Raw genomic sequence first — 57,157 nt, 5'->3', positions numbered from 1 at the left:
GGCCCTCCGCAAAAACCCGGAAGTGCCACCGCGACACAATCCCGAACGCCGCCCGAAAAGGAATTCCCCACCACACCGCACGTAATGCGAATTTACCGGCGAGGGTTTTACGCATTCGCTGGCCGCCACTAGGGTGCGGCAGATGCTTTCCGCCGCACCGACCTCACGACGTGTGCTTCCGCCGACCGCGCGGTCTCCGGACCGGGGCCCGGCGCCCGCGCCGGAGGCCATACGGACCGGCGGCGGAAGCGGCCGGGACGCCTTCTTCGACAATGCGAAGTACCTGGCGATCGTGCTGGTCGCCATGGGCCATTCCTGGGAGCCGCTGACCGGGCAGAGCCGTACCGCAGGCGCGCTCTACATGACGGTGTACGCCTTCCATATGCCGGCGTTCATCGTCATCTCCGGCTATTTCTCGCGCGGTTTCGACCTGCGGCCGGACCGGCTGCGGCGGCTGGTCACCGGCATCGTGGTGCCGTATGTCGTCTTCGAGACGGCCTACACCCTCTTCGCCCGCCGGGCGGTCCCCGACCCCGATATGCCGGTCAGCCTCCTGGACCCCTGGTACCTCACCTGGTTCCTGGCGGCGCTGTTCGTGTGGCGGCTGACCACTCCGCTGTGGCGGATCGTACGGTGGCCGGTTCCGCCGGCACTGGCCGTCGCCGTACTCGCCTCGGTGTCCCCGGAGATCGGCCACGACCTGGACATGCAACGGCTGCTCCAGTTCCTGCCGTTCTTCGTGCTGGGGCTGAACCTGCGGCCGGAGCACTTCGCGCTGCTGCGGCGGCGGGGCGTACGGATCGCGGCGGCGCCGGTCTTCGCGTGTGCCCTGGCGGTCGCCTACTGGGCGGTGCCGCGGATGACGGCGACGTGGTTCTACCACCGGGAGAGCGCACAGGAGTTGGGTGCGCCCTGGTGGGCGGGGGTGGTGATGACGCTCGCGCTGTTCGGCTGCTCACTGGTGCTGGTCGCCTGCTTCCTCGCCTGGGTGCCGGCCCGCCGTACGTGGTTCACGGTGCTGGGCGCCGGCACCCTCTACGGCTATCTGCTGCACGGCTTCCTGACCAAGGGCGCGCGCTTCGCGGGCTGGTTCGAGGACCATCCGTGGCTGCACTCGCCGCCCGGCGAGATCGTGGTCAGCCTGACGGCGGCGGCCGTGGTGACCGCGCTGTGCACCCCGCCGGTCCGCCGGGCCCTGCGCTGCGTGGTGGAGCCCCGGATGGCGTGGGCGTTCCGGAAGGAACCGGCCGGGCGCTGAGCGCCGGTCGCGCGGCTCAGGCCGCCGCCCTCCGGGCGCGTCCCGCGAGGGCCGCCATCCGGGCCGCGACCTCCTCGGCCGAGGGCCGCTCCAGGCTGCCGGTGAGCGCGCCGTCGGCGAGGAAGAGCACCCGGTCGGCCCAGGAGGCGGCCACCGGGTCGTGGGTGACCATGACGACGGTGGTGCCGAGCGCGTCGACGGCGTGCCGCAGTACGGCGAGGACCTCCGCGGCGGTGGCGGCGTCGAGCGCGCCGGTCGGCTCGTCGGCGAAGACCACGTCGGGGCCGGTGACCAGGGCGCGGGCGATGGCCACGCGCTGCTGCTGGCCGCCGGAGAGCTGGCCGGGACGCCGCCCGGCGTGCTCCCCCAGGCCCACCCGGGCCAGCGCCTCGGCCGTCCGCCGCCGGTCGGCGCGCTGTCCGGCGAGCCGCATCGGCAGGGCGACGTTCTGTTCGACGGTCAGCGACGGCAGCAGGTTGAACGCCTGGAAGACGAAGCCGAGGCGTTCGCGGCGCAGAGCGGTGAGCCGGCCCTCCCGCAGGCGGGTGATGTCCGTACCGCCGACGCGGACCGTGCCGCCGGTCGGCCGGTCCAGGCCCGCCGCGCACTGAAGGAACGTGGACTTGCCGGAGCCGGAGGGCCCCATCACGGCGGTGAAGGTGCCGTGCGGCAGGGCGAGGTCGATGCCGCGCAGGGCGTGCACGGCGCCCGCGCCGCGGCCGTACTGCCGCCGGACGCCGCGCAGCTCCACGGCACAGGCGCCGCCGTCCCGCCCCGGTCCATGCCGGCGCTCCTCCCGCCCCGGTCCGTGCCGGTGCTCCTCGCCCCTCGGGCCCATCGCGTCGTCCCCCGTCTCCCGCGTCCGTTGCACCCCTCGACCGTACGGAGCCGGGGTGAACCTGGGCCATGACGGCTGCCGGTGGCTTCGGGGTGGGGAAAACCCCAGGCAGGGCTCTCGACAGGAGGCCCGGGAAGATCCCGGAGGCGGATCGGTGGAGAGATGGGCGGCAGTCCGGCGAAGCATGCGGCGGAAGCGGGCGTACCGGCCGGAAAAGTCGTTTGGTAAACTAACTACTAACGCTTTCTTGACTCCCCCTTGACCGAACACCGTCCGGCCGAACCTCTGGAGGAGCCATCGGACACGCAGACACCCTCCTCGCGATGGGCGGGGCCTTTCTGGCCGCCGCCGTCCTCGCCCGCCTGGGCAGCCGCATCGGGCTCCCCACGATCCCCCTGTTCATCCTGGCCGGGATACTGCTCGGCCCGCACACCCCCGGCATCGCCCTGGTCGACGACCCGCACGAGCTGGAGATGCTCTCCCTGCTGGGCCTGGTGCTGCTGCTCTTCTACCTCGGCCTCGAATTCCACCTGGACGACCTCAAAGAGGGCGGCCGGAAGATGGCCGTCGCCGGGGCCGCCTACCTGGCGCTGAACGTCGGCGCCGGTCTCGTCTTCGGCTTCCTGGTCGGCTGGGGCACCTCCGAGGCGCTGGTGCTGGCCGGAGTGCTCGGCATCTCCTCGTCGGCGATCGTCACCAAGGTCCTGATGGACACCGGCCGTCTCGGCAACCCCGAGACCAAGCCGATCCTCGGCATCATCGTGGTCGAGGACATCTTCCTCGCCCTGTACCTGGCCGCCCTCCAGCCGGTGATCTCCGGCGCCGACTCGCTGGCCTCGGCCGCCGTCGACGCGGGCAAGGCGTTCGGCTTCCTGCTGCTCCTGGCCGTGGTCGCGCGCTGGGGGACGACGGTGATCGGCAAGCTGATCGCCACCAAGGACAACGAGCTGCTGGTCATCTCCTTCCTCGGGGCCGCCGTCTTCGTGGCGGGCGTCTCGGAGTGGTTCGGCGTCGCGGACGCGATCGGCGCGTTCATGGTCGGCCTGATGCTCGGCAGCACCGGCTCCGGCAAGCGGATCATGGAGCTGGTGCACCCGCTGCGGGACGCCTTCGGCGCAATCTTCTTCTTCGCCTTCGGCCTGTCCATCGACCCCGGCGACCTGCCGTCAGTGGTGTGGCCGGTGCTGATCGCGGTGGCGCTGACACTGGTGATGAACGTGGTCGCGGGGCTGGTCGCGGCCCGGATCTACGGCTTCGGGCCGGGCCCGGCCGCCAACATCGCCACCGCGCTGCTCGCCCGCGGCGAGTTCGCGCTGATCCTGGCGACGATGGCGGCGGGCGCCGGGCTGGACGAGCGGCTGGCGCCGTTCATCGCCGGGTACGTGCTGATCCTGGCCGTACTGGGACCGCTGGCGGCCGGCCGGTCGGCCTGGCTGGCGCGGCTCCTGCCAGGTGGCGAGGACCGTACGCTCACGGCATCGTCCACGGCTCCTTCGGCAGCGGGCGCCCGGTCTCCAGAAGCGTCTTGAGGTTGGCGAGCACCGCGAACCAGCCCCCGGCCGCCGCCTCCCGCTCGGCCTCGTCGGCCAGATCCTCGTGCGTCAGGGTCAGCCGGACGATCTCCTCGTACGGCTCGATGCCGAACGTCACGGTGGAGACGCCCGGCTCGCCCCGGCCCGTCGGCGCACCGGGCTCCGCCCACGTGGTCACCAGCCGCGTGGGCGGAGCGCTCTCCAGGACCACCCCTTCGACGTCGGCGATGCCGGAGCCGTCGGTGCGCCGGTGCTCCCAGCGCGAGCCGGGCCGCCAGTCGGAGACATTGCCGTGCCCCCAGTACGCGCCGCTCAGCTCCGGGTCGGTGAGGGCGTGCCAGACCTTTTCCGGCGTGGTCGCGAGGTAAGTGACGTAGCGGAAGGTGAGCGTGCCGGCCATGGGTCCTCCGTGGATCGTGCGAAGTCTCGGGCTCCCATGAAGCGCGGCGGGGCCGGGGCGGCGGGGCTTCCGCCTCCCGCGGCGCAGCGTGTTCACCGGGTTGGCGGCGTCCGGATACGGCCGGAAAGCGCCGTACGGCTCAGTCGCGGCAGATCAGCAGCAGCGCCCGGTCGTCGTTCACGTCCTTGGCCACCGCCTCGATCAGATGCCAGGCCGCGCCCGTGAAGCCGCAGGCCACATAGCGGTCGGCCTCGCCGGTCAGCCGGTCGATGCCCTCGGCGATGTCCCGGTCGGCGGCCTCGACCAGGCCGTCCGTGAAGAGCATCAGCACGTCGCCGGGGCGCAGCGTCCCTTTGACGGGGTCGAACTGCGCCCCGTCGTACACCCCGAGCAGCGGCCCCTCCGCCGCCTTCTCCTCCCAGCGGCCGGTGCCCGCGCTGAGCTGGAGGGCGGGCAGGTGCCCGGCGGACAGCAGCTCGTAGTCGCCGGACTCCAGGTCCAGGACCAGGTGGATGGAGGTGGCGAAGCCCTCGTCCCAGTCCTGGCGCAGCAGGTAGCCGTTGGCGGCGGGCAGGAAGCCGTGCGGCGGCAGCGAGCCGAGCAGGCCGCCGAAGGCGCCGGACAGCAGCAGGGCGCGGGAGGCCGCGTCCATGCCCTTGCCGGACACGTCGGTCAGCACGACTTCGAGGATGTTGCCGCCGTGGGTGCGGGAGGCGACGACGAAGTCGCCGGAGAAGGACTGCCCGCCGGCCGGCCGCAGCGCCATCTCGTGGTGCCAGCCGGCCGGCAGTTTGGGCAGCTTGCTCTGGACGCGGATGCGTTCGCGCAGGTCGAAGAGCATCGTCCCGCCGCGCCGCCACGGCACGCCGACCCGGCTGCGGAACTGCGCGATCAGCAGCCCGGACAGCCCGACGGCGGCGACCACCAGGACGGTGCCCGGGGTGATCCGGTCGCGGCCCTGGTCGTACGGGCCGAGCAGCGACGCCTCGACGATCAGGGCGGCGGCGGACGTGCCGTACAGGGCGAGCAGGTTGGCCGGGCGCAGCAGCAGCCCGCCGGCGATGACCGGCAGGACCAGCGCGGTCGGTGCGATCCAGTCGGGGCGCCAGATGGTGCCGCAGGCGATGGCGGGGATGGCGATCAGGAGGGCGACCAGGGCGATCCAGTCCGAGCCGTCGCCGCGGAAGTAGTCGACCCCGGCCTTGCGCACGGTGATGCGGGCCCGGTGGACCGCCTTGCGCCACCGGGCCGTCAGGGACTCCGCTCCCGAGCTGCTCGCCATTGTTCTGGGACCTTATCCACCCGTTCGGCGGCGCGTCGATTCACGGCGCGCCGCCTGGCGCAATCGCCCGGAAACGGCGTTCGAAAAACGGTCGCGCGCCCGTAAGGCGTCCTGCTACCCATGGCCCATGACGACAGAGTTACGGCAGCTGCGCCCGGACGAGTGGGACGACTGGTACGCATCGGTGGAGCGGGTGTTCGGCGGTACGCCGGAGGCCCCGGAGGAGCGCGCCCTGTGGCGCGGTCTCGGGGAGCCCGAGCGCAGCCTGACCGTCCGGGACGGGAGCGATGTCGTCGGCACGGCGGGGGCGTTCACCTTCCGGCTGTCGCTGCCCGGCGGCGCGGTCGTCCCGGCGGCCGGCGTGACGATGGTCAGCGTGCAGCCGACGCACCGGCGGCGCGGCCTGCTGCGCGAGATGATGCGCCACCAGCTCGCGGACATCCGGGCCCGGCGCGAGCCGCTGGCCGTGCTGACCGCCTCCGAACCGGCCATCTACGGGCGCTTCGGCTACGGCGCGGCGACCGAGGCGGTGAGCATGACGCTCGACACGCTCCGGCTGTCCGTCCCGGCCCTGCCCGGCACCGACGCCGTACGGCTGCGGCTGATCGATCCGGAGACCGCGCTGCCGGACTGCGAGAAGGTCTACGACCAGCTGGTCGCCGGCCGTCCGGGGATGCTCGCCCGGCAGCCGGGCTGGGAGCGGCTGCCGCTGCTCGACCCGGAGGCCGACCGGGACGGCGCCGGTCCGCTGCTGTGCGTGCTGGCCGAGGTGGCCGGCGAGGTGCGCGGGTACGCGCGCTACGCGGTCAAGGCGGGCTGGGACGGGGGCGGCCCGGACGGCACGGTGGTCCTGCGCGACATCGAGGCGCTGGACCCGGCCGTTCACGCGGCGCTGTGGCGCTATCTGTTCGGCATCGACCTGACGTCCCGTGTGACGGTGCGCAACCGGCCGGCCGACGATCCGCTGCTGCACCTGGTGGACGACATCCGGCGCTGCCGGGTCACGGTGCGCGAGTCGCTGTTCGTCCGGCTGGTGGACGTCGGCGGGGCGCTCGCCGCGCGGGCGTACGCGGCGCCGCTGGACGTGGTCCTGGAAGTGGCCGATGCCGGCTGCCCCTGGAACGAGGGCCGGTGGCGGCTGACCGGCGACGGGCGGGGCGCTTCCTGTGAGCGGACCGACGACCCGGCCGATCTGGCCCTGTCCGTACGGGAACTGGGCTCCGCGTATCTGGGCGGCTTCTCGCTGAGCGCGCTGGCGGCGGCGGGCCGGGTGCGGGAACTGCGGCCCGGCGCGCTGCGCGAGGCGTCGGTGGCCTTCGGCTGGCACATCAAGCCGTGGCTGCCGCACGGCTTCTGAGGACGCGCGGGCGCCCCGGCCCCGGTCTCACTTCGGCTGGCAGGTGGGGCACCAGAAGAGGTTGCGGTTGGCCAGGGGCGCGGTGCGGATCTCGGAGCGGCAGATGTGGCACTCCTGGCGGGCGCGGCGGTAGACGTAGACCTCGCCGCCGTGGTCGTCGACGCGCGGCGGGCGGCCCATGGCCTCGGGGAGGTGCTCGTCGCGCACCGTGTCGATGCGATTGCGCCGGACGCCTTCGCGCATCAGGTCGACCAGGTCCGCCCAGATCGCGTCCCATTCGGACCGCAGCAGATCACGTCCGGCGCGGTACGGGTCGATGTGGTGCCGGAAGAGCACTTCGGCGCGGTAGACGTTGCCGACGCCCGCGATCACCTTCTGGTCCATCAGCAGGGCGGCGACCGACGTACGGCTGCGCGAGATCCGCGCCCAGGCCCGCTCGCCGTCGTCCCCGGGACGCAGCGGATCGGGGCCCAGCCGGTCGTGTATCGCCTGCTTCTCGGCGCCGGTGAGCAGCGCGCAGGTGGTGGGCCCGCGCAGGTCCGCGTAGGCCGTGTCGTTGGCCAGCCGCAGCCGTACGGTGTCGGTGGGCGGCGGCGCGGGGGCGTCGCCGAAGGCCAGCTTGCCGAAGAGGCCGAGGTGGACGTGGACCCAGCCGGTGGGCCCGAAGCCGAGGAAGAGGTGCTTGCCGTGCGCCTCGGCGGTGGTCATGACCTGGCCGTCGATCAGCGCCGCGCTGTCGGAGAACTTGCCCTGGGGGCTGCTCGCCCGGACCGGCGCGCCCTCGAAGCGCGCACGGTGGTCCAGCGCGAGGCGGTGGATCGTGTGCCCCTCGGGCATGGGCCGGTGCCTCCTCGGCGGGTGGTACGGGAACGGACCGCGCCCGCCCGCGCCTTCGGTGGCGCGGGCGGTACGGAAGACGGGCTCAGCCCTGCTGCGGGTGGTGGGCCGGGATCTCCGGGAGCTCGCCGGTGGTCTCGTAGCGGGAGAGCATCTCGATGCGGCGGGTGTGCCGCTCCTCGTTCGAGTACGGCGTGGCCAGGAACACCTCGATGAACTTCGTCGCCTCGTCCTGGGTGTGCATCCGGCCGCCGACCGAGATCACGTTGGCGTTGTTGTGCTCGCGGCCCAGCTTGGCGGTCTCCTCGCTCCAGGCCAGTACCGCCCGTACGCCCTTGACCTTGTTGGCGGCGATCTGCTCGCCGTTGCCCGAACCGCCGATGACGATGCCCAGGCTCTCCGGGTCGGCCGCGGTCCGCTCGGCGGCGCGCAGGCAGAACGGCGGGTAGTCGTCCACGGCGTCGTAGATGTGCGGGCCGCAGTCCACGGGCTCGTGGCCGTGGGCCTTGAGCCACTCGACGAGGTGATTCTTCAGTTCGAAACCGGCATGGTCGGAGCCGAGATACACGCGCATGTGCCGAGTGTTGCACGAGTGTGTGGGCGATCGGGCCCGGGGTAGGTGCCGCCGGGGTTCCCTCCGGTCATACGTGCGGTGTACACGCGATGACATGCGGAAATGAGATCCACACAACGATCCGGATTCAGATCTTCCAAAACGGCCGTTAACGCAGTTCTAATGCGGGGACTCGACACCGAGAACCACAGAAGGACGGTGCACATGGGCGCGCATCCGCCGACCATGAACGCGGGCAAGGCAGCCGGGAACCCCGGCGGCGGCCCCGGCGGAGGCCAGTCTCCCGACGGCCTTCAGGCAGGTCTGAAGAACCGCCATCTGTCGATGATCGCCATCGGCGGCGTGATCGGCGCGGGCCTGTTCGTGGGCTCCGGCGCCGGCATCGCGGCCGCCGGCCCCGGCATCCTGATCTCGTACGCGCTGACCGGCCTGCTGGTCGTCCTGGTGATGCGGATGCTGGGCGAGATGGCCGCCGCCTCCCCCACCTCCGGCTCGTTCTCCGCCTACGCGGACCGGGCGCTGGGCCGCTGGGCGGGCTTCACCATCGGCTGGCTGTACTGGTTCTTCTGGTCGGTCGTGCTGGCCGTCGAGGCGACCGCCGCCGCCTCGATCCTGACCGGCTGGGTCCCCGCCGTCCCGCAGTGGGCGTGGGCGCTGCTGGTGATGATCGTGCTGACCGGCACCAACCTGATCTCCGTCGGGTCCTTCGGCGAGTTCGAGTTCTGGTTCGCCGGCATCAAGGTCGTGGCGATCGTGGTGTTCATCGTGATCGGCGCGCTGGCGATCTTCGGTCTGCCGCCCGGCGACCACGCGGTGGGCATGGCGAACCTGACCGGCCACGGCGGGTTCCTGCCGAACGGGCCCGGCGCGATCCTCTCCGGCATGCTGCTGGTGGTCTTCTCCTTCATGGGCAGCGAGATCGTCACCCTGGCGGCGAGCGAGTCGCCCAACCCGGTGCAGGCCGTCCGCAAGGCCGTCAACAGCGTCATCTGGCGGATCGCGCTCTTCTACATCGGCTCGATCACGGTGATCGTGACGCTGCTGCCGTGGGACGACCCGGCGCTCGACAAGAGCCCGTACGTGGCCGTGCTGAAGTCGCTGGACATCCCGGCGGCCGGCACCGTCATGGACATCGTGGTGCTCACCGCCGTGCTGTCCTGCCTGAACTCCGGCCTGTACACCGCCTCCCGGATGGCGTTCTCGCTCGGTGAGCGGGGCGACGCGCCGAAGTCCTTCGCGCGGGTGAACAAGGGCGGCGTCCCGGCGACCGCCATCTGGGCCTCGGTCGCCTTCGGCTTCGTCGCGACGATCTTCAGCTACACCTCGAAGGACACCGTCTTCGAGTTCCTGCTGAACTCCTCCGGCGCGGTGGCGCTCTTCGTCTGGCTGGTCATCTGCTTCTCGCAGCTGCGGATGCGCAAGGTCATCGAGCGGGAGATGCCGGAGCGGCTGACGGTACGGATGTGGCTGTACCCGTACCTGACGTACGCCACGATCGCGCTGATCCTGTTCGTCATCGGCTACATGTTCTACAACCCCGACGGGCGCAAGCAGATGGTGCTGTCGGTGGTCGCGGCCGTGGTCGTGCTGGCCGTGGGCCTGGTGCTGGACCGCCGCCGCAAGGCCGCGGGCGGTGCGGTGACCGCGGCGGACGGCGGCCCGGCGGATCAGGGGGACGCGCGGAAGGACTCCTTGACCCGGTCGTAGGCGCGCAGGGCGGCGGCCCCGGCGGAATCCAGGTACCAGAGGTTGACCTGATAGGTCCGGTACCCGGTACGGAAGCCGAGCTGCCGCCCATGGGCCGGCCGGCCGTCCCTGAGGTAGGCGAATTCCCACACGACGGCCGGGTGCCCCTGGAAGGTCGTGCGCTCCAGCCGCGTCCTGCGGTAGCCCGGCACATCGTGCTGCTGCGCCTCGTACTGCCGCCAGACGGTCAGCAGATCGCCGCCCGATGACGGGTCCTGGCGCGCCGAGACGAGCGTGGAGCCGTCCTTCGTGCTGTACGTGACGTGGCTGGACGACTCCTCGGTACGGTTCCAGCCCGCGGGCGGAATCCAGCTGAACCCGTTCTCCGTACGGCGGGACCCGGCCGTGGCCGCCGGGCCGCCGGTCGTAGGGGCGGTACTCGCACCGGCCGTGGTGGGACGCCCGGACCCCGCACCGGCACCGCCCGTACCACCGGAATCCGCACCCTGCGCCAGCACGACGACCACCACGACCGCGGCGGCCGATACGGCGACGCCCCCGGCGGCGAGCAGGGCGTGGCCCTTGCGACGGGGGCGGGACGGCGGGGGTGGTGGGGGTGCGGAGGGGGTCTTTACGGGGACGGTCTCCGGGGGTGTCCCGGATTCGGACGGCATCTCGGCGGGCGGCACCTCGGCTTCGGGTGGCTCCTCGGCGTTGGGTGACACCTCGGCTTCAAGCGGCACCTTGGCCTCGGGCCGCACCGCTTCCGCTTCGGGCCGCACCGCTCCCGCTGGTTCCCCCCTCACCCGCTCCCCCGCCTCGGAGCGGTCCGGTGCCGGGTCGGCCACCGTGGGCGTACGGACGTCCACGGCCGCCGCCGCGCTCATCGCCGCCGTCGGGGCCGCCGCCGCGGCCTGCCGTACCAGCGGCTCCAGCCGTGCCTCGACCTCCGCCAGAGTGGGGCGCGCCTCGGGCGCCTTGTTGAACAGGGCGACCAGCACCTCGCGCAGCGGGCCCGCGGCGGGCGGGATCGCGGGCTCCTCGTGCAGCACCGCGTGCAGCGTGGCGAGGGTCGTGGCGCGGGTGAACGGTGACTGGCCCGCCACCGCCGCGCACAGGGTGGCGCCCAGCGACCACAGGTCGGAGGGCGGGCCCTGTTCCTCGCCCGCCACCCGCTCGGGCGCCATGTAGTCCGGCGAGCCGATGAGCATGCCCGCCATGGTGAGGGCGGTGGCGTCCTGCATGGCCGCGATGCCGAAGTCGGTGAGCACCACCGCGCCGCGGTCGTCGATCAGGACGTTGCCGGGCTTGACGTCCCGGTGGAGTACGCCCACCGCGTGCACCTCGCGCAGCGCGCGGGCCAGTCCGGTGCCGACCCGGGCCGCCGCCTCCGGGGTCAGCGGGCCGTCCTGGGCGAGGATCTGTTCCAGGGAGCGGGCCTGGACCAGCTGCATCACGATCCACAGCCGGTCGCCCTCCTCGGCCACGTCGTGCACCCGCACCACGTTGGGATGGTCGATACGGGCGGTGGCGCGGGCCTCGCGCAGGCTGCGCTCGCGCTGCACCACGCTCTCCTCGCCGACGCGTTCGTCGATGCGTATTTCCTTGACCGCGACCCACCGGTCGAGGATTTCGTCGCGGGCGCGCCACACCCGTCCCATTCCGCCGCGGCCGATCAGTTCCAGCAGACGGTAACGGCCGGCCGCCAGCCGGCCGGGTCCCGCCTCGCTCGTATTCCCCACCATGCCCAGCCCCCACAGCACCCGCGGAATCTTGTGGTACCCATCAAATACCTCGGCCGAGGATGCGGAAAAGGGGGGTTCGAGAATGGACACGATCCGAGCGGGAAAAGGTGCGTTCATGATTTCGGCGGCGGCCGCCGCGCTGACGCTGGCGGCCGGTCCGGCGGCCCTGGCGGCCGATCCGGCGCCCGGCAGCAGCGCGGGCGGAAAGGCCGGTTCCGCAGCGCCGGCCGGCTATCGGGTGACCACCGAGCTGCCGGAGCGGATTTCGGTGCAGACCGCGACCGGCGCGACCACGCTGACCGCCAAGGTCACCAACAAGGGCGGCAAGGACACCGGCGCGATCCGGCTGACGGTGGCCGGATTCCAGGGGCTGACGGTGAAGAATGTGGCCGGGTGCACGAAGGTGCCCGAGGGGCAGTTGCCAGCGAGCGCGAACAGCGCGTATTCGTGTGCCATCAGTTCCCTGGCGAGCGGTAAGAGCCGTACGTTCGACGTCACCGCGCATTTCGATCTGAAAAAGCAGGGGCAGATCTGTCTGCCGGTGACACTGGGAAACTCGGACACGGTGCTGTGGCAGCAGGGACCGGTGAATTTCGGCACGCGTCATCCGGTGTCGGACGCGCCGGACACCCCGCTGATGCTGAACACGGCGAACGTACCGGCCGGTTCGGCGACCAGCACCCCGGCGCCGTCGGAGTCCGGTTCCGCGGCGCCCGGTGAGCGGCTGCCGCAGACGGGCGCTCCCTCGGTGCTGCCGCTGGCGGGCGCCGCCGCGGCGCTGCTGGTCCTCGGGGGGACCGGGGTATGGATCACCACCCGTCGGCAGAGCCGCAGGTGAGGGGTTGGAACCGGACGGGCACGGAACGCGGACGGGCCCCGCGCCGCCACGCGAGGTGGTGGTGCGGGGCCCGGTCCGTACGGCGCGGGGCGCGCGGGGTCAGCCGCGGCGGCCGAGCAGCTTCCACGCGGTGGGCAGCGCGCCCATCGCCAGCGCGGCCTTGAGGGCGTCGCCGATCAGGAACGGGACGAGACCGGCCGCGACGGCCTGGCCGAACGGCATGCCGGTGCTCAGCGCGAGGAAGGGGACGCCGACCGCGTAGATCAGGGCCGTGCCGACGGCCATCGTGCCGACGGTGCGCAGCGGGCCGCGATCGCCGCCGCGGCGGGCCAGCGCGCCGACCGCGGTGGCGGCGAGGAGCATGCCGAGGACGTAACCGAAGGTCGCGCCGCCCGCGCCGGAGGCACCGTTCGCGAACCAGGGCAGGCCCGCCATGCCGAGCAGCGCGTACAGGCCGAGCGACAGGAAGCCGCGGCCCGCGCCGAGCGAGGCGCCGACGAGCAGCGCGGCGAAGGTCTGGCCGGTGACCGGGACCGGGGAGCCGGGGACCGGGAGGGCGATCTGCGCGGCGATGCCGGTGAGCGCGGCGCCGCCGGCGATCAGCGCGGCGTCGCGGGCACGGGCGCGGGTGGCGCCGGCGGCGGGCAGCAGATCGGCCAGGACCGCACCGGGCCTGGTGGTTGCGTCGGCAGTGCTCATCGGGAACTCCGCGGGTGTGAGTCGGGCGGGGACAGTCCGGGGACGCGTTGACGTTAGTCCAGCGCCCCTCGGCCGATCATCGTGTGGCGGCGACAAAGGCGCAATGGTCTCCTTGGAGAGTTCCGAACATCGCCCGGACCCTTGGGGCGTACCGGCCCGTCGGCGGTCTTCGCAGGTCACGTGATGCTCATCACGGAAGGCGCCACGGACGGGCGCGCATTTTGTGGTAGCGCGCGACGGGCGGGGAAACTGGGGGAACGACGCGGGGCCCTGTGGAGTTCCCCCAAAGACCTTTTGCGAGAGTACGAGCCCATGCACGACGCACCCACCGCCGCAGGAACGCCGCCGCTCAGCGATGGCGGCGGGGGGCGCGAGCCGCTGTCCGCCGGGCTCAAACAGCGCCATCTGACCATGCTCGGGCTGGGCGGGGTGATCGGCGCGGGCCTGTTCGTGGGCTCCGGCGCCGGGATCGCGGTGGCCGGGCCCGGCATCGTGCTGTCGTATCTGATCGCGGGCGCGCTGGCCATGCTGATCATGCGGATGCTGGGCGAGATGTCCTCGGCGATGCCCGCTTCGGGCGCCTTCTCGGTGCACGCGGAGCGCGCGCTCGGCCGCTGGGCGGGCTTCAGCGTGGGGTGGCTGTACTGGTTCCTGCTGGTGGTGGTGCTGGCGGTGGAGGCCACCGGCGCGGCGCAGATCGCCAACGGGTGGGTGCCGGCGGTCCCCCAGTGGGGCTGGGTGCTGATCTTCATGCTGGTGTTCACGGCGGCCAACCTCACCGCGGTCAAGAGCTTCGGCGAGTTCGAGTTCTGGTTCGCGACGCTGAAGGTCGCCGCGATCGTGCTGTTCCTGGTGCTCAGCCTGCTCGCGATCTTCGGCGTGCTGCCGGACACCGACCCGGTCGGGCTGAGCAACCTCACCGGGCAGGGCGGCTTCCTGCCCAACGGCTGGCAGGGCGTGGTCTCCGGCGTCCTCGCCGTGGCCTTCGCCTTCGGCGGCCTGGAGGTCGTCACCATCGCCGCGGCCGAGTCCGACGACCCGGCGCGCAACGTGGCGCGCGCGGTGCGCAGCGCGGTGTGGCGCATCCTCTTCTTCTACGTGGGCTCGATGCTGGTCGTGGTGACCCTGCTGCCCTGGTCGTCGATGCAGCCGGGCAAGAGCCCGTACGTGGCGGTGCTGGACAGCATCGGCGTGCCGGGCGCGGGCCAGATCATGAACGTCGTCGTCTTCGTGGCGCTGCTGTCGGCGCTCAACGCCAACCTCTACGGCTCGTCGCGGATGGTCTTCTCGCTGGCCGAGCGGGGCGAGGCGCCGCGTTCGCTGCTGAAGGTGACGGCGGGCGGGGTGCCGCGCCGGGCGGTGCTGTCGTCGGTGGCGTTCGGTTTCGTCTCCGTACTGCTGAATCTGCTGTGGCCGGACACCGTCTTCCTCTACATGCTCAATTCGGTCGGCGCGGTGCTGCTGTTCGTCTGGGGCCTGATCGCGGTGTCGCAGCTGCGGCTGCGGCGGCAGCTGGAGCGCACGGCGCCGGAGAAGCTGACGCTGCGCATGTGGGCGTTCCCGTATCTGACCTGGACGGCGCTGGCGGCCATGGCGGCGGTGCTGGTGCTGATGCTGACCGACGACGGGGCGCGGCCGCAGCTGCTGTGGTCGGCCGCCGCGACCGGTGCGGTGCTGGTGGTCGCGGGCGTACGGGAGCTGCGGGCGCGGCGGTCCGGCGGCTGACCGCGCCGCGCGCGCCGGGAGCGGGCGGACGGCCGGAACCGGTCGCCCCACTTCCGCTCCGACTCACCCAGGGTCACGTGTCACAACGGTGTGAATGCGGCCGGTCACGATCTCGTCTGAATACCGAACAACTGCTGCACGACTGTTGCCCTCAGCGGACACGGACACTCAAACTGAGCGCGTTTTCCGTCGATCGTCTCGCTCCGCTCTCACTTAATGGGACAGGTACGACCATGAATCGGACACCTTCGTCCACCACGCCCGAGCGCGAGCGGACCGGCCGGGTCCCGGGCGCCGAGCGGTCCCCGGACGGCACCGGACCGGCACCGGCGGGCCCGGACGCCGCCCCGCCGCTGTCCAACGGGCTCAAGCAGCGGCATCTGTCGATGATCGCCCTCGGCGGCGTGATCGGCGCCGGGCTGTTCGTCGGCTCCAAGGAGGGCATCGCGGCGGCCGGCCCCTCCATCGTCCTCGCCTACGCCGTCTCCGGCTGCCTGGTCATGCTGGTGATGCGGATGCTCGGCGAGATGGCGGCGGCGAGCCCGGCCTCCGGCTCGTTCTCCGTGCACGCCGGGCGCTCGATCGGCCCGTGGGCGGGGTTCACGACGGGCTGGATGTTCACCGCGCAGCTGTGCGTGGCGGTGGCCGCCGAGGCGATCGGCGCCGCCGGGATCATGACCGGCTGGTTCCCGGACACGCAGCCCTGGATGTGGGTGCTGCTGTTCATGGTGGTCTTCTGCGGGGCCAACCTGGCGGCGGTCAGCAACTTCGGCGAGTTCGAGTTCTGGTTCGCGGCGCTGAAGATCACCGCGATCGGCATCTTCCTCGTCCTCGGCCTGCTCGCCATCTTCGGCGTGCTGCCCGGTACGTCGGCGCCCGGCGCGGCCCATCTGACCGGCGACGGCGGGTTCCTGCCCAACGGTTCGGACGGCCTGGTGATCGGCCTGCTGGCCTCCGTCTTCGCGTACGGCGGGCTGGAGACCGTGACGATCGCGGCGGCCGAGTCCAAGGACCCGGTGCGCGGCGTGGCGCGGGCCGTGCGCACCGCGATGTGGCGCATCGCGCTGTTCTACGTCGGCTCGATGGCGGTCATCGTGACCGTCATCCCCTGGAACAACGCGGACATCGCCAAGAACGGCCCGTACGTCGCGGTCCTGGACTACCTGCACATCCCGGCGGCCGGACAGATCATGAACGTGGTCATCCTGATCGCGCTGCTGTCCGCGATGAACGCCAACATCTACGGCTCCTCCCGGATGGCGCACTCCCTGTCCGCCCGCGGCCAGGGCCCGCGCTTCCTGCGCACGGTCAGCGGCGGCGTGCCGCGCCGCGCGGTGGTCCTCTGCTCGGCCTTCGGCTTCCTCGCGGTGCTGTTCAGCTACTGGTGGCCGGAGACCGTCTTCCAGTGGCTGCTGAACATGGTGGGCGCGGCGATCCTCGTCGTGTGGGGCTTCATCGCCGTGGCGCAGCTGCGGATGCGCCGCCGGCTGGAGCGCGAGACGCCGGAGAAGCTGGTGGTGCGGATGTGGCTCTTCCCCGCGCTGACGTGGGTGGCGCTGGCCGGTGTGGTGGCGGTGCTGGTGCTGATGCTGCGGGACGAGAACCAGCGCATGCAGCTGTACTTCACCGGCGGGTTCGGTGTGGTGCTCGTCGTCATCGGTCTGATCCGGCAGCGAATGGCGGGTCAAAAGACGGCCGAACAGGATCTGTCGGCCGTCACCTCGCAGAATTCCCGCTAGTTCCCACTAGTTCGGTAAGGCTTACCTCACTCAATAGCGCGGCCCTTTTCGGAGGCGGCGCCGGACCTCGGACCGAGGTCGGGCGCCGCCTCCTTCTTTTGGCCCAGACCCCTCCCCACGGCCGGTTCGTGATCACTCATGCTGATAACGTGCAGATGCAAGTCGGTTGCAATTAAAGGTCGTAAGCAGCTGGAGGGCTCGACATGGCCACGTACACACTTCCGGAACTTCCGTACGACTACTCGGCGCTCGCGCCCGTCATCAGCCCCGAGATCATCGAGCTGCACCACGACAAGCACCACGCGGCGTACGTCAAGGGCGCCAACGACACCCTGGAGCAGCTCGCCGAGGCGCGCGACAAGGATCAGTGGGGCTCGATCAACGGCCTGGAGAAGAACCTCGCGTTCCACCTCTCCGGCCACATCCTGCACAGCATCTACTGGCACAACATGACCGGCGACGGCGGCGGCGAGCCGCTGGAGAAGGACGGCGTCGGCGAGCTGGCGGACGCCATCGCGGAGAACTTCGGCTCGTTCGCCAAGTTCAAGGCCCAGCTGTCCAAGGCGGCCGCCACCACGCAGGGCTCCGGCTGGGGCGTGCTCGCCTACGAGCCGGTCACCGGCCGCCTCATCGTCGAGCAGATCTACGACCACCAGGGCAACGTCGGCCAGGGCTCGGTCCCGATCCTGGTCTTCGACGCCTGGGAGCACGCCTTCTACCTCCAGTACAAGAACCAGAAGGTGGACTTCATCGAGGCGATGTGGAACGTCGTCAACTGGCAGGACGTGGCCAAGCGCTACACCGCCGCCAAGGAGCGCGCCAACAACCTGCTGCTCGCCCCGTAAGCGGCACGCGCCGCCCGGCGCCGCCAGACGTCCTGCCTCGTGATCGTCTTCTCAACCTTCACCCGGCAGGCGGATGAAGGGAAGGCCCCCGTGAGGACGTGACTCGCGGGGGCCTTTCTGTGCGTCGGCGGCGTGCCGGGCCGACTCGGTCCACGGCGGCGTGACGGCCGACGCGCGCGCCGTGCCTCAGCCGAACTCCGGCCCCCGCGTCCGCGTCCGCGTCCGCTTGATCTCGTAGAAGCCGGGGATGGAGGCGACCATCAGGGTGCCGTCCCACAGCTGGGCGGCCTGCTCGCCCTTGGGGGCGGGGGTGACGACCGGGCCGAAGAAGGCGATCTGCTCGCCGTCGGGACCGGGGACCGCGATGACCGGGGTGCCCACCTCCTGGCCCACCAGCTCGATGCCCGCCTTGTGGGAGGCGCGCAGCTCCGTGTCGTACGTGTCGGTGTCGGCCGCGTCGGCCAGGGACGCGGGCAGGCCGGCCTCCTCCAGGGCGGCGGCGATCGTCTCCTTGGTGCGCGGCAGGCCCTGGTTGTGGAAGCGGGTGCCGAGCGCGGTGTAGAGGCGGGCGAGGACCTCGGGCCCGTACTGCTGCTCGGCCGCGATGCACACCCGTACCGGGCCCCACACCACCCCGCCGGGGCGGTTCTTCTCGCGGTACTCCTCGGGCAGTTCGTCGAGCTTGTCCTCGTTCAACACGCCCAGGCTCATCACGTGCCAGCGCACCTCCACGGGGCGCACCTTCTCCACCTCCAGCATCCAGCGGGAGGTCAGCCAGGCCCACGGGCAGGACGGGTCGAACCAGAAGTCGGCCGGGACCCTGGCGGTCCCGGCGGCTGCGGCGGTCTCGGTCACGGTGACTCCTCGGGCGTTCGCTTCGGTGGCCGATCGGCGGATCGGTGACCGCTTCAACCGGTGCCCGGCGTGCCATGATTCCCCGTGTTCGATATACGAGACGAGGACGAGGGAGTCACGTCGTGCCCGGTGAGAATCTGACCCGAGACGAGGCCCGGGAACGGGCCGCACTGCTGCGCGTCGAAGGGTACGACGTGGCGCTGGACCTGCGGTCGGCCGTCGGGGAGGGCGAGGCCGCGCGGACCTTCCGCTCGCGTACCACCGTCCGCTTCACCTGCGCCGAGCCCGGCGCCGCGAGCTTCGCCGACCTCGTGGCGCCGTCGGTCACCGCCGTCACCCTCAACGGCCGCGCACTGGACCCGGCCGACGTCTTCGACGGCACCCGGATCGCCCTGGCGGACCTGGCGGCGGAGAACACGCTGGTGGTGGACGCCCGGTGCGCGTACAGCCGCACCGGTGAGGGCCTGCACCGCTTCGTCGACCCCGAGGACGGCGAGGTCTACCTCTACACGCAGTACGAGCCCGCCGACGCCCGCCGGGTGTTCGCGAACTTCGAGCAGCCCGACCTGAAGGCGCCGTTCCGCTTCGAGGTGACCGCGCCCGACGGCTGGGTGGTGCTCAGCAACGGCGCGCAGGTGGGCGAGCCGGAGGCGGGTACGTACCGCTTCGCCGGGACGCGGCCGATCTCCACGTACATCACGGCCGTCGTCGCGGGCCCGTACCACTACGTCTCGGACACCTACCGGCGCACCCTCGACGACGGCACCAAGCTGGAGATCCCGCTCGGCGCGCTGTGCCGCAAGGGGCTGGCGCGGCACTTCGACCCCGAGGACATCTTCACCGTCACCAAGCAGGGCCTGGACTTCTTCCACGACCACTTCGACTATCCGTACCCGTTCGGGAAGTACGACCAGGCGTTCGTGCCCGAGTACAACATCGGCGCGATGGAGAACCCGGGCTGTGTCACCTTCCGCGAGGAGTTCGTCTTCCGCGGCAAGGTGACCGAGGCGTCCTACGAGCGCCGCGCCAACGTCATCCTCCACGAGATGGCGCACATGTGGTTCGGCGACCTGGTCACCATGCAGTGGTGGGACGACCTGTGGCTCAAGGAGTCGTTCGCCGACTTCATGGGCGCGCTGTCGCTGGTGGAGGCGACCCGCTTCACCAACGGCTGGATCACCTTCGCCAACGGCCGCAAGGCCTGGGCGTACCGCGCCGACCAGCTGCCGTCCACCCACCCGGTCACGGCCGACATCCGCGACCTGGAGGACGCCAAGCTCAACTTCGACGGCATCACGTACGCCAAGGGCGCGGCCGTCCTCAAGCAGCTGGTGGCGTACGTGGGGCGGGACGCGTTCCTGGAGGGCGCGCGGCGCTACTTCAAGCGCCACGCGTACGGCAACACGCGCCTGGCCGACCTGCTGTCCGTCCTGGAGGAGACCTCGGGCCGCGACCTGGCCACCTGGTCGCGCGCCTGGCTGGAGACGGCCGGCGTCAACGCGCTGACCCCGCAGGTCACCTACGACGCCGAGGGCCGCATCACCGAACTGAGCATCCAGCAGGAGGCGGCGGCCGGGCACCCCGAACTGCGTCCGCACCGGGTGGCCGTGGGCCTGTACCGGCGGGAGGACGCGGACGGCGCGCTGGTGCGCTACGCCCGCGCCGAACTGGACATCTCGGGCCCGCGCACCGTCGTCACCGAGCTGACCGGCGCCGACCGCCCGGAACTGATCCTGGTCAACGACGACGACCTGACGTACTGCAAGGTCCGTTTCGACGAGCGGTCGCTGGCCACGCTGCGCGGCCACCTCGGCGAGATCACCGATCCGCTGTCGCGCGCGCTGTGCTGGTCCGCGGTGTGGGGCCTGACCCGCGACGGCCTGATGCCCGCCCGCGACTACCTCGCGCTGGTGCTCGCCTTCGCGGGCCGCGAGTCGGACATCGGCGTGCTCCAGACGCTGCACGCGCAGGCCCGCTACGCCCTCACCCACTACGCGGCGGCCGACCACCGCGACCTGGCCGCGCAGGAGCTGGCGCAGGGCGCGCTGCACGAACTGCGGCTGGCCGAGCCGGGCAGCGGCCACCAGCTCTCCTGGGCGCGGTTCTTCGCCTCGGTTGCCACCACGGCGGCCGACCTCCAGCTGCTCCAGGGCCTGCTGGACGGTACGGCGCGGATCGACGGCCTGGACGTGGACCAGGAGCTGCGCTGGACGTTCCTGGAGCCGCTGGCCGCGCACGACGCCGTCGGCGAGGCGGCGCTCGACGCCGAACTGCGGCGCGACGACACCGCCTCCGGCCGCCGCCACCACGTCCGCTGCCTGGCCGCCCGCCCCTCGCCCGAGGTCAAGGCACGGGCCTGGGCGGACGTGGTGGAGTCCGACGCGCTGTCCAACGCCCTGGTCGAGGCGACGATCTCCGGCTGCGTACAGGCGAACCAGCGGGAGCTGCTGGCCCCGTACGCGCCCAAGTACTTCGCCGCCATCGAGCGCGTGTGGCGGGAGCGGTCGATCGAGATCGGCATGGCCGTGGTGCGGGGGCTGTTCCCCATGCTCCAGGGCGACCGGGAGACGCTGGAGGCGGCGGACGCGTGGCTGACGGGCCACCCGTCGGCGCCGCCCGCGCTGCGGCGGCTGGTGTCGGAGGCGCGGGACGACCTGGCGCGGGCGCTGCGGGCGCAGACCTGCGACGCGCAGGCCGCGCGGTAGGTCCTGCCGCCGAAATCCCGCCCGGCGGCCGGCCGGTGTGCGCACCCGTACCCTCGTACGACTGACCGGGTGCGCACCCCGGCGCTCGCCGACTCGGGCCGAACCTGCCATTTTCGGCGATCGAACGCCCGTACTTTAGGACGGCGTCGTCCGGGTTTGTCGACGGGCGTGTAACAGGCGTTAGGAGGCGGGACGGGGGCGGGAATGGGCCGGGCATGAACCACACTTCCCCTGGCTCCGGCGGGGAGTCACCCACCCCGCTCTCCCCCCTTCCGCTGCACAGCCGTCCCGGCGCCGGGCCACGCGTCCTGACCACCCGCCAGCTGCGCGAGCACGGCGTCGACACGTCGGAGACGGCCGAGCGGTGTCGCCCCGGTGGCCCCTGGCAGCAGGTGCTGCCGGGCGTGCACCTGCTCCACCCCGGGCCGCCCACCAGCGAGGAGCGGCTGCACGCGGTGCTGCTGTACGCGGCGAACCGGCAGCCCGCCGTCCCCGCGCAGGGCGGCACCGCGACCGAAGGCGGGCCGATGATCACCGGGCTGGCGGCGCTGGCCCTGCACCGCTTCTCGTCCGCTCCCCCGCTGCTGTCCCTGGACCGGATCGAGGTCCTGGTGCCGCGCACCCGGCGGCTGCGCACCATCGGCTTCGCGCGCGTCGTCCGGGCGCAGGTCATGCCGCGCCCGCAGCAGATCACCGGCGTGCCGGTCGCCCCCGTGCCCCGCGCGCTGGCGGACGCCGTCGGCGCGCTCACCGACGCCTGTACGGTACGGCGGCTGCTGACCGAGGCGGTGCGCGGCGGCCACTGCGAAGCCACCGCGGTGGTGCGCGAATTCTCCCAGGCCCGGCTGCTGAACCAGCCGCACGTGGTGGACGCGGTGGACGCGCTGCTGGCCGAGGGCCGCGCGCTGGCCGAGGGCCGGCTCTACGAGCTGGTGCGGGAGTACGGCCTGCCGGACCCGCTGTGGAACGTGGAGCTGCGGCTGCCCGGCGGCCCCCACCTGGGCGGGGTGGACGCGTACTGGCCCGAGCAGGCGGTGGCCGTGGAGATCGACGCGCGGGCGCCGCGCCAGGACGAGGACGCGCTCTGGTCCGAGTACGCCCGCAAGCGCGAGCACCTGGAGCGGCTGGGCATCACGGTCGTCCACGTCACCCCGCGCACCCTGCGCGACGCCCCGGAGCAGCAGGCGGCGGTGGTCCGTACGGCCCTGATGGCGGCGGACGACGAGGACCCGGGCACGTACGTGGTGGTGCTGCCGCGCTGACCCCGGCGGCTGCGCCCGTCAGTGCCGCTTCAGCAGCAGCTCGGTGTTGCGGTCACCGGGGCCGCCGGACAGATCGCTCCGGGCTCCCGGCGCGTTGCAGGACAGTTCGCGGTAGAGCGCGGCCAGACCCCGCTGCGAAAGGTCGCCGAAGTCCGTACGGGACGGCGCGCCCGACTCGACGAGCGTGGTGAACAGGGACAGCGTGCCGTCGCGGTTGTCCGTCACCTCCACGACCCGGGCCAGCTGCGGGAAGTCGACGTGCGAGGCGGTGGTGACCTCCCAGAACGTGCCGTGCGGGGTGATCTGGTTGCGGTGGCTGTGGCCGTTGATCCACGCCCGTACGTTGCGGTGCCGGGAGAGCAGCGCGACCAGCTCGGCCCCGCTGTGCCGCCGCTCGGCCGGGTGGGCCGGGTCGGGCACGGTGTTGTCCATCGACGTACTGGTGTGGTGGCTGAAGACGAGGACGTGCTCGTACGGGTGGGCCCGCAGCGTGCGGTCGAGCCAGCGCAGCTGTCCGGAGCCGAGCGAGCCGGTGTGGTGGCCGCCGGGGTCGGTGGTGTCGAGGCTGACGCCCACCACGTCCTCCGCGATGCGGAAGCTGTAGTACAGCCGGTCCGCGTCGAGGTCGGCCGCCGTATAGCCGTGGCCGTGCGGCCCCGGGCCGGTGTAGCGGGGGGCCAGGTGCGCGCGCAGATAGCCGGCGCGGGTGAAGGGGACGCGGCGCTCGTCCGGGGTGACCGAGCGCGCCCGCCTCCCGTGCGCCTTCAGCAGGTCGGCGAATTCCCGCCGCCCGGGGCCCGGGCCGCCGAGTACCGCGAGGTAGGCGCGGATCGCCTCGTCGGCGGGCAGCAGTTCCAGCTTGCGCCCGCCGGTGGCGATCTCGGCCAGGAACGGGTCGTCGGGGGTGCAGCAGCCGCCGGGCAGCGAGTCGTGGTTGCCGACGGTCGAGTACCAGGGCAGGCGCAGCCCCGGGCTGGTGACCGTGCGGGTCGCCGCCTCCAGGAAACCGGGCACGCCGGGAAAGCCGCGGATCTTGTCGGCGTCGCGCAGGTCGCTGTCCGGCTGCCAGTAGAGGGGGTGGTTGCTGTTCTGGACCCCTTCGTAGTGCCGGGGGTCGCCGGAGTTGGGGGTGATCCGGCCGCCGCTCATCGCGGTGAGGAACCAGTCCAGTTCGATGCTGGAGTTGTTGTCGGTGTTGTCGCCGGTGGTCATCGCGAAGGACAGCGGCGCGCCGGTGGCGGGCCCGCCGGGCAGGCTGTTGACGCGTTCGACGAGGGAGACCGCGCCCGCGACGGACAGTGCCTCCTGCGGACGCCAGGCACCGGCCGCCCGCACCCGCAGGTATTCGTGGCGCAGCGGATTCTGCACGTCGACCAGGTGGAGGTCGGTGAACTGCACGAAGGAGGCCAGTACGGTACGCCGGTCGTCCCGGCCGGGGCGCGCGGCGGCGAGTTCGGCGCGTACGACGCGGTCCCAGCCGGGGCCCTCGGCGAGTCTGCGGTATCCGGCGGCGCCGCGCGGAGTGGCCACCGTGGCGAGGGTGGTGCCCTCGGCGTACGGCACCCGGGGAACGGGTGGCGCGACGACCGGTTCCGGGGCGACGAGGGGCGGGGCGAACCGGTCCGGCGCGGCGGTCGGGGCGGCGCCGGTCCCGTACGCGAGCGCGAGGGCGGTGGTGGCGCCGACGGCGCCGGCGGCGGTGAGAAAGGCCCGGCGATCCAGGCCGGTTACGGAGGGGGCGGCGGACCGTGTACGGGGCATGCGCGAGCTCCCTGGTACGGACGGGCAGCGGCGGGGGCAGCGCGGAAAGCCCGCAACTGCCCCCTCACCAGGGAGCGTTGGCAACCGGAATGGACCCCGGGTGAACCGTGCGGCAACGCCGGCCGCCGATCGCCGGACAGGGATCACAGCGGCCGACGATGGTTACCGGGCCCTCGGACCAGGGGCGGGCCGAGGTCACCGGAGGTTCATGTCACGGGGTAGGCGGGCGGCGGTCCGGACCGGGCGGGCGCCGGGTGCCGGGCAGGGAAGGCACCGCCCGCGCACTCCGTACAGTCCGCACGAATGTTCACAATCTTGTGATCGCATCCCTCCCCAAACACCGTCCCCTTACGTCATATTGAGCGGTCATACAGGTCCGATTTCCGGACCCTTCACCCCGAAGAGGTGTGCGATGACCCCCGACACCCCCCGTCCGGCCGCCGGCCGGGCCAGACGCACGGCCCGGCTCGCGGCCGTCGCGGCCGTCGCCGTGGCGACCGCGGCCGGGCCCGCCCTCACCGCGGCGGGCACCGCCCACGCCGCCGGCACCGACGCGGACACCCGAATATCCGCCGGCACCACGCCCGAGCCGAAGGGCCCGCACGACAAGCTCGGTTCGCAGGACGCCGAACTGCTGGCCCGCGCGAAGGCCGGCGGCGCCCGGTTCGTCTCGATGATGCTCGCCACCGCGCCCGGCGCCACCGAGCAGGCCGCCGCCGGCCTCGACTCCCTGAAGGGCGCCTCCGTCGGCCGTACCGACGACAAGCTCGGCTACGTACGCGCCACCGTGCCCACCGCCCAGGCCGACGCCGCCATCGCGAAGATGCAGAAGCTGTCGGACGTGCACGCCATCGACCTACGGCAGGAGATCAAGCTGCCGGACCCGCGGCCCGACGCGGGCGGCAAGGCCAAGGGCAGGCCGCAGGCCGGGAGTTACCCGGCGCCCGGCAAGGACACCCCGGCGAAGAACCCGTACCAGCCGTCCTTCGAGACCGGCGCGGTGGACTTCGTGCGCGACCACCCCAAGGCCGACGGCCGCGGCGTGACCATCGGCATCCTCGACTCCGGCGTGGACCTGGCGCACCCCGCGCTGCAGAAGACCACCACCGGCGAGCGCAAGATCGTCGACTGGGTGACCGCGACCGACCCGATCAGCGACGGCGACCAGACCTGGCGCCCGATGACCACCGCCGTCTCCGGCCCGTCCTTCACCTACAACGGCCGGACCTACAAGGCGCCCGAAGGCTCGTACCGGATCAGCACCTTCGCCGAGGCCGCCACCACCGGCGGCGACATGAAGGGCGACCTGAACCGCGACGGCGACACCACCGACCGCTGGGGCGTGCTCTACGACCCGGCCGCCGGCACGGTCCGGGTGGACCTCAACGACAACGGTGACTTCACCGACGACAAGCCGATGAAGCCGTACAAGGACGGCTTCGACATCGGCTACTTCGGTGAGGACAAGCCGGACACCCCGATCGCCGAGCGCATCCCGTTCACGGTGGAGGTCCGCAAGGACGTGCCCATGGACCCGCTCGGCGGGGACTGGGCGGGCAAGAAGGCCGACTTCGTCAACATCGGCGTCGTGGAGTCCGAGCACGGCACCCACGTCGCGGGCATCACCGCCGCCAACGGCCTGTTCGGCGGGAAGATGAACGGCGCGGCGCCCGGCGCCAAGCTGGTCTCCTCGCGCGCCTGCACCTGGAGCGGCGGCTGCACCAACATCGCGCTCACCGAGGGCATGATCGACCTCGTCACCAAGCGCGGCGTGGACATCGTCAACATGTCGATCGGCGGCCTGCCCGCGCTCAACGACGGCAACAACGCCCGCGCCGAGCTGTACACCCGGCTGATCGACACCTACGGCGTCCAGCTGGTGATCTCGGCGGGCAACAGCGGCCCCGGCGCCAACACCATCGGCGACCCGGGCCTGGCCGACAAGGTCATCAGCGTCGGCGCGTCCATCTCGAAGGAGACCTGGGCGGCCAACTACGGCTCGGCCGTGACGCGCAAGTACGCCATGCTGCCGTTCTCCTCCCGCGGCCCGCGCGAGGACGGCGGCTTCACGCCCGTCATCACTGCGCCCGGCGCCTCCATCAACACCATCCCCACCTGGGAGCCCGGCGGCCCCACCGCCGAGGCGGGCTACGACCTGCCGCCCGGCTACGCCATGCTCCAGGGCACCTCGATGGCCGCGCCGCAGGCCACCGGCGCCTCGGCCCTGCTGCTGTCCGCCGCGAAGCAGCAGCGCGTCGAGCTGCCCCCGGCGAAGCTGCGCACCGCGCTCACCTCGACCGCCAAGCAGATCAAGGGCTTCCAGTCGTACGAGCAGGGCTCCGGCCTGATGGACATCCGCGCCGCCTGGTCCGCGATCCGGCACGGCGCCGCCGCGCACGAGTACACGGTCCGCGCCCCGGTGAAGACGGCCCTGTCCGACCGCCTCAAGACGCCGGGCTACGGCACCGGGCTCTACGACCGCGAGGGCGGCCTGAAGGTCCGGCAGTCGCGTACGTACGAGATCACCCTCACCCGTACCACCGGGCCCGACCGCCCCGTGCGGCACGAGCTCGACCTGATCAACAACGACGGCACCTTCGACCTGCCGGACGAGGACGGCGCGGTGTGGCTGCCGCTGAACCGGCCGGTGACGATCGAGCTCACCGCGAAGCCCCGCACCGCCGGCCTGCACAGCGTCACCCTGGACCTGGACGACCCGCGCACCGAGGGCGTGGACCGCAAGATCCTCGCCACCGTGGTGGCCGCCGAGCCGCTGGCCGCGCCGTCGCACACCCTCGCCAAGTCCGGCACCGTCCAGCGCAACGCCACCACCTCGTACTTCATCGCCGTCCCGCAGGGCGCCAAGGCCCTCCAGGTCGCGATGAGCGGGCTCGCGGCGGGCAGCCAGACGCGCTGGATAGCGATCACCCCGCAGGGCGTCCCGGCCGACCCGACCAGCACCCCGAACTGCTACCCCAACTACCCGAACCCGGCCAACACGTGCGACCCGGTGCGGCGCACGTATCAGAACCCGGCGCCCGGCGTCTGGGAATTCGAGGTCGAGGCGCGGCGCACCTCGCCGCTGCTGGACAACCCGTACACGCTCACCGCGTCCACCCTCGGCACCACCTTCGAGCCGGCCGTGCGCGTCCTGCCCGAGGTCAAGGCCGGCAGCCCGACCCCGGTGACGTGGAAGGTCACCAACGCCTCCGCCGCGTTCGACGGCACCCTCAAGGGCGGCGAGCTGGGCTCGTCCCGTACGCAGCGCCCGACGGTCAAGCAGGGCGAGTCGCAGCGGTACGAGGTCGTCGTGGGCAGCGGGGTGTCCCGGCTGGACGCCGCGATCGGCGCGCCCGCCGACGCCAAGGCCGACCTGGACCTGAGCATCCTGCTCGGCGGCAAGGTCGTCGCCTCCTCGGCGACCGGCGGCTCGGACGAGGCGGTCAGCGTCGCCAGGCCCGCGCCCGGCACCTACACCGTCGTCGTGGACGGCTACGAGGTCCCCGCCGGCAGCACCGCCTACGACTACCGTGATGTGTATTACTCCCCCGCGCTCGGCTCGCTGAAGACGGACGAATCGAAACCGGTGAAGCTGGGTAGCGGAGCATCGACGCAGGTCACGGCCGAGGTATCGGTCGCGGGCCCGGCCCCCGAAGGACGCGGGTTCTCCGGCGAGGTCCGGCTGCTGAACCCCTCCGGCACGGTCACCGGCAGCGGCGGCGTGCGCATCGAAAAGGTCGTGCCGTGACGGCCTGAGATAGTGGACAGTAACGGGGCGGGTGCCCTCGGAGGGCGCCCGTTCCGCTGCTGTACGTACCGAACAAGGAGTGCCATGAGGATCGGAATCGTCGGAGCCACCGGTCAGGTCGGCGGCGTGATGCGGGGCATTCTCGCCGAGCGGAACTTCCCGGTGGAGCAGCTGCGACTGTTCGCCTCGGCCCGCTCCGCCGGGCGTACGCTCCCGTGGCAGGACACCGAGATCACCATCGAGGACGCGGCCACCGCGGACTACTCGGGCCTGGACATCGTGCTCTTCTCCGCGGGCGGCGCCACCTCCAAGGCGCTCGCGCCGAAGGTCGCCGACGCCGGCCCGGTCGTGATCGACAACTCCTCCGCCTGGCGCATGGATCCCGACGTCCCGCTGATCGTCTCCGAGGTCAACCCGCAGGCGATCTCCGAGCGCCGCAAGGGCATCATCGCCAACCCGAACTGCACCACCATGGCCGCCATGCCGGTGCTGCGCCCGCTGCACGCCGAGGCCGGGCTGGTCTCGCTGGTCGTCTCCACCTACCAGGCGGTGTCCGGCAGCGGACTGGCCGGCGTCGCCGAGCTGGACGAGCAGGTACGCAAGGCCGTCGAGCAGGACGCCACCAAGCTCACCCACGACGGCTCGGCCGTCGACTTCCCGGAGCCGGACAAGTACGTCCGCCCGATCGCCTTCAACGTGCTGCCGATGGCCGGCTCCATCGTCGACGACGGTCTGAACGAGACCGACGAGGAGCAGAAGCTCCGCAACGAGAGCCGCAAGATCCTGGAGATCCCGGAGCTGAAGGTCTCCGGCACCTGTGTGCGCGTCCCGGTCTTCAGCGGCCACTCGCTCCAGGTCAACGCCCGCTTCGAGCGTGAGATCACCCCCGAGCGCGCCAACGAGCTGCTGGCCGGCGCCCCCGGCGTCGCCCTCTCGCACGTACCGACCCCGCTCCAGGCCGCCGGTCAGGACGCGTCGTACGTGGGCCGCATCCGCAGGGACGAGACGGTCGACCACGGCCTGGCGCTGTTCCTCTCCAACGACAACCTGCGCAAGGGCGCGGCGCTGAACGCGGTCCAGATCGCGGAGCTGGTCGCGGCGGAACTGCGCGGCTGAGACGTTTCCGCACGCGTGGCGGGGCCCGTACGGACGTCCGTACGGGCCCCGCGGCGTACGCACGTGCCGCCTACGGCCGCCGCACCTCGAAGTGGAAGCACCCGTATTCGAGGGCGCGCACGTGCACCAGCACGACGTCCGGCTGCGCGAACGCCTCCGCGAGCGCCGCGTCGAACCCGGCGTCCGTGTCCTCGGGGATCTCGAAGGCCCGTCCGCCGACGATGTGCCCGTCCGCGTTGTAACGCCGCAGCGTCCGCAGCGCGCCCGGCCGCGCGAACGGGTACCCGGTCCGTCCGGCGTCCGGCCCGCCGCAGTCCTCCGCGTGGATGAACACCGGCCCGCACTCGTCGTACGCGCCGGGCCTGGCCCAGGTCTCCTCGGCCCACCGCCGCAGCGGCGCGTACGAGACGAGCGCGATCCGCTCGCCCTCCTCGACGGGCCGCAGGCAGCAGCGCAGCGGACTGCCCACGCTGCTGACGCGATCACTCGCGCTCCCGGCGGTGAACGGTTCCATGGCCCGCCCGGAGTCGTCCGATACGCGCAGTTCCTTGAGGGCCGCTTCCGGGATGGGGAGGGGTGTGTACGTCGTCATACGTACAGGGTGGGCGGGCATCCGGCCCGTTTCCGGCGGAAATCGGACGTGGAGATGTCCGGCCCCTTCAGAGTGCCGGTTCAGAGCGCCAGATGCCTGCGCAGGGCCGCGTCCAGCCCAACCATCACGCGCGCCGGGACGCTGCCGACCCGCCGCCCCAGCCGCTCGACGGACACCGCGCGCACCTGCTCGCACTGGGCCTTCGAGTCGCGCGGCAGCCCGCAGTCGTCGGCGGTCAGCAGCACCTGGAACGGGTAGACCCGGGCGACGTTGGCCGTCACAGGCACGACCGTCACCACACCCCTTCCGGCGCGCTGCACGGACCGATTGGCCGCGTCGTTGGACACGACCACCGCAGGACGGTACTTGTTGGCCTCGCTCCCCCGGACCGGCTCCAGATCAACCAGATAGAGGTCACCGCGCCGCATCGGCGCTTCCGATCCCGTCCCCGGAGACCCCGTCCCACAGCAGCGCGTCGTCGCTCTCGTCCCACTCCTCCCACGCCGAGGCGTAATCCGCCTCCAGCTCGGAGGCACGCAGCAGCTCGACCGCCGCGTGGATCACCGCCGACCGCGAATCGGCGTCCGTCTTCTTGCCGTACGCGTCGAGGAAGGCGATGTCCTCTTCCGGCAGGCTGACGCTGATCTTCATACCTATGATGCTACTCGGGTGGGAATGCCCTTGCTACCCCTACGGCAGCTTGGGTGGGTACGGCTTGAACCGCGTCGTGTCGACCGCGAATGAGAACGGCTCGGGAAGCGGCACCGGATCGCCGAACCGGTAGCGGTCCACCCGGCCGTAATCCAGGTCCCCGGGCTGCGAGTGCAGCTCGACGGCGCCCTCGTCGGGGTCGACGAGCAGATGGAGCGGGATGCGGCTCCGCGCGTACCACCTGCGCTTCCCGGCGTAGTCGCTGTCCCGCTCGGACACGACTTTCTCCACGATTTCCACGACCAGGTGCACCCGGTCCGCGGGGTAGGGGTGGCAGTTGTCCTGCATGGCCTCATCCGTGGTGACGACGAGGTCCGCCTTGGGCTCGGAGCCGGGAACGCCGGAGATCAGCGCCTGGCCGGACAGCCCCGCCCAGCCCGCGCGCTCCATCTGGGAGCCGAGCAGAGCGACGGTGCAGGTACGGAACGGCGACCCCGACCGCCGCATGACGATCTCGTCTTGGACCAGCTCGATCCTCAGGTGATCCAGTTCCGGGCGCTCCTCCAGGAAACGCAGTAGCCCGTGCCCGTCCCTGCCGCGCATGATGTGCTCGGCTGTGTCGTGCTCTGTCGTAGCCATCGTCGCCTCCTTGCGGCGGAGCGTAGGGGACGGGCGCGGGCGGGGTGGGCCGGATCTTCTCCCATGCCCCGACCGGGTGGTCGGGAGCTCCGTGGAAGGATGGCCCAAAGTCCGAAGCGAAGGAGATGAACGGGTGCCTGGCACGAATCTGACCCGCGACGAGGCGCAGCGGCGGGCGAAGCTGCTGAGCGTGGACGCGTACGAGATCGATCTGGACCTCTCCGGCGCGCAGGAGGCCGGCGAGGGCGGCACCTACCGGTCGGTGACCACGGTGCGGTTCGACGCCGCCGAGGCGGGTGCGGAATCGTTCATCGACCTGGTGGCGCCGGCCGTGCACGAGGTGGTGCTGAACGGCGAGAACCTGGACCCGGGCACGGTCTTCGCGGACTCCCGCATCGCGCTGCCGGGGCTGCGCGAGGGCCGCAACGAGCTGAAGGTCGTCGCGGACTGCGCGTACACCAACACCGGTGAGGGCCTGCACCGCTTCGTCGACCCGGTCGACCAGCAGGCGTATCTCTACACCCAGTTCGAGGTACCGGACGCCCGCCGGGTGTTCGCCAGCTTCGAGCAGCCCGACCTGAAGGCGACGTTCACCTTCACCGTCAAGGCCCCCGAGGGCTGGAAGGTGATCTCCAACTCGCCGGCGCCGGAGCCGGTGGACAACGTGTGGCGGTTCGAGACGACGCCGCGGATCTCCACGTACATCACCGCGCTGATCGCCGGCCCGTACCACAGCGTGCACAGCACCTGGGAGGGCGAAGGACGGTCGGTGCCGCTGGGCATCTACTGCCGCCCGTCGCTGGCCGAGCACCTGGACGCGGACGCGATCTTCGAGGTCACCCGGCAGGGCTTCGACTGGTTCGAGGAGAAGTTCGACTACGCGTACCCGTTCGCCAAGTACGACCAGCTCTTCGTGCCGGAGTTCAACGCGGGCGCGATGGAGAACGCGGGCGCGGTGACCATCCGCGACCAGTACGTCTTCCGCTCGAAGGTGACGGACGCCGCGTACGAGACGCGCGCCGAGACCATCCTGCACGAGCTGGCGCACATGTGGTTCGGCGACCTGGTCACCATGGAGTGGTGGAACGACCTGTGGCTGAACGAGTCGTTCGCCACCTACACCTCCATCGCCTGCCAGGCGCACGCGCCGGGCAGCCGCTGGCCGCACGCCTGGACCACCTTCGCGAACTCGATGAAGACCTGGGCGTACCGGCAGGACCAGCTGCCGTCCACCCACCCGATCATGGCCGAGATCCGCGACCTGGACGACGTGCTCGTCAACTTCGACGGCATCACGTACGCGAAGGGCGCCTCCGTCCTCAAGCAGCTCGTCGCCTATGTCGGCATGGACGAGTTCTTCCGGGGCGTCCAGGCGTACTTCAAGGCGCACGCCTTCAAGAACACCCGCCTGTCCGACCTGCTCGGCGCGCTGGAGGAGACCAGCGGCCGGGATCTGAAGACCTGGTCGAAGGCGTGGCTGGAGACCGCCGGCATCAACATCCTGCGCCCGGAGCTGGAGGTCGCCGGGGACGGCACGCTCACCTCCTTCGCCGTACGCCAGGAGGCCCCGGCGCTGCCGGCCGGCGCCAAGGGCGAGCCGGTGCTGCGCCCGCACCGCATCGCGATCGGCTGCTACGACCTGAAGGACGGCAAGCTCGTCCGTACGGACCGCATCGAGCTGGACGTGGACGGCGAGCGCACCGAGGTGCCGTTCCCGGCGGGCACCCGGCGCCCGGACGTCATCCTCCTCAACGACGACGACCTGTCCTACGCCAAGGTGCGCCTGGACGAGGACTCGCTGCGCGTCGTCACCGAGCACCTGGGCGACTTCACCGAGTCGCTGCCGCGCGCGCTGTGCTGGGCGTCGGCCTGGGACATGACGCGCGACGGCGAGCTGCCCGCCCGCGCGTACCTGGACCTGGTGCTGTCCGGCATCACCAAGGAGTCCGACATCGGCGTCGTCCAGTCGCTGCACCGCCAGGTGAAGCTGGCGCTGGACCTGTACGCGGCCCCGGCCTGGCGCGAGACCGGCCTGGCCAAGTGGACCGAGGCGACGCTGGAGCAGCTGCGGGCCGCGGCCCCCGGCAGCGACCACCAGCTGGCCTGGGCCCGCGCGTTCGCCGTCGCGGCCCGTACGGACGCGCAGCTGGACCTGCTCCAGGGCCTGCTCGACGGCTCGCAGGAGATCCCCGGCCTGGCCGTGGACACCGAGCTGCGCTGGGCGCTGGTCGAGCGGCTGGCCGCGACCGGCCGCGCCGACGAGAAGGCCATCGAGGCGGAGCTGCAGCGCGACCGCACCTCGGCGGGCGAGCGGCACGCCGCGGCGGCGCGCGCGTCCCGCCCGACGCCCGAGGCCAAGGCGGAGGCGTGGGCCTCGGTCGTGGAGAGCGACAAGCTGCCCAACGCGGTCCAGGAGGCCGTCATCGGCGGCTTCGTCCAGACCGACCAGCGCGACCTGCTGGCCCCGTACACGGAGAAGTACTTCGCCGCGGTCAAGCGCGTGTGGGACAGCCGCAGCCACGAGATGGCGCAGCAGATCGCGATCGGCCTGTACCCGGCCCTCCAGGTCTCCCAGGAGACCCTGGACGCCACGGACACCTGGCTCGCCTCGGCCGACCCGAGCGCGGCCCTGCACCGCCTGGTCTCGGAGTCCCGCTCCGGCATCGAGCGCGCGCTGAAGGCGCAGCGGGCGGACGAGGCGGCCGTGTAGCGGTTCGCCGAATGCGCTGAAGGCGCCCCGGGCCACCTGGTCCGGGGCGCCTTCGCCATGTGGCGCCGGGCTCAGCCGCTCAGCTCATCGAAGCGCCGCACCAGTCCGGCGCGGCCCTCGTCCGTGAGGTCGCCGTGCAGGCGCATGCGGGCCACGCCGCCGTCGGGGAAGACGTCCAGCCGTACGTGGGTGGCGGTCACCGGGCGCGGGAGCGCGAAGCGGTGCGGGGTGTCGGGCTGGAGTTTGGTCCGGGGGAGGATTTCGAACCAGGACGCGTCGTCGGACGGGTCGGCGGTCCGCGCGTCGCATCCGTACAGGGCCGCCCAGCCCGCGGAGTTGCCCTTCAGGTACGCGGTGTCGATCTCGACGGCGCGTATCTCGCCCTGCGCGGCGAGGCGGAAGCGTACCCAGTCGTTGGTGTCGCGCACCCGGCGGCGGCGGTTCTCCCAGCCGTCGTCCATCTTGCGGGAGAGGTCGGGGCGGATGATCTGGGTGGGCGAGGAGTAGAAGCGGTCGGAGGCGTCCTCGACGACGCCGCCGTGCAGGACGGACGCCAGGTCGACGGTGCCGAGCACGTCCAGCCAGGCCGGGTCGGGCACGACCTCGCCGTGGACCCGCAGCCGGGCGATGCCGCCGTCGGGGTGCTGCTTGAGGCGCAGGTGGGTGAAGCGGCGTTCGGCCGTCACCGTGAAGCCGTTGGCGGCATGGCCGCGGACGGGCGTACGGGGGACGATCTCCTGCCACTTCACGTCGGCGGCGAGCAGGTCCTCGGGGCTCGGGCTGCCGGGGAGCGCGGTCGCCTCGACGGTGATCTGCTGCGGGTAGTTGCCGCGGAAGTGGGCGGTGTCGACGATGACGCCGCGGACGATGCCGGGGGCGGCGAGGCGGATCAGCGCCCAGTCGTGCTCGTCGTCGGCGGGGAAGGGGTGGGCGCCGTCGGCCCCGCGCCGCCGCCGTGTCTCCCAGCCGTCCATGATCTTGCCCTTGTGGCCGAAGCGCTCGGGATCGAAGACCGCGGGGCCGGGCGTCAGCAGGTTCTCACGCTCGGCGAAGAACTCGTCGTTCGCGGCGATGACACCGGCGCCGAGGCGGCGGTCGGCGAGGTCGACGAGCGAGGTGAAGGGGAAGTCCCCGCCGCGGTAGTCCGCGTACGGGTCACCGCCACCGTACGGGGCGGCGTCGTTGGCGTGCGGGTCGGTGCTGGAGGCGGCGGCCGGAGTGGTGGTCATCTCTGCCCTTCGGTGAGGGGGTGACGCGAACTCTTCGACCTTCGCAGGATCGTTTACTCCAGGTCTATCGAAAGTTTCTGGAGATTGTGTTCAGGTGAGCTGAATGATCGGCCACGCCTTCGGTCAGCGACCGGTGTCCGCTTCCGGTGGTACGGCGAGCCCCTCGGCCACCTCCCGCAGCGCCGCCAGCACCCGCGCCAGCCCCGGCGCCTCCTCCGCCCCGCGCCGTACGGCCGCCACGACGTGCCGCCGCGGCTGGTCGGCGCGCAGCACCCGCACCGCCACTCCCGTTCCCCGCACGGGGCCGTCACCGCGGCCCGGCCCCGACCGGCCCCGTACGCCCGACATCGCCATCCGCGGCACCAGTGCCACCCCCATGCCCGCGCCGACCATGGCCAAAATCGCGTCCCAGTCGGCGGCGGCGTGCGCCTGTTCCGGTACGAATCCGGCGTGCTCGCAGGCCGCGGTGGTGATCTGCGACCAGGGGCCGCTGCTCCCGTAGATCCACCGCTCCCCCGCCAGGTCGGCCAGCCGCAGCCCCGGCTCGCCGGCCAGCGGGTGCCCGGCGGGCAGCGCCACGTCCAGCGGGTCGGCGAGCAGCGAGAGCCGGGTGAACTTCGGGTCGCGCGGCGTCGGCGCGTGCGCGGCGAGCGAGAGGGCGAGGTCGACGCTGCCCTCGGCGAGCAGCTCGTACGCCTCGGCCGCCTCCGCCTCCCGTACAGACACCTGCAGCCCCGGGTGCGAGCGGCGCAGCTCCCGTACGGCGGGGACCACCAGCGCGGGGATCGACGTGGAGAACGCGCCGACCCGCACCTCGCCCGCCTCGCCCTGGAGGTAGCCGAGCAACTCCGCTTCCGCGCGCTCCAGTTGCGCGAATACGGCTTCGGCGTGCCGCAGGACGAGGTGTGCGGCGTCCGTCAGGCGTACGCGCCGGCCGTGCGCCTCCAAGAGCGTCACCCCGAGCTGCCTGGCCAGCGCGGTCAGCTGCTGCGAGACCGCCGACGGGGTCAGGTGCAGCGCCTCGGCGGCCGCGGTGACCGTGCCCAGCTCGTGGAGGGTGCGCAGGATGCGCAGCTTCTTGATGTCCCAGTCGGCCATGCGGGCAGCGTACGCAGGCGGGCAGGGAAGCCCTCTGCTTCCGCGCCGCCCGACGGGCCTCCCGAACCGTTACTTCCGCGCCGCCCGGCGGGCCTCCCGCGCTGCCAGCCGCTCGTCGAACTTGCGGGCCTGGTCGTCCAGCCCGCCCATGTACATCCCCAGCTCCTCCTGGGCCCGCAGCCCGGCCGGGCCGAGGCCGCCGATCTCCAGGACCTTCAGGTAGCGCAGCACCGGCTGGAGCACGTCGTCGTGGTGGATGCGCAGGTTGTAGATGCCGCCGAGCGCCATCCGGGCCGCGGCGCGCTCGAAGCCGGGCATGCCGTGGCCCGGCATGCGGAAGCCGGTGACCACGTCCCGTACGGCGCACATGGTCTGGTCGGGGGCCAGCTCGAACGCGGCGGCGAGCAGGTTCCGGTAGAAGACCATGTGGAGGTTCTCGTCGGTGGCGATGCGGGCCAGCATCCGGTCGCAGACCGGGTCGCCGGAGTGGTGGCCGGTGTTGCGGTGCGAGATGCGGGTGGCCAGCTCCTGGAAGGCGACGTACGCGATCGAGTGCAGCATGCTGTGCGCGTTGTCGGACTCGAACCCGGCCGACATGTGCGCCATGCGGAAGTTCTCCAGCTCGACCGGGTCCACGGCCCGGCTGGTGAGCAGGTAGTCCCGCATGACGATGCCGTGCCGGCCCTCCTCGGCCGTCCAGCGGTGCACCCAGGTCCCCCAGGCGCCGTCGCGCCCGAAGAGGGTGGCGATCTCGTGGTGGTAGCTGGGCAGGTTGTCCTCGGTCAGCAGGTTGACGACCAGGGCGATCCGGCCTATGTCGGTGACCTTGGACTGCTCCGGGGACCACGGTTCGCCGCCCATGACGCCGTCGAAGTCGCGGCCGTCGCTCCAGGGCACGTACTCGTGCGGCATCCAGTCCTTGGCCGCCTTCAGATGCCGGTTGAGCTCCTTTTCGACGACCTCTTCGAGCGCGTACAGCAGCCGGGTGTCGCTCCATGCGGCCTGGCCGCGCTCCTGCGCGTGGCGGTCGGGGGCGATGGTCACGGGGACTCCTGGGGACGGGGGCACCTACGGGACCGTAGGTTACGCCATCGTAGGTTAGGTCCGTGTGAAGACCGGCCACGGGTGGAATCCCGCCCTCCGCTCACGCCCCGGCCACACCGCGTGCCCGCCCGCGCGCAACGCAAAAGAGGGCGCCCGCCGGTTCTCGCGAACCTGCGGACGCCCTCGAAGAGGTGCGAAGTGAGCCCCGGATCAGGCCTTGGGCTGCTTGCGGGACTTGTCGCCGATCATGACCAGTCCGGCGATGACCAGGAAGAGGACGATGGGAGCGGCCACGTAGAGGCCGAGCGTCTGGACGACACTCAGGCCCGGGCCCGGGTCGTCACCATCGTCGCGGGTGAGCGCGAACGCGGGGGACGACATCAGCAGCAGCAGGGCGGTGCCGGCCGTGACGGTTCCGGCGCGCAGGGCGTTCTTCTTGACCAGATTGCTCACGAGGTCAACGTATCGGACGCCGTTCACCCTCGCGCGCCCGGGGTGGCCTAACGGCTGACCGGACCCATTCGGTGCCGGTCGGGGGCACCGTGGACCCGTCACCGCCCGGCCGGATGCACGGTCACCGGCCCCAGATGCGGGGTGGCGCGGGCCGCCAGGACCCGTACGCGTACGGCGTCGGCGGTCACCGGCGCGGGCAGCGCCAGGATGCGCCGGTGGCCGACCGTCGTCCCCTCGGCGATCCGCCGCCACGTCCCGCCGGTCCGCGCCTCGACGGCGAACCGTTCCACCCGCTGCCCGTGGCGCAGGTCCTCGCCGACAGCGACCCGGTCGAAGGTGACCGCGCCCGCGGCCCGGCCGCCCTTCAGGAGATCGCGCCCGTACGTCTCCCGTACGGCCCGCCCGAAGGCGGTGAGCGAGGCGGCATCGGCCGCCGCGATCCGGCCGTCCGGCCCCGGCGGCACGTTGAGCAGCAGCGACGCGTTGCGGCCCACGCTCTTCTCATACAGGTCCAGCAGCTGTCCGGGCGTCTTGGGCCGCTCCCAGGGGTGGTGGAACCAGCCGGGCCGGATCGAGACGTCCGCCTCCGCCGGGTACCACTGGAGGTACTTGGTGCCGGGTGCCAGCAGCTTGGCGCGGGAGCCGATGTCGGCATCGGTGGAGTCGTTCGGCAGGCCGCCGGAGAGCACCGACCAGGGATCGACGGCGGACGGGGTGACGCTCCACTCCGTCTCGCGCGCGACGCCCTTCTCGTTGCCGACCCAGCGCACGCCCTGCGGCCCCTGGAAGACGACGGTGCGCGGCGAGAGGCGGCGGATGGTCTCGAACCACTGGCGCACGTCGTACGGCTGCGTGATGCCGGCGTCCGCCCAGGGGTTCGCGCCGTCCAGCCACAACTCCTCGACCGGGCCGTACTGGGTGAGCAGTTCGTAGACCTGGTTGAGGTAGTACGCGTCGTAGTCGTCGGCGCGGACGGTGAAGGAGGGCAGCCGCCCGCTGCGTACGGCGGCGGCGCGGTCGTCGCCGGGGACGAGGGTGGGGATGGTGCGCTCGGTGACGGGGCTGCCGTTGCCGAAGCGGCCCAGCCCGGCGGGCGTCCGGCCGCGGTCCTCCAGGGCGACCCGCTCGGGCAGGCTCAGCGGCTCGCCCTCGGCCTGCTTGCGCCGGATCTCCTCGACCCAGCGCGCGTGCCAGGCGTGCGGCAGTTCGGCGCCGTCCGACGGGGAGAGGTAGAGGCCGACCTTGAGCCCGGCCGCGCGGGCGGCCCGTACGTACGCGCCGACGACGTCCGGCTTGTCCGGCGCGGCGAGGACCGAGTGCGGGGTGTAGCGGCTGGGGTAGAGCACAAAGCCGTCGTGGTGCTTCACCGTCAGCATGACCTGCTCGGCCCCCGCCGCCTTGTACGCGCGCATCCACTGGGCGACGTCGATACGCGGCGGCGCGAACCGCTTCGGGTCCTCGGTGCCGGAGCCCCACTCGCGGCCGGTGAAGGTGTTCATGCCGAAGTGGGTGAACGCGGTGACCTCCCGCTGCTGCCAGGCGCGCTGGGCGGCGGTCGGCACGATGTTGGCGGCCTTCTCGATAATCCGGGCAGGAGTGTCGCAGGGCTCCACGGTCATCTGGGAGGCGGGGCGTACGGGGGCGTGGCAGGGGCTCGCGGCCGGCCGGTGGGCGGGTGCGGAAGCGGGCGGCCCGGCGGCGGTGGCCTGGAGCGGGGCCAGCGGCGTGAGGGCGGCGGCGGTGAGCGCCAGGACCGTGCGGAGGCGGGCGCGCGATCGGCTTCTTGCCATGGTTCCCTCCAACTCTCCGACCGAGATTGGTCGGATCTCTGGACGGCGTCCACGGCATGGTGCCGTACGGCCCGTTGGACGGGAAGAGTGGCGGCGGAGGCGGTCGGCCGTACACCGGCCGCCTCCTTCCGCGCCCCCTTCTCCTGCTTCTACTGCGGCATCGCGCGCAGTTCGCTCATCAGCGCATGCAGCCGGGGCGACGCGGCGATCTCCTCCAGCGACAGCGGGCGCCCTTCCGGATTGCTGATCGGCAGGCGCCAGTTGGGGTATTCATCCCATGTCCCCGGGAGGTTCTGCGGGCGCCGGTCGCCCACCGCGTCCGGCAGCCACACCCCGACCATCCGGGCCGGGGTGCGCAGCAGATAGCGGTGCAGCGCCTTGACCGCGGCCTCCTCGTCGCCCCGCCCCTCGGGCAGCAGCCCCAGCCGTATCAGCACCGCCAGCCACTCGCCGACCTCGACCGCCTCCGCCGCCCGCTCCTCCTGGAGGGGGCGGTCCAGCAGGCCCAGGCCGTGCCGCAGCGCGGCGTGCCGGCCGGTCAGCCGCGCCGCCGTACTGGGCAGGTCGTGCGTGGTGACCGTGGCCAGGCAGCCGGCCCGCCAGCTCTCCGGTGGCAGCGGACGGGCGGGCTCCTTGGTGTAGTCGCGCTCGAACCACAGCACGGACGTGCCGAGCACGCCGCGCTCGGCCAGCTCCGTACGCACCACCGGCTCGACCGTCCCCAGGTCCTCGCCGATGACCGCGGCCCCCGCGCGGTGCGCCTCCAGCGCGAGGACGGAGAGCATCGCCTCGGCGTCGTAGCGCACGTACGCGCCCTCCGTCGGCGGCCGCCCTTCGGGCACCCACCACAGCCGGAACAGGCCCATGACGTGGTCGATGCGCAGCGCGCCGGCGTTCCGCAGGATGCCGCGCAGCAGGTCGCGGTACGGGGCGTAGCCCTGCGCGGCCAGCGCGTCCGGCCGCCAGGGCGGCAGGCCCCAGTCCTGGCCGCGCGAGTTGAAGGCGTCGGGCGGCGCGCCGACGGACATGCCGGCCGCGAAGGCGTCCTGCTGGGCCCAGGTGTCGGAACCGGAGGGGTGGACGCCGACGGCCAGGTCGTGCACCAGCCCGATGCCCATCCCGGCTTCAACGGCGGCGCGCTGGGCGGCGGCGAGCTGCTGGTCGGTGAACCACGCGAGCCGGCTGTGGAAGTCGATGCGGTCCAGCAGGCAGCCGCGCATCCGGGCCGTACGGGCGGAGCGCGGGTCGTCCAGGCCCGTGGGCCAGCCGCGCCAGTCGGGGCCGTACCGCTCGGCCAGCGCGCACCAGGTGGCGTGGTCCTCCAGGCTGGTGCCCTGCTCGGCGAGGAAGTCGCAGTAGGCGGCGCGCCGTCCGGGGCTCAGCGGCACCTTCCAGAGCAGTTCCAGCGCCTCCTTCTTCAGCTCCCACACGGCGTCCCGGTCGATCAGCGCGTTCTTGTGGAGCACCGCTTCGCGCAGCTTCTCGGCGCGTACGAGGAGCGCGTCGACCCGGCCGCGGGCGGCGCCGTCGAGGCGGGTGAATTCGGGGATGTCCTCGATCCGGAGGTGGACGGGGTCGGGGAAGCGGCGGGAGGAGGGGCGGTACGGCGAGGGGTCGGTGGGCGCTCCGGGTACGGCGGCGTGCAGCGGGTTGATCTGCAGGAAGCCGGTGCCGAGCGCGCGCCCGGACCAGGCGGCCAGGTCGGCGAGGTCGCCCAGGTCCCCCATGCCCCAGGAGCGGCCGGAGAGCAGGGAGTAGAGCTGCACCATGAAGCCGTGGGTGCGGCCGGGCGGTGCGGGCATCCGGTCGGGGGCGACGACCAGGTGCGCGCGGGCGGACCGCCCGTCGGGCGTGTGGGCCCGCAGGGTGTGGACGCCCAGGGGGAGGCGGCCCACGTAACCGTCCGGCCCTCGGGCGCGGGTCCGGTCCGCAGGGCCTCCGGGATCGGGCCCCCAGTCCAGCACCTCGCCCGACTCGGTCTCGACCCGCAGGGCGGTGCCTTCGGGCAGCCGGTGCAGATCAGGGGGGCGCCCGGGGCGCACCACGACGGTGGGCGGGAGCAGGGCGCGGGCGGGGCCGTGGTCGTACGCCTCCAGTGCGGCGCGTACGGCCTGCGGTGTCGAGGCGTCGACCCCGAGGGCGGCGAGGACGGCGACGACGGTGTCGTCACCGACGTGGACGGTGCGGCCCGGCGCGGGCTCGTAGGACGTGCACACGCCGTGCAGACCGGCGAGCCGCGGTCGGCCCATCAGACCTCCATGGACTCCGTGCCCAGGCCGGCCGCGGTGGGCTCGCTGGTCAGCGGAAGCTCGGCGGCGATCGGGGACTCACTGGTGAGCGGGGCGGCGTCGGCGAGCGGGGGCTCGCTGGTCAGGGGCGGTTCGCAGAAGCACAGGGAGCCGGAGCCGTCCAGGCCGGAGTCGGGGTCGGAGACGCCGTCGAACAGATCCGGCTCGGTGGGTTTCTCGGGCTCGTTTTTCTCCGGTCCGCAGGATTCGCTGCGCGCTGCGGGGTACTCGGGGGCGGACGACAGTGCGTCGAGGAGGAGCTGAGCGGACGCGGCCACGGAGGGCCTCCCGTTCGTCGGTAGTGGGACACGACCTGCCCTACCCACTCGGGGCGGTCGCAGACGTACCCATTCAATCAACGTGGCCCAGGTCACACATCCCTCGTGCAGGCGATTTACCGGTGGCGGACGGGTGGTGGCGCAGAGATGCCCACCAGAAGGGCGATCCGGAGGAAGTCCTCCGGGGCGGTCGGGCGGGGTGTGCCGCCATGGGTGGAGCACGGAGGACGCCGCCCGCGGCACTCACTCGACGCGCCGCGACACGCCGGTCACACAGGGCAAACCCGGCACTTCGCCTTCCGCCGTTGACACCCTCACCACCACAGTGGTGGGCTCACTGCCGAAGGCTTGTCCGGCGGGGTTCCACGGGGTGCAGGGCCCCGTCGCGGCAGTCGGCTCAGGGGCGCGCGGCCGCGGGGCGGCCGGGCAGCGGGCGGCCGGTGCGGACACCGGTCGTCCGGTGAGTAGGAATACGGGGACTGAGGAGTGACCGTGCGAGTCCGGAACGGCGTTCGGGACGCCGGAGAGGTCGGCAGGCAGGGCGAGGGGGCCGGGAGCGGCGGTACGCGGCCGGGCGGCGCCGGGGATGACCGCGCGCGTGCGCGGCCGGGCGCTCCCATGGACGGCGGTGCGTACCGTACGGACCCGGCCGACGGCTCCTGCCCCACCGGCCCCACCAGCATCGGCACCGGCAGCATCGGCCGCCTCGGTTCCGTACGGGCGCGGGCCCGCACGCGCGTGGCCGGGGCCACCGCCCTGGCCGCCGCGGTGATCGGCGGGCTGCTCGCCGGCACCGTCCCCGCCCACGCGGCGCCCGCCGACCCGGTCGTCGGCACGCCGGACCTGCCCGGACAGAACGACGGCCGGACCACGTCCGCCGGGCAGTTGCCCGCCGTGTGGCCGCGGCCGCAGTCGATGCGCGCGGGCGGCACCGCCGTACGGCTGGGCGACGAGGCCGCCATCGTCGCCGCGCCGGACGCCGACCCGTACGCCCTGGAGGCGCTGCGCGCCCTGCTGCGCGACGCCGGGGTCCGTACGGTCCACGATGTCGCCCCGGGGCAGCAGCCGCCGGGCGACGGCCCGGTCTTCCGCCTCGGCGGCGCGGACGCGGAGACCGCGCTGAAGGCTCTGCGCGCGCCCGCCCGCGGCGACCTGCCGTCCGGCGGCTACCGCCTCGCGGTCGGTGAGGCCGCGGGCCGGGACACCGTCGCGCTGGACGGCGTCGGCCCGGACGGCCTCTTCCACGCCGTACAGACCCTGCGGCAGCTCATCGTGGACCGCTCGTCCGGGGGCCGCGAAAAGGGGGACGGCGGCAAGGAGCTGGCCCCCGCGGTCGTCCGCGACTGGCCGGGCACCGCCGTCCGCGGCATGACCGAGGGCTTCTTCGGCCAGCCCTGGACCCCGCAGCAGCGCCTGGACCAGCTCGACTTCATGGGCCGTACGAAGCAGAACCGCTACCTCTACGCGCCCGGCGACGACCCGTACCGCCAGTTCCGCTGGCGTGAGCCCTACCCCGCGGCGCAGCGCGACGACTTCCGGGCGCTGGCCGAGCGGGCCCGCGCCAACCACGTCACGCTGGCCTGGGCCGTCTCCCCCGGCCAGGCCATGTGCATGTCCTCCGAGGACGACATCAAGGCGCTGCGCCGCAAGGTGGACGCGATGTGGGCGCTGGGCGTGCGCGCCTTCCAGCTCCAGTTCCAGGACGTCAGCTACAGCGAGTGGCACTGCGACGCGGACGCCGACACGTTCGGCTCCGGCCCGGAGGCCGCCGCCAAGGCGCACGCGAAGGTGGCGGACGCGCTCGCCGAACACCTCGCCGAGAAGTACCCCGGCGCGGCGCCGCTCTCCCTCATGCCGACCGAGTACTACCAGGACGGCTCGACCGCCTACCGGGACGCGCTCGCCGCCGCGCTCTCCGACCGGGTCGAGGTCGCGTGGACCGGCGTCGGCGTCGTCCCGCGCACCATCACGGGCGCCGAACTGAGCAAGGCCCGCCAGGCGTTCGGTCATCCGATGGTCACGATGGACAACTATCCGGTCAACGACTATGCGCAGGACCGTATTTTCCTCGGCCCCTACACGGGCCGCGAACCCGCCGTCGCCACCGGCTCCACCGCCCTGCTGGCCAACGCCATGGCGCAGCCCACCGCGTCCCGCGTCGCGCTGTTCACCGCCGCCGACTTCGCCTGGAACCCGCGCGGCTACCGGCCCGGCGCGTCCTGGCAGGCCGCCGTCGACGACCTGGCGGGCGGCGACGCCGCCTCCCGCGCCGCGCTGCACGCGCTGGCCGGCAACGACGCCTCCTCGGTCCTCGGCACCGACGAGTCCGCGTATCTCAGGCCGCTGATCGAGACGTTCTGGAAGACCCGCGCCGCCGCCACCAACAGCGGCGACCGGGACGACGACGAGCGCTACACCCAGGCCGCCGCCCGGCTGCGGGCCGCCTTCCACACGATGAGCGGCGCCCCGGAGCGGCTCGCTCCCGCCCTGGCCGACGAAGTACGTCCCTGGGCCCGCCAATTGGCCCGCTACGGCTCGGCGGGCGAGCGTGCCGTGGACATGCTGGTGGCGCAGGCCCGTGGGGACGGCGCCGCCGCGTGGTCCGCGCAGCGCGCCGTGCAGGACCTGCGCAAGAAGATCAAGAAGAGTCCGGCGACGGTCGGAAAGGGCGTTCTCGGGCCCTTCCTCGACCGTGCGATGACCGAGTCCGACGCCTGGACCGGTGCCGCCTCCGAGACCGGCGCCCGCTCCGACACCACGCCACAGCCCCAGGAGGGCGCCGACCCGACCTCCCTGTCCGTCCCGTTCGGCCGCCCCCGCCCGCTGACCGCGGTCACCGCGCTCACCGAACCGAGCCCGACCTCGGCCGCCGTCTCCGTGGAGGCGCACGTACCCGGCGAGGGCTGGCGCCGCCTCGGCGGCCTGTCCGACACCGGCTGGACGCAGACCGAGGCGCGCGGACTGAAGGCCGACGCGATCCGGCTGGCCTGGAAGGACGGCACCGCCCCGCCGTCCGTCCACTCCTTCACCCCGTGGTTCGCCGACACCCCGGCGGCGGGCCTGGAACTGTCCCGGGACACCCTCGACGCCGACACCGGCGGCACCGCCTCCGTGGACGCCCTGATCTTCTCCCGGCGCCCCGCCGACGTGGAGGGCAAGCTCACCGCCAAGGCACCCAAGGGCTTCACCGTACGGGCGCCGGAGCACGTCACCGCCCCGCGCGGCGGCACGGCCACCGTCCGTATCCAGATCACGGTCCCCAAGGACGCGCGGTCCGGCACGTACGAGATCCCGGTGACCTACGGCGACCAGAAGCAGACGCTGACCCTGCGCACCTATCCGCCCACCGCGGGGCCCGACCTGGCCCGCGGCGCCACGGCCACCTCCTCCGGCGACGAGGCGCCCGAGTTCCCGGCCACCGCTGCCACCGACGGCGACCCGAAGACCCGCTGGTCCTCCCCCGCCCAGGACGACGCCTGGCTCCAGCTCGAACTGCCGCGCCCCGTCCGCCTCGGCCGCCTCGTCCTCACCTGGCAGGAGGCGCACGCCGCCGCCTACCGCGTGCAGGTCTCCGCGGACGGCGTCACCTGGCGCACGGCGGCCACCGTCCGCGACGGCAAGGGCGGCCGCGAAACCGTCCGCATGGACGCCGAGGACACCCGCTACGTCCGTATCCAGGGCGACAAGCGGGCCACCCGCTTCGGCTACTCGCTGTGGAGCGTGGAGGCGTACGCGGTGAAGGGCACGGACCAGCGGAAGCCGGAGCCGCCCCGGCCACCGGGCAACTCCCGGCCCGGCACGCCCGCCCGGCCCGGGTCCACCGGAGACGCGTCCGGTGGCGCCCCGTCAGCCGACGGGCAGTGGCCGGGCGGCGGACGGTAGACGACGCGCGCCCCGGAGCCCGGGCCCGGACGAGGTCCGGGCCCGGCCGGGAAAGCCCCGCCATGCAAAAACCCGGACCTATGCCGATACGGCATCGATCCGGGCCAGCGCGTCGTCCGCCCCGTACGGCTGCAGATATGGCAGCCAACGGGGGTCCCTATGCCCCGTACCGATGATCCGCCAGGCCAGGCCGGACGGCGGGGCGGGCTGATGCCGCAGCCGCCAGCCGATCTCGGCGACATGCCGGTCGGCCTTGACGTGGTTGCAACGGCGGCAGGCGGCGACCACGTTCTCCCAGGTGTGCTGGCCGCCGCGACTGCGCGGGACGACGTGGTCGACGCTGGTTGCGACGCCACCGCAGTACATGCAGCGTCCGCCGTCACGGGCGAACAGGGCTCGACGGGTCAGGGGGACGGGACCGCGAAAGGGCACCCGCACGAACCGCTTGAGGCGGACCACACTCGGGGCGGGCATCACACGGGTCGCGCTGTGCATCAGGGCGCCGGACTCCTCAAGGCTCACGGCCTTTTCATTGAGGACGAGGATGAGCGCGCGGCGGAGCGGTACGACGCCGAGCGGCTCGTACGACGCGTTGAGGACCAGGACATGCGGCACGGGTGCCTCCTTGTACGCCGGCGGCGCGTGGCTCGCGCCGGGACGATCTCTCCACAGTGTCCCCCGGTGCCTGGTCGCGGCGCCACCATCACCGGGTAACGGGTCCGAGGTGTTTTCGACCACACGCCTTTACTTCCCCCCAAAAAGTCCCGCCATTGGTCCGGTCACTCTCGAACACCGGCGCGGACCGCCCCCGTTGCCCCGTTAGTGTGGTTGGTCTGCCCGGGTCACGGTCCGTCCCGACCCTGGTCTGCTGTCCCACACGGAGGTCCCTGCTGTGTTCTGGTCCGCTTCCCCAGCCGCCGCGACGCCCGGCCCGCACCGCCGCGCGTCGCTCGACGACGCCACGGAGAAGGCCACCAACGCCGCCGGATGGGTGGAGGAGAACTGGGCGACCTGGCTCACCTCCGCCCTGCAGATCGCGCTGATCATCGTCATCGCCGTCATCCTGCGGCATGTGATCCGGCGCACGATCACCAAACTCATAGAGCGGATGAACCGCACCGCGACGGCCGCCCAAGGCACCGCGCTGGGCGGGTTCCTGGTCAACGCCGAGCGCCGCCGGCAGCGCTCCGAGGCCATCGGCTCGGTACTGCGCAGCGTCGCCTCCTTCGTCATCATGGGCACCGCCGCGCTCACGGTGCTGTCCGTCCTGAAGATCAACCTGGCGCCGCTGCTGGCCAGCGCTGGCGTCGCGGGCGTCGCCATCGGCTTCGGCGCCCGCAACCTCGTCACCGACTTCCTCTCCGGCGTCTTCATGATCCTGGAGGACCAGTACGGCGTCGGCGACGAGATCGACGCGGGCGTGGCCACCGGTACGGTCGTCGAGGTCGGCCTGCGCGTCACCAAGCTGCGCGGCCCGAACGGCGCCATCTGGTACATACGCAACGGCGAGGTCAAGCGCATCGGCAACCTCAGCCAGGGCTGGTCCACCGCCACCGTCGACGTCATGATCGCCCCGAACCAGGACCTGGACCGCGCCCGCCAGGTCATCACGGCCGTCGGCGAGGAGATGTCCAAGGCCGAACCCTGGAACGAACAGCTCTGGGAACCGGTCGAGGTCCTCGGCCTCAGCGAGGTCCACCTCGACTCCGTCACGATCAGCGTCTCCGCCAAAACGATGCCCGGCAAGGCCCTGGGCATAGAACGCGAACTCCGCTGGCGCATAAAGAAGGCCCTGGACACCGAAGGCATAACCCTGGCCCCCCGCCCCACCACCCCCCTGACCGACGAGCCCACGACCCCGGACCCCAGCGCCGCGGTGGCCGCACCATCGGCCCTGGCAAGCCCGACGTCGCCGCAGTCGTTGGCGGCTGCGCCTATTCCGGCGCCTAATTTGAGTAAGTAGGCGATACGGAACACCACTCCGCCCCGAGCCCGTTTCCGGTTCGGGGCGGCGTCATGTGGCGGGGAAAGGCGCGCCGCTCCCGAGCCTCAGCCCTCTGCCACCATGAAGTCGTAGTAACCGGCCGGGCCGGTGAGCACAGCCTGGAAGTACAACGGCTCCCCGTCGCTGTCCAGCGGAACCCCATGGCCCGCGACGCGCGTAAAGCCCAGAGAGAGGTGAGGCACATACGCGTAGAGGGTCTCGTCCAGGACAGTGGAACTCATTTCCCGCAGGTGATCGAGAAGCCGCCGGGCGGGAGTACGGAAGACATCGACCCCCCGGAAACGCACGGTGATCTCCTCGGGCCCCGGACGCGGTATCCATACCTCCGCCGCGGTGAGCGTCCTGCCGTCCTCGCAGTGAAAAACAATCTCGAACTGCTCGTGCAGAGCGGTGACCTTCATATAACGGACAGGGTCCGCCGCGCCCTCATCCTGGACCTTGACCCGACACCCCCACTCCGCGGCTGTCCGTTCGACGGCCCCTGCAGCCGCGCCGAGCGGAAAGCCGGTGATACCGCGGGGCGGCGCCAGTCCGATGTCGGTGCTCATGGGCTTCGCGGCCCTTCCTGCTGCGCGGGGATCACCCGAAGACACTGTGCACTTCAGCTGCGATTCCTGCGTTCCCGCCCGTCTCAGCCTCTGCCACTGCGCGCTCCGACGACTCCGGCTCCACCGGCTCCCATGTCCCGTCCTCACGCACCCGCTCCGGCCACCGTCCCTCGATCAGCACGGCCAGCCCGGCGAGCACCGAATCACCGAGGTACCACCAGCCCCCGTGGTTGACCATGAAGAGACGGCTCTGCTCGTCCACTGCCAGAAGGGATGCGTCCCCGTGCGATCCCAGCGGGAAGACCCGGCTGCCGATCCGTTTCCCGAAGCTGTGCATCGTGGCCGACGCGAAGCGTCCTTCGCGGGGGTCGAGGAAAAAACCCCGCAGGCCGCAGGTCAGGCCGGGGCCGTGAAGCAACACGTCCAGCCCGTGGAATTGGCGCACGGCTCGTTCCGCAGCCGGAAAAAGCTCCCAGGGCGCGCCGCTCCCGGGGCTGACCGTATTCACGGTCTCCAGCATGGCTTGAAACGCGGATGGCCCCGCGTCGCGCGTCGGCGACCATCCCGCGTCGCCGAGTACCGCGAGCGCGCTGCGCACCGCGCGATCCGTCCGGTCGCTCATGCCGTCAAGCTCCGATGAACTCGATGTTCAGCCGGTCGAGCAGGGCCTGGCAGGCCGCACACGGCGTGGTCGACTGCCCGTGGTCCGGATCCCCCTCCTCACGGATCATTTTGGACACCATCGCGGCTCCCGCGAAGTGCGGAAGAGCCTCGTCCAAGGAGACCGGCTCCCGCCCGGGGCGCTCCGTGTCGAGGCCCCACAACTGGTCGGATACGAGTGCGGACTCGGCGCAGTAGCCAAGAAAGGGTTCCCGCGCCTCCACCGGAAGGTGGGCAAAGAAATCCCGGACGGCCGGGTGCAGGTTCGGCTCACCGTCGCCACTGAGGTTGGTGTGGCTGTAAATCTTCCCCTGTACGAGCAGCGAGGAGGCCGCACCGGGGACAAAATCGGACATTGCGTTAACTCAACTCCTGAAAGTCGCCCGTCAGCCAGTTCGCCAGGGCTTCATGGAAATCAGCACCCATGAGATAGGTTCCGGACCAGTGGTGGTAAATGAAGCGGCCGTTCTCGTCCATAAGGATGATGCCGCCTTCCGGCAGATCGTATCCGACGCGGAAGAGCCCGCTGCCCATATCGCGGGCGAGTTCATCGATCTCCGCGAAATCACCTTCGTAGCCGCCGGTGGGGTTTACATCGAGTGTCTTGTCACCGTCACGCGGGTGCCTCAGTTCAAGCAGACCGTAGGTACGCAGAAACTCCACAGCCGCAGCAATCGGCGGCGCAGGGAATCCTTGCTCCTCTGATTGCCTGACGGCATCGTCGATGAATTCCGCGACTTTCTCCGTCACGTCCCTTCCCGGGAACCAGCCGCTTTGCTCCAGCCATTCCTGCACATCGGCTCGCGAAAACCCGCCTGCCATACGTCCTGCCTCCTGCCTCTGCGACGGTCACTTGTGCGCGGCGACTCCGAGCGCGTCCAGCATGGGTGCGCAGGACGCGCACGGAGGCTTGTAGTCCCCGTGCCTGAGCTGGGTGACCTTCTCGCCGGTCTCCTTGTCCCTCACTACCAGGTCCCCTATCTGGCGCGTGTGAACGACTCCGCCGGCGAGGGCTCTGCGGGCATCCTCGGGTGTCCTGATCCTAGTACCGTCCGGATCCATTTGATGCAGACGGTCCGAGATGAGAGAGACCTCGGCGCATTTACCATGCCCGGATCCGAGGGGCTCCCCCTTCGCCGTCGAGTCTCTTTTGATGTCGTCGAGAACGCCCTGGACCACCGGGTGTGCTCGCGGCTCGGTTTGCGGCTCAGGCGCCGGTACGCCTGAATCGATTTCCTTCTTGCTGCGTGAAGCATTCCGCCGCACCGAGCTGGTGTGCGACGTGATGACGCCATCGTGCAGGAGGCTCCCCGAGCAGCCACTCTTTCGGTAATCCTTGCCCGGAACGGTATTGTTCACGTGGTTATTGTCCTTGGCCTCGTCAGCCAACTTGACGGCTTCTTCCTCCAATCGGTTCAGCTGAGTCGGCCGGTCCTGGTCCGAGACATCGACGGGCTCTCCGCGGTGATGCCGCATTTGGTCGGCGCTGTGGCCGTGCCACCACGGGTCACGTGCACCGTCCCCGTTTCCTCCGGTCTTTCCCCCGCCCGGCGGGCGCCCTCCCCCGCCGCCCCCGCCGGCGTTCCCTCCCTTGGGCCCCTTCGGCTCCTTCTTCCCGCCCTTGCCCAGCCCTGCGAAGTGGCTGGACAGCTTCTCGTCGTTCTCCTTGTGATTCTTGGCCATCTGTTTGATGCCACGGGTCATGTTGTCGTCGAGGTGTTTGACCGTCTTCTTGGTGGCGTCCTCAAGACCGTCGATGACCTTGTCGACCACTACGTTCGCCGCGTCGGCGATGGCGTCCTTGCCGCGGGTGCGGCCGTGGTGGCGCTTGGCGCGGCCGATCTTGCCGCCGGCGGCGTGGCGGAAGTGGCCGCCGGCGCCGTGCAGTCCGGTGATGGCTTTGTCGTGGGCGTCGTGGTCGAAGGTGAAGCCGCCACCGGCCCCGGAGCCGCCTCCCGTACCTCCCCCGCCTCCGTCACCGCCCGCGCTGAGCAGCTGCATCGGATTGTCCGCGGCGGACTTGGCGGCATCCTTGGCGCCCTGGACGCCCTGCGCGAAGCCCTCCTTGCCCGCCTTGGCGGTCTGGCCCAGGTCGACGCCGTCCTTGACGCCCAGTGCGTTGGCGCCGAGCTGGACGACCAGGTCGCCGACCATCGCGCCGAGCGCCTCCTCGACGGGGGTCAGGGCGATGCTGACGACCTGCTCGGCGACCTGCTGGCAGACCTCTTTGAAGAGGCGTTTGACGATGACGCGGGTGACCTGGGTGGCGCCCAGCGCACCGACTTCCGACAGGCCCAGGGTGAAGGGCGCGGCGGCCTGAGCGGCGATGACCTCGGCGGCGAGAATGCCCAGCTGCACGATCGCGCCGATCTTCGCGCCCTCGATGAGGACGGCCACCCCGTCCAGCGCGGTGGCGGCCAGCTCGCCGCACTGGGCGAGCTTTGTCAGGTGCGTACCGTTGATCTTGCTCCAGTGGGCGTTCAGCGCCTCGGCCGCCTGACCACCTCCCGCCGAGGAGACCAGCGCCTGGACCGCCTCATGGGCCTGGCTCGCGCCGTCGTTGATGTCACCGGCGAACTCCCGCATCGCCGTCGCCATCTCGCGGTAATCGTCCTCGTCGACATTCGGCCAGGAGACCCCGATCAGATCGAGCAGCTCATCCGCCCACCCCGGCAGCACCACACCCATACGAACCCCGCCCCCCGACAAGCACAACCGACACCCTGGTAACAGTCCGGAGGACGCTGCCACCAGCGCAAACGGTTCTTCAAGGAGGTAATGAGCCGACTTCTTCGGCAAGTCCCCCAGCCATCGGCACATCACCCCCGTCCCACACCGCCCGCCCCCATCACCCACATGCCCCCGTTTACCACCCCCTCCCCCGGTGACTCGCTTCACCATGGAGACCGAGATCAGGCTGCGCGTGGACGGGCAGGAGTACGAGGTCGTGGTGGATACGCGGACCACCGTGCTGGACGCGTTGCGGGAGCGGCTGGGGATCACCAGTCCGAAGAAGGGGTGTGATCACGGGCAGTGCGGGTCGTGCACCGTGCTGCTGGACGGGCGGCGGGCGACGACGTGTCTGGCGCTGGCCGTGGCGTACGACGGGGCGGAGATCGTCACGGCGGAGGGGCTGGGTACGGACGGCGAACTGCATCCCGTACAGCAGGCTTTCGTGGATCATGACGCGCTGCAGTGCGGGTACTGCACACCGGGCCAGGTGTGTTCCGCGGTGGGGGTGCTGCGGGAGGCGGCGCAGGGGTGGCCGAGTGTGGTCACCGAGGTGGGCGCGGAAGGCGACATCGCGCCCGAGCGCCTCGATCACGCGGAGATCGCCGAGCGGATGAGCGGCAATCTGTGCCGGTGCGGGGCGTATGTGAACATCGTTCCGGCGGTCGCTGCCGCCGCCGAGGCCGAGGGAGCAGGCCGGTGAAGCCGTTCCGGTACGAGCGTGCCACCGATGCCGCGCACGCGGTGGCGACCGTGGCGGCGCACCCGGGGGCCGCGTTCCTCGGCGCCGGCACCAATCTCGTCGATCACCTGAAGCTCGGCATCACCTCCCCCGACCTGCTGGTCGACGTCAGCCGGCTGCCCCTGGACGAGGTGACGGAGCTGGACGGCGGCGGCCTGCGGGTGGGCGCGAACGTCCGTAACGCCGATCTGGCCGCGCACCCCGCCGTACGCGCCCGCTACCCCGTGCTCTCCCAGGCCCTGCTCTCCGGCGCGTCCGGGCAGCTGCGCAACCTCGCGACCACCGGCGGCAACCTCCTCCAGCGCACCCGCTGCGCCTATTTCCAGGACCCCAGCACCCCGTGCAACAAGCGCGACCCCGGCTCCGGATGCGCCGCCCTGGAGGGCTGGACCCGCTATCACGCCATCCTGGGGGCGTCCTCGCACTGCGTGGCCGTGCACCCCTCCGACATGGCGGTGGCGATGGCCGCCCTGGAGGCCGTGGTCGTGACCCTGGGCCCGGACGGCGAGCGCCGTATCCCGGTCACCGATTTCCACCGGCTGCCCGGCGACGCGCCGCACCGCGACACCGTGCTCCGGCACGGCGAGCTGATCACCGCCGTCGAGCTGCCCGCCCTGCCGTGGGCGGCCCGCTCCCGCTACCGCAAGGTGCGCGACCGCGCCTCGTACGCCTTCGCGCTGGTCTCCGTGGCCGTGGCCCTCGACCTGGAGGACGACGTCCGCACCGTACGGGAGGCGCGGATCGCGCTGGGCGGGATCGCGCACAAGCCGTGGCGGGCCGAGCGTGCCGAACAGGCCCTGCGCGGGCTGCCGGCCACCGAGGAGAACTGCCGGACGGCGGCCGACGCCGAGACGGCCGACGCCCATCCGCTGCGGGACAACGCGTTCAAGATCCCACTCGTCCACAACACGCTGGCCGCCGTCGTACGTGATCTCGTACCGGAGGCTCCGGGCCGCCTGGAGGGGACACGATGACGAGCACATCCGAGAGCCGGGCCGTCGGCGCGGACATCGAACGCGCGGACGCCCGGGCCAAAGTGGCCGGCAGGGCCCCGTACGCCTTCGAACACCCCGTGGACAACCCCTGCTACGCCCACGCCGTCCTGTCCTCCATCCCGCGTGGCCGCATCACGGCCGTCGATACCGGGGCCGCGCTCCAGGAGGACGGCGTCATCACCGTACTGACGTACGAGAACGCCGAGCGGCTGGCGTCCACGGAGGACGCGGAACTGGCGATCCTCCAGGAGCCCGAGGTGGCGTTCCGCGGGCAGATCGTGGCGGCGGTGGTCGCCGGGACGCCCGAGACGGCGCGGCATGCGGCCTCACTCGTACGGATCACTTACGCCACCGAGCCGCACGAATCCGAGCTGAAACCGGACGAGAACGAGCTGTACCGGCCCGAGTCGGCCAACGGCGGTGCGGAAACCGACAGCATGCTGGGCGATCTGGAAGCCGCCATGGAGGCGGCCGCGGCGGACCCGGACGCGGTGACGCTGGACGAGACGTACGTGACCGCGATGACCCACTGCAACCCTATGGAGCCGCACGCGACGATCGCCGTGTGGCAGGGCGACGAGCTGACGCTGTACGACTCGTCCCAGAGTGTGCACGGGCACCGCGACACCCTGGCCGAGGTGTTCGGCCTCGACCGCGCCCGTGTGCACATGATCTGCCCGTACGTCGGCGGCGGCTTCGGCTCGAAGGGCGAGCCGCACGCCCATGCCGTACTCGCCGCGCTGGCGGCGCGCGCGGTGCCCGGGCGGCCGGTGAAGTTCGCGCTGACCCGGCAGCAGATGTTCACCCTCGTCGGCTACCGCACCCCCACGTACCAGCGGGTACGCCTCGCGGCCGGGGCCGACGGGCGACTGACCGGCATTGGCATGGAAGCCGTCGAGCAGACCTCGCGCATCAAGGAGTTCGCCGAACAGTCCGCCAACCCGACGCGGACCATGTACGCGGCGCAGCACCGGCGGACCACCCACCGGCTGGCGCACCTGGACGTGCCGGTGCCGTCCTGGATGCGGGCACCTGGCGAGTGCCCCGGCATGTTCGGACCCGAGGTCGCCATGGACGAACTCGCCGAACGCCTCGGCATGGACCCCGTCGAGCTGCGCATCCGCAACGACGCGCCGGTGGACCCGGAGTCCGGCAAGCCCTTCTCCAGCCGCAACCTGGTGGCGTGCCTGAACGAAGGCGCCCGCCGCTTCGGCTGGCAGGACCGTGATCCGCGTCCCGGAGTACGGCGGGACGGCCGCTGGCTGGTCGGTACGGGCGTCGCCTCGTCGGCCTACCCGGTCAACCGCGTGCCCGGCTCGGTCGCGGCCGTCGAGTACGTGGGCGAAGGCCGCTACCGGGTGGACATCGCCGCGGCCGACCTGGGCACCGGTGCCTGGACCGTACTCGCCCAGATCGCCGCGGACCGGCTGGACGTCCCCCTCGACGCCGTCGAACTGCGCATCGGCGATACCGCGCTCCCCAAGGCGACCGTCGCGGGCGGCTCCGCCGGTACGGCGATGTGGGGCTCGGCGATCGTGGCGGCTGCGCAGACCTTCCGTAAGCGCCATGGGCACGACCCGTCCCCCGGCGACCACGCGCAGGCCGAGACCCCCGGCAACCCGCACGCCGAACGCTTCGCCATGCACGCGTTCGGCGCCCAGTTCGTCGAGGTACGGGTGGACGCCGACACCGGCGAGATCCGCGTACCGCGCCTCCTCGGCGTCTTCGCGGCCGGCCGCATCATCAACCCGCGCACCGCCCGTTCCCAGCTGATCGGCGGCATGACGATGGGCCTGTCCATGGCCCTCCACGAGGAAACCGTCACCGACCCGCGCTACGGCCTCCTCGTCAACCACGACCTGGCGAACTACCACGTCACGGCCAACGCGGACGTCCACCGGATCGAGGCCCACTGGATCGACGAGGACGACCCGTACGTCAACCCTCTGGGCATCAAGGGCATCGGCGAGATCGGCATCACGGGTACGGCGGCGGCCGTCGTCAACGCGGTCCGCCATGCGACGGGGGTGCGGGTGCGGGAGGTGCCGGTGACGTTGGACAAGGTGCTAGGCGGGATGGGGGCCGGGTGAGGGACCGGCCTGGCCCGCGGTCAGGGGAGCGGCCGGGGGCGGGCCGTGGCGGGCGGGGCGGCACGTAGCTGACAGTGGGGGCCGGGTTCGGCCGCACCCCAGCAGGAGGCGGCCGTCCTCTCGCAACCGAGCACATGGGCCCAGTACTCAGGCAGCTCGTGAAAGATCAGGTCGTTCTCGGGCTCGAAGGCTGTGTCACCCCACTCATAGCCGATACGCGCCACAGCCTCCGCCCGCGATATGCCGAATCGTTCCGCCATCTCCTCGGCGATCTCCCACAGGTACTCCTCGACCTGCGGGGACACCTCCATGCCGAACCCACGCCCACCGCTGCCCATGCATCCATGATCGGTTGTCAGTGCCGTGCGGTTCACTGTTTTCAGCACGACGGACCGGTGACGGACGAGGGAAGTACGGGGGCTGACCGATGAGCGGGACGGCGACGGAAACGGGACGGCAGGCGGGCGCTGCCGCCGCGGATCGGGAGGCACTGCTGGCCGCGGCCCTGGAGCCGACGGCGGAGTGGCTGGAGTCGATATTCGGGGTCGGGGCGCTGTGGCGGCCCACGGAGGGCGAGCTCCCCGAGCGACTGGAACACGCGGAAACCCGTACGTTCCTCACCGAGGTCGGATTCCCGTCCGTCCACCTCGGCTTCGTGGACTACGACTCCACCGACCTGGCCCAGGAAGGCCCCTGGGCCGAAGACCCGGACGAACTGTTCGGCAACCGCTACCCGGACGACGACTCCCCGCCGAAGTCGTACGCCTACGGCATGGGCGAGTCGCTGAACTACTCCCTGATGCTCATGGGCAACACCGGCAGCATCTCCCTGTACGACCCCAACGGCTGGGACCACGCGGCCGGATACGCGGGCCACGTGGCCGACAGCCTGCCGCTGCTCGCGGGGGCACTGGGCCTGCTGGCGTCCTACGAGAACCGGCTCTTCGGAGATGACCACGAGGCGGCCCTGCACGAGCTCCGCGAACTGATCGACGAAATAGAGCCGGTGGAGGGGTGCCGGTTCTGGGAGGAGATATTCCAGTGGCTGGAGGACCAGTAGCCGTCAGCTGCGGGCCGCTTTCACGGAGGCGATGAAGGCTGACCAGGCGGGGGCGGGGAAGAGGAGGTGGGGGCCGTCGGGGCGCTTGCTGTCACGTACGGGTACGGGTGAGCCGGTCGGGAGGCCGTCGGCTATTTCCAGGCATTCGCCTTGGCCGCCGCTGTGGGTGCTCTTGCGCCAGGTGACACCCGTGACGTTCATGCTCGGTACTCCTTGGAGATGATGCGTTCGATCCGGGCCGCTGACTCCGCCGGCGAGAGGGCCGACGTACGGGCATCGTCGAAGAGATCACGGTAGCGCGCGACCTCCGGCTCCTGCTCCAGCCAGATGTGACCGGTGGGGTGCTCCATGAGTACGACGTCCAGGGCCGACACCTGCGGAAAGCTCAGCAGCAGATACGGACCGAACATACCTCCATGAGCGCCACGCGAGAACGGGAGGACTTGAACCGTCACGTTCGCCAGCCCGGTCATGGTTACCAGGTGTTCCAACTGGGCCCGCATCACGTCGGCGCCGCCCACCCGTTGGTGCAGTACGCCCTCTGCCATGACGGCCCAGACGGACAAGGGCTGGTCAGCGGTCAACCGTTCCTGACGGGCAGCGCGCACTTTGACGAACTGCTCGATCTCATCGGGCGTTTGCCAGGCTTTCGAGGCCACGGTGACAGCCCGCGCGTACGCGGGTGTCTGCAGCAAACCGGGGATCAGCTGGCTCTGGTAGGTCCTGATGCTGTCAGACACGGCCTCAAGGGCGATGTAGTCACGGTACGTGTCCTCCAGGACGGGCCCGTACTGGTTCCACCAGCCCTCACGGCGCCGACGATTGGCGGAGCGGGCGAGAGTGGTGAGCCGCTCCAGGACTTGCCCGTCAC

At 71.8% G+C, this 57,157-nt stretch carries 48 protein-coding genes (1 of these 48 running past the window's edge); 19 read left to right on the top strand and 29 right to left on the bottom strand.

What is annotated here, in order from left to right; translation table 11 throughout:
- Positions 1–142 precede the first annotated feature (142 nt).
- Complete coding sequence (locus CP984_RS26875) at positions 143–1,258, top strand: acyltransferase family protein (RefSeq protein ID WP_030638671.1); 1,116 nt, start codon at positions 143–145, stop codon at positions 1,256–1,258.
- Positions 1,259–1,274: 16 nt separating this feature from the next.
- Here CP984_RS26875 and CP984_RS26870 read toward each other — a convergent pair whose 3' ends face one another.
- On the bottom strand, positions 1,275–2,096 hold the full coding sequence (locus tag CP984_RS26870) for an ABC transporter ATP-binding protein (protein WP_003983745.1): 822 nt from the start codon (positions 2,094–2,096) through the stop codon (positions 1,275–1,277).
- A 323-nt stretch (positions 2,097–2,419) separates the two neighbouring features.
- On the opposite strand from CP984_RS26870, the gene CP984_RS26865 reads away from it, so the two are divergent.
- Positions 2,420–3,625: a cation:proton antiporter gene (locus tag CP984_RS26865; RefSeq protein WP_003983746.1), complete on the top strand. Its 1,206-nt coding sequence runs from the start codon at positions 2,420–2,422 to the stop codon at positions 3,623–3,625.
- Here the strand turns inward: CP984_RS26865 and CP984_RS26860 are convergent.
- Together CP984_RS26860 and CP984_RS26855 are read right to left on the bottom strand one after the other, a co-directional pair.
- Complete coding sequence (locus CP984_RS26860; protein ID WP_003983747.1) at positions 3,567–4,028, bottom strand: SRPBCC family protein; 462 nt, start codon at positions 4,026–4,028, stop codon at positions 3,567–3,569. The genes CP984_RS26865 and CP984_RS26860 overlap by 59 nt on opposite strands.
- Before the next feature lie 139 nt (positions 4,029–4,167).
- The gene (locus CP984_RS26855) at positions 4,168–5,310 is read right to left on the bottom strand and encodes a PP2C family protein-serine/threonine phosphatase (RefSeq protein ID WP_003983748.1); all 1,143 of its coding nucleotides are present in this window, start codon (positions 5,308–5,310) and stop codon (positions 4,168–4,170) included.
- A gap of 127 nt (positions 5,311–5,437) precedes the next feature.
- Here CP984_RS26855 and CP984_RS26850 point away from each other — a divergent pair, with 127 nt between their 5' ends.
- The gene (locus tag CP984_RS26850) at positions 5,438–6,667 is read left to right on the top strand and encodes a GNAT family N-acetyltransferase (protein ID WP_003983749.1); all 1,230 of its coding nucleotides are present in this window, start codon (positions 5,438–5,440) and stop codon (positions 6,665–6,667) included.
- A gap of 27 nt (positions 6,668–6,694) precedes the next feature.
- Here the strand turns inward: CP984_RS26850 and CP984_RS26845 are convergent, their stop codons facing one another.
- Entirely contained in the window at positions 6,695–7,504 is an 810-nt protein-coding gene (locus CP984_RS26845) for an Fpg/Nei family DNA glycosylase (RefSeq protein WP_003983750.1), read from the bottom strand.
- Between the two features lie 85 nt (positions 7,505–7,589).
- Positions 7,590–8,078 (bottom strand): ribose-5-phosphate isomerase, encoded by a 489-nt coding sequence (locus CP984_RS26840; protein WP_003983751.1) that lies wholly within the window; start codon positions 8,076–8,078, stop codon positions 7,590–7,592.
- Positions 8,079–8,282: 204 nt separating this feature from the next.
- On the opposite strand from CP984_RS26840, the gene CP984_RS26835 reads away from it, so the two are divergent.
- Entirely contained in the window at positions 8,283–9,785 is a 1,503-nt protein-coding gene (locus CP984_RS26835; RefSeq protein ID WP_003983752.1) for an amino acid permease, read from the top strand.
- Here the strand turns inward: CP984_RS26835 and CP984_RS26830 are convergent.
- Positions 9,746–11,527: a serine/threonine-protein kinase gene (locus CP984_RS26830; protein ID WP_003983753.1), complete on the bottom strand. Its 1,782-nt coding sequence runs from the start codon at positions 11,525–11,527 to the stop codon at positions 9,746–9,748. The two genes, CP984_RS26835 and CP984_RS26830, sit on opposite strands and share 40 nt — an antisense overlap.
- Positions 11,528–11,624: 97 nt before the next feature.
- Here CP984_RS26830 and CP984_RS26825 point away from each other — a divergent pair, with 97 nt between their 5' ends.
- The gene (locus CP984_RS26825; protein ID WP_050498841.1) at positions 11,625–12,347 is read left to right on the top strand and encodes a hypothetical protein; all 723 of its coding nucleotides are present in this window, start codon (positions 11,625–11,627) and stop codon (positions 12,345–12,347) included.
- 99 nt (positions 12,348–12,446) lie between these two features.
- Here CP984_RS26825 and CP984_RS26820 read toward each other — a convergent pair whose 3' ends face one another.
- The gene (locus tag CP984_RS26820) at positions 12,447–13,046 is read right to left on the bottom strand and encodes a biotin transporter BioY (RefSeq protein ID WP_003983754.1); all 600 of its coding nucleotides are present in this window, start codon (positions 13,044–13,046) and stop codon (positions 12,447–12,449) included.
- A gap of 312 nt (positions 13,047–13,358) precedes the next feature.
- Between CP984_RS26820 and CP984_RS26815 the strand changes: the two genes are divergently transcribed.
- The 3 genes from CP984_RS26815 to CP984_RS26805 all read left to right on the top strand — a co-directional run bounded on the left by CP984_RS26815 (position 13,359) and on the right by CP984_RS26805 (position 17,355).
- Positions 13,359–14,771 carry an amino acid permease gene (locus tag CP984_RS26815; protein WP_003983755.1) on the top strand — a complete coding sequence of 471 codons (1,413 nt, stop codon included), beginning with the start codon at positions 13,359–13,361 and terminating at the stop codon, positions 14,769–14,771.
- Positions 14,772–15,004: 233 nt separating this feature from the next.
- Positions 15,005–16,510: an amino acid permease gene (locus CP984_RS26810; RefSeq protein ID WP_003983756.1), complete on the top strand. Its 1,506-nt coding sequence runs from the start codon at positions 15,005–15,007 to the stop codon at positions 16,508–16,510.
- A 203-nt stretch (positions 16,511–16,713) separates the two neighbouring features.
- A complete protein-coding gene (locus tag CP984_RS26805) occupies positions 16,714–17,355 on the top strand; it encodes a superoxide dismutase (RefSeq protein ID WP_003983757.1) in 642 nt (213 codons plus the stop codon).
- 186 nt (positions 17,356–17,541) lie between these two features.
- Here the strand turns inward: CP984_RS26805 and CP984_RS26800 are convergent, their stop codons facing one another.
- The gene (locus CP984_RS26800; protein ID WP_003983758.1) at positions 17,542–18,210 is read right to left on the bottom strand and encodes a mycothiol-dependent nitroreductase Rv2466c family protein; all 669 of its coding nucleotides are present in this window, start codon (positions 18,208–18,210) and stop codon (positions 17,542–17,544) included.
- A gap of 122 nt (positions 18,211–18,332) precedes the next feature.
- Here CP984_RS26800 and pepN (CP984_RS26795) point away from each other — a divergent pair, with 122 nt between their 5' ends.
- Together pepN (CP984_RS26795) and CP984_RS26790 are read left to right on the top strand one after the other, a co-directional pair.
- Complete coding sequence (gene pepN / locus CP984_RS26795; protein ID WP_003983759.1) at positions 18,333–20,915, top strand: aminopeptidase N; 2,583 nt, start codon at positions 18,333–18,335, stop codon at positions 20,913–20,915.
- Between the two features lie 215 nt (positions 20,916–21,130).
- Entirely contained in the window at positions 21,131–22,177 is a 1,047-nt protein-coding gene (locus CP984_RS26790) for a hypothetical protein (RefSeq protein WP_003983760.1), read from the top strand.
- 18 nt (positions 22,178–22,195) lie between these two features.
- Here the strand turns inward: CP984_RS26790 and CP984_RS26785 are convergent, their stop codons facing one another.
- Positions 22,196–23,938: a TIGR03767 family metallophosphoesterase gene (locus CP984_RS26785; protein WP_003983761.1), complete on the bottom strand. Its 1,743-nt coding sequence runs from the start codon at positions 23,936–23,938 to the stop codon at positions 22,196–22,198.
- Between the two features lie 412 nt (positions 23,939–24,350).
- On the opposite strand from CP984_RS26785, the gene CP984_RS26780 reads away from it, so the two are divergent.
- Complete coding sequence (locus CP984_RS26780) at positions 24,351–27,686, top strand: S8 family serine peptidase (protein ID WP_030179718.1); 3,336 nt, start codon at positions 24,351–24,353, stop codon at positions 27,684–27,686.
- Positions 27,687–27,770: 84 nt separating this feature from the next.
- Positions 27,771–28,802 carry an aspartate-semialdehyde dehydrogenase gene (locus CP984_RS26775; protein WP_003982455.1) on the top strand — a complete coding sequence of 344 codons (1,032 nt, stop codon included), beginning with the start codon at positions 27,771–27,773 and terminating at the stop codon, positions 28,800–28,802.
- A gap of 70 nt (positions 28,803–28,872) precedes the next feature.
- Here CP984_RS26775 and CP984_RS26770 read toward each other — a convergent pair whose 3' ends face one another.
- The 4 genes from CP984_RS26770 to CP984_RS26755 form a co-directional block, all read right to left on the bottom strand.
- Complete coding sequence (locus tag CP984_RS26770; RefSeq protein WP_003982454.1) at positions 28,873–29,394, bottom strand: DUF1203 domain-containing protein; 522 nt, start codon at positions 29,392–29,394, stop codon at positions 28,873–28,875.
- A gap of 80 nt (positions 29,395–29,474) precedes the next feature.
- On the bottom strand, positions 29,475–29,822 hold the full coding sequence (locus tag CP984_RS26765; protein ID WP_003982453.1) for a type II toxin-antitoxin system PemK/MazF family toxin: 348 nt from the start codon (positions 29,820–29,822) through the stop codon (positions 29,475–29,477).
- Positions 29,809–30,045 (bottom strand): ribbon-helix-helix domain-containing protein, encoded by a 237-nt coding sequence (locus CP984_RS26760; RefSeq protein WP_003982452.1) that lies wholly within the window; start codon positions 30,043–30,045, stop codon positions 29,809–29,811. The genes CP984_RS26765 and CP984_RS26760 overlap by 14 nt, the downstream gene beginning before the upstream one ends.
- Positions 30,046–30,084: 39 nt before the next feature.
- Positions 30,085–30,684: a Uma2 family endonuclease gene (locus CP984_RS26755; protein ID WP_003982451.1), complete on the bottom strand. Its 600-nt coding sequence runs from the start codon at positions 30,682–30,684 to the stop codon at positions 30,085–30,087.
- 133 nt (positions 30,685–30,817) lie between these two features.
- On the opposite strand from CP984_RS26755, the gene pepN (CP984_RS26750) reads away from it, so the two are divergent.
- On the top strand, positions 30,818–33,394 hold the full coding sequence (gene pepN, locus CP984_RS26750) for an aminopeptidase N (RefSeq protein ID WP_003982450.1): 2,577 nt from the start codon (positions 30,818–30,820) through the stop codon (positions 33,392–33,394).
- Positions 33,395–33,465: 71 nt separating this feature from the next.
- Here the strand turns inward: pepN (CP984_RS26750) and alc are convergent, their stop codons facing one another.
- From alc to CP984_RS26715, 7 genes are all read right to left on the bottom strand, one after another.
- Positions 33,466–34,623 (bottom strand): allantoicase, encoded by a 1,158-nt coding sequence (alc, locus tag CP984_RS26745; RefSeq protein ID WP_003982449.1) that lies wholly within the window; start codon positions 34,621–34,623, stop codon positions 33,466–33,468.
- A 123-nt stretch (positions 34,624–34,746) separates the two neighbouring features.
- Entirely contained in the window at positions 34,747–35,721 is a 975-nt protein-coding gene (locus CP984_RS26740; protein ID WP_030179710.1) for a LysR family transcriptional regulator, read from the bottom strand.
- A 69-nt stretch (positions 35,722–35,790) separates the two neighbouring features.
- Positions 35,791–36,765: an acyl-ACP desaturase gene (locus CP984_RS26735; RefSeq protein WP_003982448.1), complete on the bottom strand. Its 975-nt coding sequence runs from the start codon at positions 36,763–36,765 to the stop codon at positions 35,791–35,793.
- 210 nt (positions 36,766–36,975) lie between these two features.
- Positions 36,976–37,218, bottom strand: coding sequence for a hypothetical protein (locus tag CP984_RS26730; RefSeq protein ID WP_003982447.1), 243 nt, complete (start codon positions 37,216–37,218; stop codon positions 36,976–36,978).
- Positions 37,219–37,316: 98 nt separating this feature from the next.
- Positions 37,317–39,008 (bottom strand): alpha-L-fucosidase, encoded by a 1,692-nt coding sequence (locus CP984_RS26725; protein ID WP_003982446.1) that lies wholly within the window; start codon positions 39,006–39,008, stop codon positions 37,317–37,319.
- A gap of 149 nt (positions 39,009–39,157) precedes the next feature.
- Complete coding sequence (malQ, locus tag CP984_RS26720; RefSeq protein WP_003982445.1) at positions 39,158–41,257, bottom strand: 4-alpha-glucanotransferase; 2,100 nt, start codon at positions 41,255–41,257, stop codon at positions 39,158–39,160.
- Positions 41,257–41,574, bottom strand: a complete 318-nt coding sequence (locus CP984_RS26715; protein ID WP_003982444.1) for a hypothetical protein — start codon at positions 41,572–41,574, stop codon at positions 41,257–41,259. Before CP984_RS26715 ends, malQ begins: the two co-directional genes overlap by 1 nt.
- A gap of 738 nt (positions 41,575–42,312) precedes the next feature.
- On the opposite strand from CP984_RS26715, the gene CP984_RS26710 reads away from it, so the two are divergent.
- Positions 42,313–45,456 (top strand): beta-N-acetylglucosaminidase domain-containing protein, encoded by a 3,144-nt coding sequence (locus CP984_RS26710; RefSeq protein ID WP_226048838.1) that lies wholly within the window; start codon positions 42,313–42,315, stop codon positions 45,454–45,456.
- 78 nt (positions 45,457–45,534) lie between these two features.
- Here the strand turns inward: CP984_RS26710 and CP984_RS26705 are convergent, their stop codons facing one another.
- Complete coding sequence (locus CP984_RS26705) at positions 45,535–46,071, bottom strand: HNH endonuclease (protein WP_003982442.1); 537 nt, start codon at positions 46,069–46,071, stop codon at positions 45,535–45,537.
- 277 nt (positions 46,072–46,348) lie between these two features.
- On the opposite strand from CP984_RS26705, the gene CP984_RS26700 reads away from it, so the two are divergent.
- Entirely contained in the window at positions 46,349–47,419 is a 1,071-nt protein-coding gene (locus CP984_RS26700) for a mechanosensitive ion channel family protein (RefSeq protein ID WP_003982441.1), read from the top strand.
- Positions 47,420–47,505: 86 nt separating this feature from the next.
- Here the strand turns inward: CP984_RS26700 and CP984_RS26695 are convergent, their stop codons facing one another.
- From CP984_RS26695 to CP984_RS26675, 5 genes are read right to left on the bottom strand one after another with little or no spacing between them, the layout of a single operon-like run.
- On the bottom strand, positions 47,506–48,009 hold the full coding sequence (locus tag CP984_RS26695) for a hypothetical protein (RefSeq protein WP_003982440.1): 504 nt from the start codon (positions 48,007–48,009) through the stop codon (positions 47,506–47,508).
- Between the two features lie 31 nt (positions 48,010–48,040).
- Positions 48,041–48,631, bottom strand: a complete 591-nt coding sequence (locus CP984_RS26690; RefSeq protein WP_003982439.1) for an SUKH-3 domain-containing protein — start codon at positions 48,629–48,631, stop codon at positions 48,041–48,043.
- Between the two features lie 4 nt (positions 48,632–48,635).
- Positions 48,636–49,025: a YwqJ-related putative deaminase gene (locus tag CP984_RS26685; protein WP_003982438.1), complete on the bottom strand. Its 390-nt coding sequence runs from the start codon at positions 49,023–49,025 to the stop codon at positions 48,636–48,638.
- 4 nt (positions 49,026–49,029) lie between these two features.
- Entirely contained in the window at positions 49,030–49,491 is a 462-nt protein-coding gene (locus CP984_RS26680) for an SUKH-3 domain-containing protein (protein ID WP_003982437.1), read from the bottom strand.
- 27 nt (positions 49,492–49,518) lie between these two features.
- Entirely contained in the window at positions 49,519–51,357 is a 1,839-nt protein-coding gene (locus CP984_RS26675) for a YwqJ-related putative deaminase (RefSeq protein WP_003982436.1), read from the bottom strand.
- Between the two features lie 211 nt (positions 51,358–51,568).
- Here CP984_RS26675 and CP984_RS26670 point away from each other — a divergent pair, with 211 nt between their 5' ends.
- Genes CP984_RS26670 through CP984_RS26660 form a run of 3 tightly spaced genes read left to right on the top strand, consistent with a single transcriptional unit; the run spans position 51,569 to position 55,226 of the window.
- Positions 51,569–52,102 carry a (2Fe-2S)-binding protein gene (locus CP984_RS26670; protein ID WP_003982435.1) on the top strand — a complete coding sequence of 178 codons (534 nt, stop codon included), beginning with the start codon at positions 51,569–51,571 and terminating at the stop codon, positions 52,100–52,102.
- A complete protein-coding gene (locus CP984_RS26665) occupies positions 52,099–53,115 on the top strand; it encodes an FAD binding domain-containing protein (protein WP_003982434.1) in 1,017 nt (338 codons plus the stop codon). The genes CP984_RS26670 and CP984_RS26665 overlap by 4 nt, the downstream gene beginning before the upstream one ends.
- The gene (locus CP984_RS26660; protein ID WP_003982433.1) at positions 53,112–55,226 is read left to right on the top strand and encodes a xanthine dehydrogenase family protein molybdopterin-binding subunit; all 2,115 of its coding nucleotides are present in this window, start codon (positions 53,112–53,114) and stop codon (positions 55,224–55,226) included. The genes CP984_RS26665 and CP984_RS26660 overlap by 4 nt, the downstream gene beginning before the upstream one ends.
- A 20-nt stretch (positions 55,227–55,246) precedes the next feature.
- Here CP984_RS26660 and CP984_RS26655 read toward each other — a convergent pair whose 3' ends face one another.
- On the bottom strand, positions 55,247–55,564 hold the full coding sequence (locus CP984_RS26655; protein ID WP_003982432.1) for a hypothetical protein: 318 nt from the start codon (positions 55,562–55,564) through the stop codon (positions 55,247–55,249).
- Between the two features lie 89 nt (positions 55,565–55,653).
- Here CP984_RS26655 and CP984_RS26650 point away from each other — a divergent pair, with 89 nt between their 5' ends.
- Positions 55,654–56,286 (top strand): SUKH-4 family immunity protein, encoded by a 633-nt coding sequence (locus CP984_RS26650; RefSeq protein WP_003982431.1) that lies wholly within the window; start codon positions 55,654–55,656, stop codon positions 56,284–56,286.
- A gap of 3 nt (positions 56,287–56,289) precedes the next feature.
- On the opposite strand, the gene CP984_RS26645 is transcribed toward CP984_RS26650, so the two are convergent.
- The gene (locus tag CP984_RS26645; protein ID WP_003982430.1) at positions 56,290–56,487 is read right to left on the bottom strand and encodes a DUF397 domain-containing protein; all 198 of its coding nucleotides are present in this window, start codon (positions 56,485–56,487) and stop codon (positions 56,290–56,292) included.
- Positions 56,484–57,157 carry the 3' portion of a helix-turn-helix domain-containing protein gene (locus CP984_RS26640; protein ID WP_003982429.1) on the bottom strand. The gene runs 214 nt beyond the window's last position, so the window shows 674 of its 888 coding nt (coding positions 215–888); the start codon falls outside the window, past its right edge; its stop codon occupies positions 56,484–56,486. The genes CP984_RS26645 and CP984_RS26640 overlap by 4 nt, the downstream gene beginning before the upstream one ends.

This window comes from Streptomyces rimosus, from assembly GCF_008704655.1.
GTDB lineage: Bacteria > Actinomycetota > Actinomycetes > Streptomycetales > Streptomycetaceae > Streptomyces > Streptomyces rimosus.
This window is presented reverse-complemented; position numbering and strand designations above follow the sequence as displayed.

Coding starts and splice junctions, on each gene's coding strand:
- CP984_RS26780 (WP_030179718.1), top strand. CDS start 24,351: ATGACCCCCGACACCCCCCGTCCGGCCGCCGGCCGGGCCAGACGCACG.
- CP984_RS26860 (WP_003983747.1), bottom strand. CDS start 4,028: ATGGCCGGCACGCTCACCTTCCGCTACGTCACTTACCTCGCGACCACG.
- CP984_RS26690 (WP_003982439.1), bottom strand. CDS start 48,631: ATGAGCGACCGGACGGATCGCGCGGTGCGCAGCGCGCTCGCGGTACTC.
- CP984_RS26765 (WP_003982453.1), bottom strand. CDS start 29,822: ATGCGGCGCGGTGACCTCTATCTGGTTGATCTGGAGCCGGTCCGGGGG.
- CP984_RS26865 (WP_003983746.1), top strand. CDS start 2,420: ATGGGCGGGGCCTTTCTGGCCGCCGCCGTCCTCGCCCGCCTGGGCAGC.
- CP984_RS26680 (WP_003982437.1), bottom strand. CDS start 49,491: ATGGCAGGCGGGTTTTCGCGAGCCGATGTGCAGGAATGGCTGGAGCAA.
- CP984_RS26825 (WP_050498841.1), top strand. CDS start 11,625: ATGATTTCGGCGGCGGCCGCCGCGCTGACGCTGGCGGCCGGTCCGGCG.
- alc (WP_003982449.1), bottom strand. CDS start 34,623: ATGACCACCACTCCGGCCGCCGCCTCCAGCACCGACCCGCACGCCAAC.
- CP984_RS26685 (WP_003982438.1), bottom strand. CDS start 49,025: ATGTCCGATTTTGTCCCCGGTGCGGCCTCCTCGCTGCTCGTACAGGGG.
- CP984_RS26675 (WP_003982436.1), bottom strand. CDS start 51,357: ATGGGTGTGGTGCTGCCGGGGTGGGCGGATGAGCTGCTCGATCTGATC.
- CP984_RS26670 (WP_003982435.1), top strand. CDS start 51,569: ATGGAGACCGAGATCAGGCTGCGCGTGGACGGGCAGGAGTACGAGGTC.
- CP984_RS26820 (WP_003983754.1), bottom strand. CDS start 13,046: ATGAGCACTGCCGACGCAACCACCAGGCCCGGTGCGGTCCTGGCCGAT.
- CP984_RS26645 (WP_003982430.1), bottom strand. CDS start 56,487: ATGAACGTCACGGGTGTCACCTGGCGCAAGAGCACCCACAGCGGCGGC.
- CP984_RS26660 (WP_003982433.1), top strand. CDS start 53,112: ATGACGAGCACATCCGAGAGCCGGGCCGTCGGCGCGGACATCGAACGC.
- CP984_RS26785 (WP_003983761.1), bottom strand. CDS start 23,938: ATGCCCCGTACACGGTCCGCCGCCCCCTCCGTAACCGGCCTGGATCGC.
- CP984_RS26775 (WP_003982455.1), top strand. CDS start 27,771: ATGAGGATCGGAATCGTCGGAGCCACCGGTCAGGTCGGCGGCGTGATG.
- CP984_RS26650 (WP_003982431.1), top strand. CDS start 55,654: ATGAGCGGGACGGCGACGGAAACGGGACGGCAGGCGGGCGCTGCCGCC.
- CP984_RS26790 (WP_003983760.1), top strand. CDS start 21,131: ATGAACCACACTTCCCCTGGCTCCGGCGGGGAGTCACCCACCCCGCTC.
- CP984_RS26740 (WP_030179710.1), bottom strand. CDS start 35,721: ATGGCCGACTGGGACATCAAGAAGCTGCGCATCCTGCGCACCCTCCAC.
- CP984_RS26810 (WP_003983756.1), top strand. CDS start 15,005: ATGAATCGGACACCTTCGTCCACCACGCCCGAGCGCGAGCGGACCGGC.
- CP984_RS26770 (WP_003982454.1), bottom strand. CDS start 29,394: ATGACGACGTACACACCCCTCCCCATCCCGGAAGCGGCCCTCAAGGAA.
- CP984_RS26835 (WP_003983752.1), top strand. CDS start 8,283: ATGGGCGCGCATCCGCCGACCATGAACGCGGGCAAGGCAGCCGGGAAC.
- CP984_RS26695 (WP_003982440.1), bottom strand. CDS start 48,009: ATGAGCACCGACATCGGACTGGCGCCGCCCCGCGGTATCACCGGCTTT.
- CP984_RS26655 (WP_003982432.1), bottom strand. CDS start 55,564: ATGGGCAGCGGTGGGCGTGGGTTCGGCATGGAGGTGTCCCCGCAGGTC.
- CP984_RS26855 (WP_003983748.1), bottom strand. CDS start 5,310: ATGGCGAGCAGCTCGGGAGCGGAGTCCCTGACGGCCCGGTGGCGCAAG.
- CP984_RS26760 (WP_003982452.1), bottom strand. CDS start 30,045: ATGAAGATCAGCGTCAGCCTGCCGGAAGAGGACATCGCCTTCCTCGAC.
- CP984_RS26845 (WP_003983750.1), bottom strand. CDS start 7,504: ATGCCCGAGGGGCACACGATCCACCGCCTCGCGCTGGACCACCGTGCG.
- CP984_RS26725 (WP_003982446.1), bottom strand. CDS start 39,008: ATGGCAAGAAGCCGATCGCGCGCCCGCCTCCGCACGGTCCTGGCGCTC.
- CP984_RS26755 (WP_003982451.1), bottom strand. CDS start 30,684: ATGGCTACGACAGAGCACGACACAGCCGAGCACATCATGCGCGGCAGG.
- CP984_RS26850 (WP_003983749.1), top strand. CDS start 5,438: ATGACGACAGAGTTACGGCAGCTGCGCCCGGACGAGTGGGACGACTGG.
- malQ (WP_003982445.1), bottom strand. CDS start 41,257: ATGGGCCGACCGCGGCTCGCCGGTCTGCACGGCGTGTGCACGTCCTAC.
- CP984_RS26870 (WP_003983745.1), bottom strand. CDS start 2,096: ATGGGCCCGAGGGGCGAGGAGCACCGGCACGGACCGGGGCGGGAGGAG.
- CP984_RS26840 (WP_003983751.1), bottom strand. CDS start 8,078: ATGCGCGTGTATCTCGGCTCCGACCATGCCGGTTTCGAACTGAAGAAT.
- CP984_RS26875 (WP_030638671.1), top strand. CDS start 143: ATGCTTTCCGCCGCACCGACCTCACGACGTGTGCTTCCGCCGACCGCG.
- CP984_RS26805 (WP_003983757.1), top strand. CDS start 16,714: ATGGCCACGTACACACTTCCGGAACTTCCGTACGACTACTCGGCGCTC.
- CP984_RS26815 (WP_003983755.1), top strand. CDS start 13,359: ATGCACGACGCACCCACCGCCGCAGGAACGCCGCCGCTCAGCGATGGC.